The organism is Azospirillum palustre, from assembly GCF_002573965.1.
GTDB lineage: Bacteria > Pseudomonadota > Alphaproteobacteria > Azospirillales > Azospirillaceae > Azospirillum > Azospirillum palustre.
Genome location: NZ_PDKW01000038.1, coordinates 466004 through 522450, shown reverse-complemented (window position 1 = coordinate 522450; position 56447 = coordinate 466004). Strand labels below are relative to the sequence as shown.

The 56447-nt window shown below is 70.1% G+C and carries 50 protein-coding genes (1 of these 50 cut by a window edge); 24 read left to right on the top strand and 26 right to left on the bottom strand.

Annotated features, from left to right (window positions below; genetic code table 11):
• Positions 1–112 carry the 3' portion of a hypothetical protein gene (locus CRT60_RS06110; RefSeq protein WP_098735531.1) on the top strand. It extends 98 nt beyond the left edge of the window, so 112 of the gene's 210 nt are visible here — the last part of the coding sequence; its start codon lies off the left edge, out of view; the stop codon is at positions 110–112.
• A 43-nt stretch (positions 113–155) separates the two neighbouring features.
• Here the strand turns inward: CRT60_RS06110 and CRT60_RS06105 are convergent, their stop codons facing one another.
• A complete protein-coding gene (locus tag CRT60_RS06105) occupies positions 156–455 on the bottom strand; it encodes a hypothetical protein (protein WP_098735530.1) in 300 nt (99 codons plus the stop codon).
• Positions 456–775: 320 nt separating this feature from the next.
• On the opposite strand from CRT60_RS06105, the gene CRT60_RS06100 reads away from it, so the two are divergent.
• A complete protein-coding gene (locus tag CRT60_RS06100; protein ID WP_098735529.1) occupies positions 776–2053 on the top strand; it encodes an allantoate amidohydrolase in 1278 nt (425 codons plus the stop codon).
• A 13-nt stretch (positions 2054–2066) separates the two neighbouring features.
• On the top strand, positions 2067–3317 hold the full coding sequence (locus tag CRT60_RS06095) for a M20/M25/M40 family metallo-hydrolase (protein ID WP_098735528.1): 1251 nt from the start codon (positions 2067–2069) through the stop codon (positions 3315–3317).
• Between the two features lie 12 nt (positions 3318–3329).
• Here the strand turns inward: CRT60_RS06095 and CRT60_RS06090 are convergent, their stop codons facing one another.
• From CRT60_RS06090 to CRT60_RS06055, 7 genes are all read right to left on the bottom strand, one after another.
• Positions 3330–3857 (bottom strand): DUF2867 domain-containing protein, encoded by a 528-nt coding sequence (locus CRT60_RS06090; protein ID WP_098735527.1) that lies wholly within the window; start codon positions 3855–3857, stop codon positions 3330–3332.
• A gap of 97 nt (positions 3858–3954) precedes the next feature.
• A complete protein-coding gene (locus CRT60_RS06085; protein ID WP_098735526.1) occupies positions 3955–5766 on the bottom strand; it encodes an alpha/beta hydrolase in 1812 nt (603 codons plus the stop codon).
• The gene (locus CRT60_RS06080) at positions 5763–8438 is read right to left on the bottom strand and encodes a glycoside hydrolase family 2 protein (RefSeq protein ID WP_425290397.1); all 2676 of its coding nucleotides are present in this window, start codon (positions 8436–8438) and stop codon (positions 5763–5765) included. The genes CRT60_RS06085 and CRT60_RS06080 overlap by 4 nt, the downstream gene beginning before the upstream one ends.
• A gap of 6 nt (positions 8439–8444) precedes the next feature.
• Positions 8445–9392: a DUF1839 family protein gene (locus CRT60_RS06070; RefSeq protein ID WP_098735523.1), complete on the bottom strand. Its 948-nt coding sequence runs from the start codon at positions 9390–9392 to the stop codon at positions 8445–8447.
• An 8-nt stretch (positions 9393–9400) separates the two neighbouring features.
• A complete protein-coding gene (locus CRT60_RS06065) occupies positions 9401–10327 on the bottom strand; it encodes an amino acid--[acyl-carrier-protein] ligase (RefSeq protein ID WP_098735522.1) in 927 nt (308 codons plus the stop codon).
• Positions 10324–11544 carry an acyl-CoA dehydrogenase family protein gene (locus CRT60_RS06060; protein ID WP_098735521.1) on the bottom strand — a complete coding sequence of 407 codons (1221 nt, stop codon included), beginning with the start codon at positions 11542–11544 and terminating at the stop codon, positions 10324–10326. The genes CRT60_RS06065 and CRT60_RS06060 overlap by 4 nt, the downstream gene beginning before the upstream one ends.
• Positions 11541–11894: an acyl carrier protein gene (locus CRT60_RS06055; RefSeq protein ID WP_280177201.1), complete on the bottom strand. Its 354-nt coding sequence runs from the start codon at positions 11892–11894 to the stop codon at positions 11541–11543. Before CRT60_RS06055 ends, CRT60_RS06060 begins: the two co-directional genes overlap by 4 nt.
• 591 nt (positions 11895–12485) lie before the next feature.
• Here CRT60_RS06055 and CRT60_RS06050 point away from each other — a divergent pair.
• Positions 12486–15149: a methyl-accepting chemotaxis protein gene (locus tag CRT60_RS06050; RefSeq protein ID WP_098735520.1), complete on the top strand. Its 2664-nt coding sequence runs from the start codon at positions 12486–12488 to the stop codon at positions 15147–15149.
• Between the two features lie 62 nt (positions 15150–15211).
• Here CRT60_RS06050 and CRT60_RS06045 read toward each other — a convergent pair whose 3' ends face one another.
• Positions 15212–16291 carry a saccharopine dehydrogenase family protein gene (locus CRT60_RS06045; protein WP_098735519.1) on the bottom strand — a complete coding sequence of 360 codons (1080 nt, stop codon included), beginning with the start codon at positions 16289–16291 and terminating at the stop codon, positions 15212–15214.
• Between the two features lie 241 nt (positions 16292–16532).
• Here CRT60_RS06045 and CRT60_RS06040 point away from each other — a divergent pair, with 241 nt between their 5' ends.
• Entirely contained in the window at positions 16533–17315 is a 783-nt protein-coding gene (locus CRT60_RS06040; RefSeq protein WP_098735518.1) for a C40 family peptidase, read from the top strand.
• On the opposite strand, the gene cobA is transcribed toward CRT60_RS06040, so the two are convergent.
• The 4 genes from cobA to nirB all read right to left on the bottom strand — a co-directional run bounded on the left by cobA (position 17217) and on the right by nirB (position 23791).
• Positions 17217–18116 (bottom strand): uroporphyrinogen-III C-methyltransferase, encoded by a 900-nt coding sequence (gene cobA, locus CRT60_RS06035; RefSeq protein ID WP_280177200.1) that lies wholly within the window; start codon positions 18114–18116, stop codon positions 17217–17219. The genes CRT60_RS06040 and cobA overlap by 99 nt on opposite strands.
• Before the next feature lie 109 nt (positions 18117–18225).
• Positions 18226–20865 (bottom strand): molybdopterin-dependent oxidoreductase, encoded by a 2640-nt coding sequence (locus tag CRT60_RS06025; protein WP_425290396.1) that lies wholly within the window; start codon positions 20863–20865, stop codon positions 18226–18228.
• Between the two features lie 34 nt (positions 20866–20899).
• Positions 20900–21277 carry a nitrite reductase small subunit NirD gene (nirD, locus tag CRT60_RS06020; protein ID WP_098735516.1) on the bottom strand — a complete coding sequence of 126 codons (378 nt, stop codon included), beginning with the start codon at positions 21275–21277 and terminating at the stop codon, positions 20900–20902.
• Positions 21278–21283: 6 nt separating this feature from the next.
• Positions 21284–23791 carry a nitrite reductase large subunit NirB gene (gene nirB / locus CRT60_RS06015; protein ID WP_204561711.1) on the bottom strand — a complete coding sequence of 836 codons (2508 nt, stop codon included), beginning with the start codon at positions 23789–23791 and terminating at the stop codon, positions 21284–21286.
• A gap of 812 nt (positions 23792–24603) precedes the next feature.
• Between nirB and CRT60_RS06010 the strand changes: the two genes are divergently transcribed.
• The 4 genes from CRT60_RS06010 to CRT60_RS05995 all read left to right on the top strand — a co-directional run bounded on the left by CRT60_RS06010 (position 24604) and on the right by CRT60_RS05995 (position 30016).
• Entirely contained in the window at positions 24604–25989 is a 1386-nt protein-coding gene (locus CRT60_RS06010; protein ID WP_098735514.1) for a CmpA/NrtA family ABC transporter substrate-binding protein, read from the top strand.
• A 169-nt stretch (positions 25990–26158) separates the two neighbouring features.
• On the top strand, positions 26159–27238 hold the full coding sequence (locus tag CRT60_RS06005; RefSeq protein WP_098735513.1) for an ABC transporter permease: 1080 nt from the start codon (positions 26159–26161) through the stop codon (positions 27236–27238).
• 11 nt (positions 27239–27249) lie between these two features.
• On the top strand, positions 27250–28914 hold the full coding sequence (locus CRT60_RS06000; RefSeq protein WP_098735512.1) for an ABC transporter ATP-binding protein: 1665 nt from the start codon (positions 27250–27252) through the stop codon (positions 28912–28914).
• A 265-nt stretch (positions 28915–29179) separates the two neighbouring features.
• Complete coding sequence (locus CRT60_RS05995) at positions 29180–30016, top strand: aldo/keto reductase (RefSeq protein WP_098735511.1); 837 nt, start codon at positions 29180–29182, stop codon at positions 30014–30016.
• Between the two features lie 40 nt (positions 30017–30056).
• On the opposite strand, the gene CRT60_RS05990 is transcribed toward CRT60_RS05995, so the two are convergent.
• From CRT60_RS05990 to fliF, 7 genes are all read right to left on the bottom strand, one after another.
• Positions 30057–30779, bottom strand: coding sequence for a hypothetical protein (locus tag CRT60_RS05990; protein ID WP_098735510.1), 723 nt, complete (start codon positions 30777–30779; stop codon positions 30057–30059).
• 45 nt (positions 30780–30824) lie between these two features.
• A complete protein-coding gene (locus tag CRT60_RS05985; protein ID WP_098735509.1) occupies positions 30825–31853 on the bottom strand; it encodes a flagellar motor switch protein FliG in 1029 nt (342 codons plus the stop codon).
• 9 nt (positions 31854–31862) lie between these two features.
• Positions 31863–32159, bottom strand: a complete 297-nt coding sequence (locus CRT60_RS05980) for a hypothetical protein (protein ID WP_244592303.1) — start codon at positions 32157–32159, stop codon at positions 31863–31865.
• 4 nt (positions 32160–32163) lie between these two features.
• The gene (gene fliP / locus CRT60_RS05975; RefSeq protein WP_098735507.1) at positions 32164–32949 is read right to left on the bottom strand and encodes a flagellar type III secretion system pore protein FliP; all 786 of its coding nucleotides are present in this window, start codon (positions 32947–32949) and stop codon (positions 32164–32166) included.
• A 210-nt stretch (positions 32950–33159) separates the two neighbouring features.
• Positions 33160–33498, bottom strand: coding sequence for a flagellar motor switch protein FliN (gene fliN / locus CRT60_RS05965; protein ID WP_098735505.1), 339 nt, complete (start codon positions 33496–33498; stop codon positions 33160–33162).
• A 13-nt stretch (positions 33499–33511) separates the two neighbouring features.
• Positions 33512–34198, bottom strand: a complete 687-nt coding sequence (locus tag CRT60_RS05960) for a FliH/SctL family protein (RefSeq protein ID WP_167421622.1) — start codon at positions 34196–34198, stop codon at positions 33512–33514.
• Complete coding sequence (gene fliF, locus CRT60_RS05955; RefSeq protein WP_244592302.1) at positions 34198–35919, bottom strand: flagellar basal-body MS-ring/collar protein FliF; 1722 nt, start codon at positions 35917–35919, stop codon at positions 34198–34200. Before fliF ends, CRT60_RS05960 begins: the two co-directional genes overlap by 1 nt.
• 188 nt (positions 35920–36107) lie before the next feature.
• On the opposite strand from fliF, the gene CRT60_RS05950 reads away from it, so the two are divergent.
• From CRT60_RS05950 to CRT60_RS05925, 6 genes are read left to right on the top strand one after another with little or no spacing between them, the layout of a single operon-like run.
• A complete protein-coding gene (locus CRT60_RS05950) occupies positions 36108–36656 on the top strand; it encodes a flagellar basal body-associated FliL family protein (RefSeq protein ID WP_244592301.1) in 549 nt (182 codons plus the stop codon).
• Between the two features lie 19 nt (positions 36657–36675).
• Complete coding sequence (fliM, locus tag CRT60_RS05945) at positions 36676–37848, top strand: flagellar motor switch protein FliM (protein ID WP_244592300.1); 1173 nt, start codon at positions 36676–36678, stop codon at positions 37846–37848.
• Positions 37829–38473 (top strand): DUF6468 domain-containing protein, encoded by a 645-nt coding sequence (locus CRT60_RS05940; protein WP_098735501.1) that lies wholly within the window; start codon positions 37829–37831, stop codon positions 38471–38473. Before fliM ends, CRT60_RS05940 begins: the two co-directional genes overlap by 20 nt.
• Positions 38470–39207, top strand: coding sequence for a MotE family protein (locus CRT60_RS05935; protein ID WP_098735500.1), 738 nt, complete (start codon positions 38470–38472; stop codon positions 39205–39207). The genes CRT60_RS05940 and CRT60_RS05935 overlap by 4 nt, the downstream gene beginning before the upstream one ends.
• Before the next feature lie 5 nt (positions 39208–39212).
• Positions 39213–40592, top strand: coding sequence for a flagellar hook-length control protein FliK (locus CRT60_RS05930; protein WP_098735499.1), 1380 nt, complete (start codon positions 39213–39215; stop codon positions 40590–40592).
• 20 nt (positions 40593–40612) lie between these two features.
• The gene (locus CRT60_RS05925) at positions 40613–41275 is read left to right on the top strand and encodes a flagellar hook assembly protein FlgD (protein ID WP_098735498.1); all 663 of its coding nucleotides are present in this window, start codon (positions 40613–40615) and stop codon (positions 41273–41275) included.
• 173 nt (positions 41276–41448) lie between these two features.
• Here CRT60_RS05925 and CRT60_RS05920 read toward each other — a convergent pair whose 3' ends face one another.
• The 5 genes from CRT60_RS05920 to flgF are packed head-to-tail and all read right to left on the bottom strand — an operon-like array spanning position 41449 to position 44960.
• The gene (locus CRT60_RS05920; RefSeq protein ID WP_098735497.1) at positions 41449–41913 is read right to left on the bottom strand and encodes a hypothetical protein; all 465 of its coding nucleotides are present in this window, start codon (positions 41911–41913) and stop codon (positions 41449–41451) included.
• 28 nt (positions 41914–41941) lie between these two features.
• Complete coding sequence (gene flgH / locus CRT60_RS05915; RefSeq protein WP_098735496.1) at positions 41942–42673, bottom strand: flagellar basal body L-ring protein FlgH; 732 nt, start codon at positions 42671–42673, stop codon at positions 41942–41944.
• Positions 42674–42699: 26 nt separating this feature from the next.
• A complete protein-coding gene (flgA, locus tag CRT60_RS05910; RefSeq protein ID WP_098735495.1) occupies positions 42700–43365 on the bottom strand; it encodes a flagellar basal body P-ring formation chaperone FlgA in 666 nt (221 codons plus the stop codon).
• A 53-nt stretch (positions 43366–43418) separates the two neighbouring features.
• Positions 43419–44204, bottom strand: coding sequence for a flagellar basal-body rod protein FlgG (gene flgG, locus CRT60_RS05905; protein ID WP_098735494.1), 786 nt, complete (start codon positions 44202–44204; stop codon positions 43419–43421).
• A 24-nt stretch (positions 44205–44228) separates the two neighbouring features.
• Positions 44229–44960 (bottom strand): flagellar basal-body rod protein FlgF, encoded by a 732-nt coding sequence (gene flgF, locus CRT60_RS05900; protein WP_098735493.1) that lies wholly within the window; start codon positions 44958–44960, stop codon positions 44229–44231.
• 144 nt (positions 44961–45104) lie between these two features.
• On the opposite strand from flgF, the gene CRT60_RS05895 reads away from it, so the two are divergent.
• The 9 genes from CRT60_RS05895 to CRT60_RS05855 all read left to right on the top strand — a co-directional run bounded on the left by CRT60_RS05895 (position 45105) and on the right by CRT60_RS05855 (position 55645).
• Positions 45105–47582, top strand: a complete 2478-nt coding sequence (locus tag CRT60_RS05895; RefSeq protein ID WP_098735492.1) for a hypothetical protein — start codon at positions 45105–45107, stop codon at positions 47580–47582.
• A gap of 105 nt (positions 47583–47687) precedes the next feature.
• Positions 47688–48575 (top strand): flagellar motor stator protein MotA, encoded by an 888-nt coding sequence (gene motA / locus CRT60_RS05890; protein WP_098735491.1) that lies wholly within the window; start codon positions 47688–47690, stop codon positions 48573–48575.
• A 6-nt stretch (positions 48576–48581) separates the two neighbouring features.
• Complete coding sequence (locus CRT60_RS05885; RefSeq protein ID WP_098735490.1) at positions 48582–49598, top strand: flagellar motor protein MotB; 1017 nt, start codon at positions 48582–48584, stop codon at positions 49596–49598.
• A gap of 210 nt (positions 49599–49808) precedes the next feature.
• A complete protein-coding gene (locus tag CRT60_RS05880) occupies positions 49809–51053 on the top strand; it encodes a flagellar hook protein FlgE (RefSeq protein WP_098735489.1) in 1245 nt (414 codons plus the stop codon).
• Positions 51054–51078: 25 nt separating this feature from the next.
• The gene (gene flgK / locus CRT60_RS05875; RefSeq protein ID WP_098735488.1) at positions 51079–52476 is read left to right on the top strand and encodes a flagellar hook-associated protein FlgK; all 1398 of its coding nucleotides are present in this window, start codon (positions 51079–51081) and stop codon (positions 52474–52476) included.
• Positions 52477–52480: 4 nt separating this feature from the next.
• Positions 52481–53584 (top strand): flagellin N-terminal helical domain-containing protein, encoded by a 1104-nt coding sequence (locus tag CRT60_RS05870; RefSeq protein WP_098735487.1) that lies wholly within the window; start codon positions 52481–52483, stop codon positions 53582–53584.
• A gap of 11 nt (positions 53585–53595) precedes the next feature.
• Positions 53596–54759, top strand: a complete 1164-nt coding sequence (locus tag CRT60_RS05865; protein WP_098735486.1) for a flagellar basal body P-ring protein FlgI — start codon at positions 53596–53598, stop codon at positions 54757–54759.
• A gap of 44 nt (positions 54760–54803) precedes the next feature.
• Positions 54804–55130 carry a rod-binding protein gene (locus CRT60_RS05860; RefSeq protein WP_098735485.1) on the top strand — a complete coding sequence of 109 codons (327 nt, stop codon included), beginning with the start codon at positions 54804–54806 and terminating at the stop codon, positions 55128–55130.
• On the top strand, positions 55127–55645 hold the full coding sequence (locus tag CRT60_RS05855; RefSeq protein WP_098735484.1) for a flagellar protein FlgN: 519 nt from the start codon (positions 55127–55129) through the stop codon (positions 55643–55645). Before CRT60_RS05860 ends, CRT60_RS05855 begins: the two co-directional genes overlap by 4 nt.
• Positions 55646–55668: 23 nt before the next feature.
• Here the strand turns inward: CRT60_RS05855 and CRT60_RS05850 are convergent, their stop codons facing one another.
• Positions 55669–56205, bottom strand: coding sequence for a hypothetical protein (locus tag CRT60_RS05850; protein WP_098735483.1), 537 nt, complete (start codon positions 56203–56205; stop codon positions 55669–55671).
• Positions 56206–56447: the final 242 nt, after the last annotated feature.

Here is a 56447-nt window from a genome sequence, read left to right as displayed (position 1 = left end):
GTCGACCAAGAACCCGGTCGCCGACATCATCGTCGACCAGTCCGGCATGCTGTACCGCATCCACCTGTCGGCCCCGGCCAACATGTATGTGGATGTCCTGTCCGTCGCCTGACGCGACGCCACGGCGCATCGGTTTCGCGAAGGGCGGTTTGCAGCTATTGCAGCCGCCCTTCGTCGTTCCGGCCCTCCAGCCGGGCGAGCGCCCGGTTCAGCAGCCGGGGCGGCAGCATCGCCACGGCCCCCTCGCGCACGGCGCGCACATCCTCGATGTCGAGCCCGGTGGCGACGGCCAGCTGGCGGTCGTCCAGCTCGCGGTCCTCCGCCAGCAGCGTGATCCACCCCGCCAGCGTGCGGGCCTGGACCAGCTCGGTCCGGTTGTTGAACCACAGGCCGGCACCCGGCCGGCCAATCGGCGTTGCGTTCTCGAAAGGCATGTCGGGATCGAAAGACGTCATGGACGCACCTCCCCTCAGCTGTTTCTTTCGCGGTTGCAGCAAATACGCGCCGTCATCCAGTGCTTTTGTTCATTCTCATCTACGAAGTCTGCCCGAGGCTTCCAGAGGGTGGTAGACATTATTCGGCACCACCAACGCATTCCCGCCTGTCTTTTTGCGCTGCGGCACGAGCGGACGGTGCCGGGGCCGCGCCTTTCCGGGATTCTTTGAAACTGTCTTCGCCGGCCGGGGGCTAGGGCGGGCGTGCTGCTTGGGCGTATAACCGCTTCCATCGTCCTGATTCCATCGTCCCGCTTCCTCAGCGCATTTCGGAACCGTCGATGCCCGATCCCCTGCCGTCCGACTCTCCGCTGGCCCAATCCCCGTTGTCAGGAGCGGCCCTTCTCGACCGCATCGACGCGCTCGCGGCGATCAGCGCGGAGGAGGGGCGGCTGTCGCGCCTCTATCTGACACCGGAACACCGCCGCGCCAACGACCTCGTCGCCGGCTGGATGCGCGAGGCCGGGATGGGCGTGCGCGAGGACGCGGTCGGCAACATCGTCGGCCGCTACGACGGCGAGCGGCCGGGGCTGCCGGCCCTGCTGATCGGCTCGCACCTCGACACCGTGCGCGATGCCGGGCGCTATGACGGCATGCTGGGGGTGCTGAGCGGCATCGCCGTGGTCGCCGACCTGCACGCCCGCGGCCGGCGCCTGCCCTTCGCCGTCGAGGTGATCGGTTTCGGCGACGAGGAGGGCACGCGCTTCCAGTCCACCCTGATCGGCAGCCGCGCCATCGCCGGCACCTTCGACCCGGCGGTGCTGGACAGCCGCGACGCCGCCGGAACGCGGCTGGCCGACGCCCTGACCGCCTTCGGGCTCGACCCCGCCGCCTGGGCCACCGCCGCCTACAAGGCTGACGACGTGCTGGCCTATGCCGAGCTGCACATCGAACAGGGGCCGGTGCTGGAGGCGCTGGGCCGGCCGGTCGGCGTGGTCACCGCCATCGCCGGCGCCACCCGGCTCGCGGTGACGGTGGAGGGCATGGCCGGCCATGCCGGCACCGTGCCGATGACGCTGCGCCGCGACGCGCTGGCGGCCTCGGCCGAGATGATCCTGGCGGTGGAGCAGCTGTGCTCCGGGCAGGAGCGGCTGGTCGGCACCGTCGGCCGGATCGAGGCGTCGCCCGGCGCCACCAACGTCATCGCCGGCAAGGTCCGCTTCACCATCGACCTGCGCGCCGACCGCGATCCCCTGCGGCTGGAGCGGGTCGGCGCGGTGCGCGCCCGGCTGGAGGCCATCGCCGACGCCCGCGGCGTCGCCATCGGCTTCGAGACCCTGCATGAAAGCCCGGCCGTCGCCTGCCACCCGGCGCTGATGGCGCAGGTCGCCGCCGCCGCCGAGGCCGAGGGGCTGGACGCGCCGGAGCTGCCGAGCGGCGCCGGCCACGACGCGATGGCGGTGGCGGCGCTGACCGACATCGCCATGCTGTTCGTGCGCTGCGAACGCGGCATCTCGCACAACCCGGCCGAACGCATCACCGCCGCCGACGCCGAGGCCGGCGCCCGCGTGCTCGCCCGCTTCGTCGAGAATTTCCAGCCCGCAACCTCCATCCCGTGACGGACCGCCTGCCATGACCGACCTGTCCCCCTCCCTCGCCGCCACTCTGGCCAACACGCTGGATGAGGCGGTGAACGCCCGCTTCGACGAAGAGGTCCGTTTCCTGGCGGAGCTGGTGAAGGTGCCGTCCGACAACCCGGCGGGCGACTGCGCCCCCCACGCCGTCCGCGCCGCCGAGCTGCTGGAGGCGATGGGCTTCACGGTGGAGCGCCACCCGGTGCCGGCCGAACTGGTGCGGGCCAACGGCATGATCAGCGCCACCAATCTGGTGATCCGCCACCGCTTCGGGGACGGGCCCACGGTGGCGCTGAACGCCCACGGCGACGTGGTGCCGCCGGGAGAAGGCTGGTCGAGCGATCCCTATGGCGCGGAGATCCGCGACGGCGTGATGTATGGCCGCGGCGTCGCGGTGTCGAAGTCGGACTTCGCCAGCTACGCCTTCGCGCTTCGGGCGCTGATGGAGTCCAAGGCTGCGCTGAAGGGCACGGTCGAGCTGCACCTGACCTATGACGAGGAGGCCGGCGGCGAGATCGGGCCGAAATGGCTGCTCGACCAGGGGATTTCCAAGCCGGATTACGCGGTGTCGGCCAGCTTCGCCTATTCGGTGGTGACCGGGCACAATGGCTGCCTGCATCTGGAGGTGCAGGTCGACGGCAAGTCCGCCCACGCCGCCCGCCCCGACACCGGCCATGACGCGCTGGAGGCGGCGACCGGCATCCTGACCGCGCTCTATGCCCACCGGCCGGAGCTGGCAACGCGCCGGTCGAGCGTCGCCGGCATCACCCACCCGTCGCTGACGGTCGGGCTGATCCAGGGCGGCATCAACACCAACGTGGTGCCCGACCGCGTCACCTTCCGCCTCGACCGCCGCATGATCCCGGAAGAGAACCCGGCGGAGGTCGAGGTCGAACTGCGCGGGCTGATCGAGGGGGCCGCTGCCGGCCGGGACGGCATCCGCGTCTCCATCCGCCGCATCCTGCTGGCCCGCCCCTTCCGCTCGGTCGGCGACGCGCCGCGGCTGGCGGCGCTGTTCGCCGCCCATGCGCAGGAGGTTCTCGGCGTTCCGGTCGGGCAGACCGGCATCCCGCTCTACACCGACGCCCGCCATTATTCGGAGGCCGGCATCCCCACCATCCTCTACGGCGCCGGCCCGCGCGACCTGCTGGAAGCCAACGGCCACCGCGCCGACGAGAAGCTGGTGCTGGAAGACCTGCGCAAAGCGACCCAGGTGGTGGCCCGGTCGCTGGCGGAACTGCTGGGGTAAGAGGCGTTACGATCACCCGGCCTTGCGGGCGAGATAGCTGCGCAGCGAGGCCGGGACGATCATCCTGTGCATCGGCTTGACCACCAGCATGTAGGCCCTGCCGAGCCGGTTCTTCGTCCTCACCACCGTTGTGACCGCCGCCCAATGGCGGTCGCCGTCGGAAGCGAGCTTGCGCACTGACAGCCAGACGTCGAGATGCCTGTCGCGGTCGCAGACGACCACCTCGTCCTCCCGGCTTTCAACCAGCGTGAAGATGCCGATCCGGTCGCCTGGCCGGTAGGAGCCGGCCGGCTTGGCGGGATCGACGGCGCCGAGCGCGCCCAGATCCTTCAGGCCGAGCAGACGGACCGCCTTGTTGCGCAGCCACATCATCCGCTCGATCCAGGGCGGGCTGCCGGCCAGCACCTGGATCAGGAGTTCCAGCGCCGACAGCCCCGGATCGGGAACGGGAAAGCGGTAGGAATCGTGGAAGTCCGCCGCCGGGAGCTGCCGATACAGCGCACAGTCGGCCGGAACGTCCGAAAGCTCGATCCGGTGCATCGGAACGGTCTCCGCGGGACATGGCGATCCCGCAGACGGTCCGCCGCAACCGGGGCCCCTGTCAATACGCCTCCCGTGCCCGTCCCGGAGGGGGGCCCTACCCCACCCGCTCGCCGGATGGCAGGCCCCCGGATGGCAGCCCTCCCGATGACAGGTCCAGGCCCCAGCCGGTCAGGTCCGAGGCGGCGGGGTCCGCCTGCGCTGCGCTGTCCAGATTGGCCAGATGGCGGTCGATCATGCGGTCCAGCCGGTCGCGCGCCTCCCACACCGTCAGGCTGTGGTCGGAACGGTCGAGATAGGCCACCTCGATGCCGGACAGGCCGTCGAGCGCGCGGCCACCCTCGCCCAGATGCAGGTAGAACTCGGCCAGCGTCATGTCGCCGCTGCTGTAGACCACCAGCACCCGCCGGCCTTCCGCCGACAGGCGGCGGAACATGCGCAGCGCGTGGCGGGTCAGGCCGGTGCGGAGAAGCACCTTGCGGACGAAACGCCCGGCAAGACGCCTGGCCAGCCCCGTCAGGCGGGCGGGCTTGCGGAAGCTGGCGCGCAGCCGGGCAGGCTTCAGCGCCTCGATCAGATATTCCTTGGTGGAGCGGAAGGCGACCGTCCGCATCAGCTCCGACACGGCGATGCCGCCGCCCATCTCGAAGCGGCCGGGGTTCAAGACGATCTGGCCGACGACGCGGTCGTCGCCCAGGCCGGCATGCAGCGCAGGCGTGCCGCCGGCGCACAGGCCGATGACGACGATGCGCTCGTGCCCCTGCTCCTCCAGCCAGTTGAGGGCGGCGCGGACGTCGCCCATCACCTCCTTGTTGTAGAGCAGGTTGTCGGGGAAGCCGGGACGGTCGGGGCTGTCGCCGATGCCGGCAGCGTCGATGCGCAGCGAGGCATAGCCGCGCGCCGCCAGCCGCCGCGCCTGCACCACCGTGGCTCGGCCGGAGCCGACATGGTGGGTGGCGCCGCTGTTCAGGAACAGGATGGCCGGCCGGTTGCCGGCCGGATCGGCCAGGACCGGCGTGCAATAGATGCCGAACAGCTCCGGCGCGCTGCCGAAGAAGATCGGGCGTTCGACCGCGGTCGGCATCATCAGCCCGGCCGGGCGGTCCGGCGGCGGGGTGGCGCCGGGGGCGACCGGGGCGGCGGCGACGATCCAGCGCAGCACCGGCTCGAACGCGGCGGCGGCCTGGGCGCGCTGCGGCTGCTGGGTCAGCTCCATCATGCCGCTGACGCCCATCGGCTCCGCCATCGCACCCAGCGTGCGCCAGCGGGCGGCCAGCTTCACCGGGGTCTTCCCCTCCGGCCGGTCGGCGATCAGGATGCGCGGCGCCGGCAGGGCCGGCGCGTCGCAGGGGTTGAGGCCGCCCAGCGTCAGCGCGGTTTCCGGCGTCAGCGGCATGCCGATGACGTTCAGCCAGGAGGAGCGTTCCGGCGGTTCCGGGTTGCAGACCGGACGCAGCACGATGGAGGACAGCGTCTGCATTTCGCGGACCGCCTTGCGGCCCGAGGTGATCGGCGACAGCAGGACCAGCCTGTCGATGCCCTGCCCGTCCGCCGCCATCTCCAGCGCGGCGGCGGTGGCGAGCAGCGCGCCCATGCGGAAGCCGACCAGGGTCACGTCGGTGACGCCGGTGTCCTCGCGCAGGCGGCGGACCGCCGCCTTGACGCCGTCGAGCCAGGCACGCACCCGGTCGGGCTCGCCGTCGTCGCCGGCCGAATCGCCGGAGCCGGGATAGTCGAACCGCAGCGTCGGCAGCCCGGCGGACGCCAGACTTTCGGCGAAGCTCTTCCAGGCGCGGTGGGCGCACAGCTCCTCGTACCCGTAGGGACCGCAGAGGACCACCCCGCGCAGCCCCTCGGCCGGGTGCAGCCATCCGAAACAACCCTCGAACACCACCGGTGTCGGCTTCATGCGTTCCCCCTGTAGCGGACGGGCGCCAGCGCGTTCAGCGCATGGACCTCGCCGTCTGGCACCATCCGTCCGGCCGATGCCGTCCCGTCCGTAACCCCAACCCCTGAACCACCCTGCGAACCGGCCCGCGGCCGCAGACGGACCACCCGCTCGACGCCGGGGGCGAGATGGAACCAGCCGTCATCCGCCTGGAACCGTTCGTCCTCGACATGCACCGAACAGGCGAACCGTCCTGTCGCCAGCCGCAATGCCCACTCGTCGCCTTGGCACTCCACCACCGCCGTCAACCCCAGGTCGGCGCGCGGCAGCGCGCGTCCCTTTGGAAAATAATGAGACTCGTCAATTGGTTCCGCGTCCCTTTCGGCCAGCAGCACCTGCGCCGTGACCACATCGTGCGAGATAGGCCCAAACCTGTAGGCGTAGGTCGTGTCAAAAAAGCGGTCGGACATCTCGGCGGCGGCCAGCGCCACCGCACCCCTCGCCGGAATAGTCACCGGACGCTCCGCCTTCAGGACCGGGACCGCCCCGTCCCGCCAAGCGGTCAGCCGCAGCAGAGCCTCCACCGGGCGGGCGGCGTCGTTGACCAGATGCACGGCCAGCCCGTTGACGCCCTCGTCGGTCAGGATCACCCGCAGCGGGCGGAAGGCGCGCTTCAGCGCGTACCAAGCCGGTTTCGGCGTGCCGTCGGCGGCGATCACGCCCCAGCCGGCGCCCCAGCCGGCACCGGCCCAAGGGTCGCGCCACTGCCAGACCAGCCCGCCGGCGCAGGAGGAGCCGGCGCGCCGCCACTCGTCGAACACCGCCTGCATCACCTCGCCGGTCACCGCACGCGACAGGCGGCGGTAGCGGTCGGGATCCTCGTAGCGCAGGCGGCGCGGATCGACGGCGTAAAGCGTCTCCAGATAATGCTCGCGCACATCCTCGAAGTCCCAGGAGGCGCCGGGGTCGCGCGGCACCCGCTGCTTCCAGCGCGGATGGTGGAGTGCCGGGACGCCGAGCGGATCGTCCTCGGCCAAGTTGGCGAAGGCGAGGCATTCGCTGGCGAAGCGCACGCCGGCCCTGCGGGCATCCTCCAGCGGCTTCATGTAGGCGCCGACGCCGTAATAATGGCTCACCCCGGCATTGGCGATGAAGGGCAGCGGCCCGCCGCTGGGGGAGTTCGGAACCTGGATCAGGTCGGGGCGCCGGGCCGTGGTTTCTTCCGCGATGACCGCGCCCAGCGCCGGCTGGACCCAGGAGGCGCGGGGCAGGCCCAGCATGGCCGCCTGCTGTTCCATCTCGCTGCCGCCGCAGAGCACCGCCAGCGACGGCGAGGTTTGGGTGCGGTCGAGCAGCTGGGCGATCTCCGCCCGCACGCTGTCGAGGAAGGCGGCGTCGGTCGGATAGTCGAAATTGGCGAACATGGCGTCCTGCCAGACCAGCAGGCCCAACTCGTCGCACAGCTCGAAGAAGGCGTCGCCCTCATAGAGCATGGTGCCGCCGACGCGGACCATGTTGGCGCCGGCTTCGCGCATCCGGCGCAGTTCCGGCTCGTAGGCGGCACGGTCGGACGACAGCCCGACCAGATCGACCGGCACCCAGCAGCCGCCCCGGCAGAACACGCGCTCGCCGTTCACCAGCAGCGCGAAGCCGGTGCCGTCCGCCCCGCGGTCGACGGCGAGCGAGCGGAAGCCGACACGGCCGAGATCGATTTCGACCGATCCAATCCGGGCGGCGACGCCGTACAGGACCGGCTCGCCATGGGTGTGCGGCCACCAGGGCTCGACGCCCGGCAGGGTCAGGTCGGCGGTGAAGCCGTCCACCCCGTCGAAGACGAGCGGCGCCGTGCGGCCGGCGACCTCGACCGACCCGGAGGTGCCGGGCGCAGCGCCCTCCACCGTCAGGCGAAGCGACAGATGTCCGTCCTGCCCGTCATAGCCGCTGCGCAGGTCGGCGGCGACGACACGGCACGGGCCGGTGTCCTCCACCAGCTCCACCGGGCGGAAGGGACCAACGGCATGGATCGGCGGGCACCAGCCCGGCATGTGGCCCAGCAGGGTGGTGCGGACGAAGCGCAGCCCCGCCGGCTCGGCCAGCTTGGGACGCCAGCGGGCGCGTCCCTTCTTCGCCGCCAGCACCGGGTGCAGGGCGTGGAAGCGGATGGACAGCTCCGCCTCGCCGGTCAGCGTCACCGGCACCTCATGGGCCAGATACATGCTGTCGGAGGTCAGGATACGCTCGCCGTCCAGCCGCACCTCCGCGATGGTGGCGAGGCCGTGGAAGCGCAGGACATGGGGACCATGGCCGGTCAGCCGGGTGCGGTAGACGACATCCTTGTCATGCAGCGGCGCGGGGTCCTCCGCCGACCACAGGCCGGCGGCCTGGAGCGCCTCAGCGGCGGTGCCGGGAACCGGGGCGGGGATGCCCTCCCCAATAGCTCCCTCTCCCGCTCCGGGAGAGGGAGGGGACCCACGAAGTGGGGAGGGTGAGGGGTGATCCAAGAGTCCCGAACCGCATGGCCCCGAACCGCATGGCTTCGTGCCTAACCCCTCACCCTTCCCATGCTGCGCATGGGCCCCTTCCCTCTCCCGGGGCGGGAGAGGGAGGTTATCGCCGGGCGCCGAGACGGTCAGAGTCCATCCCCGATCCAGAAGGGTCCGCCGCTGTCCCGTGACCGCTCGGATTAGGGCCATCGCCGCTCACCCGTACCGGCGGGCCAGACTGCCCATGACGGTGTCGTAACCGCGCTCCAGCCGGTCGAAGCTGTCGGTCAGGTCGGGCGCCTTGCGCCGGGCGACGGTGCGGGCCAGCTGGAACTGCATCGCCTTGGCGCCCTCGGCGATGGACTGGCAGGCCTCCACCGCGTCCGCAGGGCCGTCGAGCCAGCGGAGATGGGCGCCCAGCAGTTCGAAATTCGCGCCGAGCTGGCGCAGCAGGTTGAAGGCGTAGAGGTGGAAATACTCCATCGGCCGGGCGAGCAGCCGGTCGAGATGTTCGGGGAAGGCGGCGCGGTAGGCCGTCACCGGGTTGCCGGCGGGACGGCGGGCGAGATGGCGGCGCAGCAGATCGAGCGACGCGGTGACCAGCGCCCCGCCCTCCAGCGCCGTCCCGCCGGGCTTCACGAACTCGACATAGGGGAAGAGCGGCCCGTCCGCCGCGGCGGCGACGCCCTGGTAGTCGGCACCGTCGAGCCGGTAGAAGCCGGCATTGTGGAAATAATCCATCGTGCCGGCGGCCGGATCGATGCGGACGATGCCGACCGTCGTCTTCACATGGGTGGTGCCGTAGGAGGTGCCGCGGGTGTCCGGCAGGTGGAAGCCGTCGACCTCCACCAGCACCAGACCACCATCGGGACTGCGCCGCAGCTGCTCGGCCACATGGGCTTCGACGCTGTCGTAGATCGCCAGCTCCTGCACGCGCAGGCGGTACAACGTCTCCAGATCCTCCAGCGGCACCTTGAAGAAGGTGAACTGGTCGCCTTCGAAATCCTGGGTGACGGTGAAGCCCAGCATCGCCCGCGGTTCCAGTCCGCGGGCGTGCAGCGCCTCGATCCACAGATCGACGTAGCAGTTGGTCTCCGGCCATATCCGCTCCCCCTGATGCAGGGGATGCCGGTCGTAGCCGTCGGGGTGGCGCTGCGTCCACATGGTGCCGGTTACCCCCACAGGACCTTGCGCACCGACGCCGGCCACTGCGCCGTGTCGAAGCCATGGTGGCGGAACAGCGCCAGCGCCACGCGCTCCATGCCGAAGCCGACGCAGGCGGTGTGGGCGACGTCGCCGTCGGCGGTGTGGATGTCCCACAGATGGCCGAAATGGTCCTGGTGGTAGTTGAAGCTGAGGCAGGCCGTCGGCTTCTCGGTGCTGGTGATCGGGATCAGCAGCTCGAACTTCAGCTTCTGCTCGCGCTGGCTGTTCGACAGCATGGTGCCGGCCCGGCCGAAGAAGGGGTCGTTGGCGACATCGACGTCGAGCGGCACCTCCAGCGAGCCCATCATCGCGCGCCCGCGCTCCAGCCACAGCTCGCGGAACTCCACCACCTGATCGGGGGTGCCGATGCGGATGTATTCGCGCATGCGGAACAGCTGCATGCGGGCGGGGTCGATGGAGGGCTCATGCCGGAAGCAGTAGGAGAAGACGTCGATCAGCTTGCCCTCGCCGGGCAGCGGGCCGCGCCGCGCGATGGTCGGATAGACCGGGTAGCAGGCGGCCGGCGTCATCACCACGTCGGTCGCGACCTGATCCTCGGTCCAGTCCTGTCCCTCCTCCAGCCGGCGCAGCAGGCTGCGGTGCGCCTTCTCGTCGCCGCCGAAGCTGTGGATGGTGCCGGCCAGATGGGGGAAGCTCTTCAGATACTCGCTTTCCTCGAAATACTGGCGGTTCAGGGCCGGCGGGAAGCGCATCACCTCCGCCCCGTCCTGGCCGCCCCAACGGGTGACCAGCGCGTCGAAGCGCTCCACCACATCTTCGAAGACGCCGCTGCGGCCATAGAGACCGTCCACCCCGGTGGGGATCAGCAGGCCCGACTCCACCAGCTCGTCGCGATAGGCGGACTGGGCGGCCGTGATGTCGACCATGTTCATTCGAAGGCCCCCGACCCGTCGCGCTGGACGAGCAGCTGTGTGGAGATGTGCGACATGATGCGGTCGTTGCCGATCATGAGGGCGGCGGAATGGGCGTCGCGCAGGTGGCGGCCCAGGCTGTAGGGGGTGTCGTTGCGGTAGCCGGCGAGGCCGCAGGTGCGGATCGCCGCCTCCACCACCTCGCGCACCAGTTCCGAGGTGGTCACCTTCAGCGTGCCCATGGCGGTGGCGAAGGAGAGGCTGGTCAGCCGCTCGGGCGAGCCGCAGGCCAACTCGTACTGGCGGATGGCGGCCAGGATGACGGCCTTCATCTGCTGGAGCTTGGCGGTCGCCTCGGCCAGCCGCACGGCGGACGCCGGGGTGGTGCCGGGCTTGCGCTTGGCCTCCGAGCGGACATAGGCGCGGGCCCGGCTGACGGCGTCGGCGGCGATGCCGAGCCAGGTGCTGCTCCACAGGATGTGGGTGACCGGCAGCATGGTCTGGGCCGACAGGTCGGCGTAGGGCAGCGGCAGGATCTGGTCGATGACGCCCGCCGCCTCCAGCCGGTAGCCGTCGGAGCAGGTGCCGCGCATGCCCATCGCGTCCCAGAGGCTGGTCTTCTCCAGCCGGTAGTCGTCCTTGGTCACCACCGCCAGCACCTGATCCGACGACGGGGCGTCGGGGTTGCGCCGGGCGGTGACCAGGATCACGTCCGACTGGTCGCCGTAGGAGATGACCGACGCGTTCTTCGCCAGGGTGAAGCCGTTGCCGTCCGTCGGATCCGCCTGCACGGCGCAGACGCTGTTGCGGATGTCGCCGCCGGTCTCCTTCTCCGTCGTGGCGGAACCGAGCAGGAGCTGTTCGGCGGCGATGCGCTCCATCAGGCCGCGGTGCCAGCCGTTGCTGCCATGGTTGACCAGACAGGCGATCTGGATCTGGTGCATGGCGTAGATCATGCCGGTGGCGGCACAGCCGCGGGCCAGGGCATGGCAGGCCGCGGCCACATCGAACAGCGATGCGCCGCCGCCGCCGAGCTCCGCCGGGATCATGACGCCGAGCAGCTTCTGCTCGCGCAGGGAGTCGAAGGCCTCGCTGGGGAAGCGGCCGTCGCGGTCGACGGCGGCGGCGTGGCGCGCGGCGATCTCGGCGCCGATGGTGCGCGCGCGGGCCGCGATGTTGGCTTGGGCTGGGACCGAGGCTGGGTTCAGCTCGGCCAAGCCGGCCAGGGCCGCGGTCACGCCTCGCCCCCGCCGACCAGGCCGCGCACCGCATCACGGATGGCGGCGATGCTCTCGAAGGTGCGGCGGTTCAGCAGCTTTTCCGGAAACTCGACGTCGAACTGCTCCTCCAGCCCCAGCATCAGGCCGACACAGCCGTGCGAGGTCAGGCCGGCGGCGTAGAGGTCGTCGTCGATGGCGAGCGTTCCGGCATCGACCGCCAGCCCGCCGCACTCCGCCAGGACGGAGCGGATGCCGGCGATCGTTTCGTCGTCGGCGCCACCGGCGGAGGGCGGACGTCCGAGACCCCCGGCGGCCTGAAAGCCCTCACGGGAAGAATTGGCGTAAGGCGGGCTGGCATCCTGCGACATTCTCGAATTCCCTCGGGGAAACTTGCTGGTCTGAAGCTAGCCACGCCACCCCGGTGCTTCCACTCGGCATCGGTATGGCCGCACCGCTATCCAAGTGATCGCTTTTTCACCGGTGGGGGTAAGCACAGGGATAGGGTCGGTCGATAGCCCGGATCGCTTTGGTGCTGCCCGCTATGGCCATGATCCTTGCGCATAGGCTCGCGCCGGGGCTTGGGCTTGGGCATTGGAAGACAGGCGGCGCCTGCCCCGCGGCACCGCGGGCCGCGCGCCACCGGCGGCGGGCAACAGAGTTTCAAGAGGGTGGAATTTTCCCATCCATTTTGCCTACCTCTTCCGTATAGCGGAAGGGTGGTGACTATCTTTTTTCGGTCACGGAAAAAGAAGTTGACGACTGCTCAGCCTGTCGAAAAGCATGCAAGGGTCGGTGTGGCCGATGGTCGCAAGCATTTCTCAACGCTTGCATTGCCATGATTGCGCGCAATGCGGACTTGTGGCCTCCAAGAGGCTGCCGACGCCCGGCCAAGTTCGTGCCGGCCTTGTTTCGTGCAGATCGACCAGCGACCACACCCGCCCCCAAGGGACACCGACGCCATGACCACCGCCGAACACACCGCCCCGCAGCCCGGTCCCGACTTGTCCGGTACAGGCGCCGGACGCCGCCCCGGCCTGCAGCTGGGCGTGCGGGCGAAGCTGATGCTGGCCTTCGCCGGCATGGCGGCGATGACGGTGGCGGCCAGCGGCGTCGGGCTGATGTCCTTCTCGGCGGTCGAGCGGCCGATGGCGCAGATCGCCGATACCAGCCTGCCGGAGATGGAGCTGGCGACCCGGCTGGCCGGCGAAAGCGGCGCCATCGCCTCGGCCGCCCCGATGCTGGACGGCGCCGCCAGCCAGGAGGAGCGGGAGCGTCTCCGGACGGAGGCGCAGGAGCGCGCCCGCGGTTTTCTCTCCCTGGTGGACGAGCTGGCCGGGCGCCGGCCGCAGGACCCGCTTTTGTCGGAGGTGCGCGAAACCGGCAATGCCCTGATCGGCACGCTGGACCGCATCAACGACGGCGTTGCCCGGCGCCTGTCCCTGCACGACCGGCGCGAGGCGGCTTCCGTCCGGCTGGCCCAGACCTATGACGGCTTCCTGAAGACGCTGGCGCCGCTGGTCGACGGGTCGGGCCAGGCGTTGCAGGAAAAGGGCATGGCGCTCGACGGCGGCACCGACCGCGAGATGGGGGCGCTGTCGGACGCCGTGCGCTCGATGATCGCGCTCTACGACCTGCGCGGCGGCATCGCCGGGGCGCTCGACGCCATGAACCGCTCCGGCGCGGCGCAGGACGCCAAGACCGTCGGCGAGCAGCAGCAATCCTTTCTGGAGGCCTCGTCCCAGGTGACGGCCACGCTCGGCACGCTGGGCGACCGGCTGCCCGCCGACGCCTCCGCCAAGATCGATGCGCTGTTCCTGTTCGGCTACGGCAAGGACAATGTCTTCGACCTGCGGCGCGCGGCGCTGGACGGCACCGGGAGCACTACCGGGAGCGGCGGCGGCACTGCGGACCGTCAGCTTGCCGACCGGCTTTCGGTCGCCCGGACGCAGGCGGCACAGCTGCTCACCCTGCTGAACGCGCCGCTGCGCAAGGTGCAGAGCGACATCAAGCGCGCCAATTTCGACATCCGGTCCCAGGTGCAGGACGCGGTGCAGGATCTGCTTGGCCGCGGGCTGGAGCAGTTCCGCACGAACCTGGAGCTGTCGACCTACGGCACCGCCCTGACCGGCGCCCTGAACGAGGCGTCGCAGGCCCCCGACGCCGCCCGGCTCGACCTGCTGGAAAAGCGCTTTTCCTCCGCCTCCTCCTCCCTGTTCGAGCGGATCGGCACGCTGCGCGCCCAGGCCGGCGACAATGCCGCCGGCACCGAGGTTCTGGCCGCCCTGGTGAAGGCGCTGATCGGCTTCGGCCGCGGCGAGGAGGGGGTGATCGCGCTGCGCCGCGGCGAACTCGCGGCGATGGCGGACACCGAGCGGATGCTCGTCGAGAACCGGCAGCTGGCCCAGCGCTTCGCCGCCACGGTGGACCGCAAGATCGCCGCGATGCGGGAGGAGGCCAAGGCCGCGGTCGCCGGCACCGACGACACCATCGCCGCCGGCCGCAAGATGCTGGTCCTGTTCGCGGTCGGCAGCCTGATCGGTGCCGCCGCCCTGGCCTGGCTGGTGGTCGGCCGCCACATCGTCGCGCGCCTCAGCGCGCTGTCCGAGGCGATGCGGGCGATTGCCGCCGGCAGGCTCGACGCGGCGATCCCCGCCGCCGGCGCCGACGAGATCGGCGACATGACCCGCGCCCTGATGGTCTTCCGCGACACCGCCAACGAGGCGAAGGCCGCCAACGCGCGGGCTGAGGCCGAACGCGGCCGCGCCGCCGGCGAACGCCGCCGCGCCATGGTCGAGATGGCGGAGAATTTCGAGAGCAGCGTCCGCGGCGTGCTGGACCGCGTTTCCCAGGCGGCCGGCGAAATGCAGGACATGGCCCAGCGGATGAGCCGCAGCGCCGACCTGACCGCCGGAGAGGCGACGACCGCCGCCGGCAGCTCCCAGCAGGCCGAGGGCAACGTCAAGGCGGTCGCCGCCGCGACGGAGGAGCTGTCCGCCTCGATCCAGGAGATCGGCACCCAGGTCCACGCCTCCAGCCAGATCGCCCGCAAGGCGGCGGACGAGGCGGAGCGCACCGACCGCACGGTGGAGGGGCTGGCCCAGACCGCCGGCCGCATCGGCGAGGTCGTCGGGCTGATCCAAAGTATTGCCGGCCAGACCAATCTGCTGGCGCTCAACGCCACCATCGAGGCGGCGCGGGCCGGCGAAGCCGGCAAGGGCTTCGCGGTGGTGGCGTCGGAGGTGAAGGGCCTTGCCACCCAGACGGCGAAGGCGACGGAGGACATCTCCGCCCAGATCGCCGCCATGCAGTCGGTGACGCAGGAGGCGGTCGACGCCATCCGCTCCATCGCCGGCACCATCCGCGAGGTCAACGAGATCGCCGCCACCATCGCCGCCGCGGTGGAGCAGCAGAGCGCCGCCACCCGCGAGATCGCCCGCAATGTCGGCGAGGCGGCGGACAGCACCCAGCATGTCCGCGGCAACATCGACAGCGTCGCCGACGCGGCACGGGAGTCGGGGGAGTCGGCCAACCGCGTGCTGTCGGCCTCCTCCACCGTGCAGGAGCAGCTGCGGACGCTGGCCGGTCAGGTCGACGGGCTGGTCGGGGAAATGCGGGCGGCCTGAAAGTTAGAGAGGGGGCGGGGGATGCATGGCGAGGATTCCCGGGATGGCCCCGCCTTATCGCCTCACCCCTTGTAATGCCGACCGAAGCGGTTGTTCAGGAAGGCGTCCAGCGGCACCTGTTCCTGCCGGATGAAGCCGGCCTGAGGGATGGAGCCCTCGCGCAGCAGATCCAGCACGGCGCAGATGCCGGCGGCGGTGGTGACCTGGATGGCGCTCCAGGTCCGGCCGGCGATCGGCTTGCTGTAGATCTTGGTGGCGAAGGTTTCCTGCCGCAGCTCGCCGTCCTGCATGCCGGTGGCGGTCGCCAGCACCAGAACCACGTCCTGCAGGGTCAGCGGCACCGCGGTCTCCAGCACGTCCTTCAGCAGATGGCGCCGCTCGCCCAGCCGCAGGTCGCGGATCAGCAGGCGGACGATGTCGCGGTGACCGGGGTAGCGGACCGTCTTGTAGTCTAGGTTCCGCACCTTGCCGGCCAGCGTCTCGCACAGCGAGCCCAGCCCGCCCGAGGTGTTGAAGGCCTCGTAATCGACGCCGTCCAGCGCGAAGCGCTCGTCGCCCTCCAGCGGCATCACCTCGTGCGGGCGGCCATCGACGATGGCCTCGCACGGGTTGCAGTATTCGTTGATCAGCCCGTCGGTGCTCCAGGTCAGGTTGTATTTCAGGGCGTTGGTCGGGTATTGCGGCAGCGCGCCGACCCGGAGATGCAAATTGTGCAGCTCGTCGAAGCGGCGGGCGAGGTCATGGCCGACGATGGAGATGAAGCCCGGCGCCAGACCGCATTGCGGGATCAGCGCCGTGCCGGCGGTCTCCGCCAGCATCTTCACCTTGCGGGTGGCGGCGACATCCTCGGTCAGGTCGAGATAATGGGCGCCGGCCGCGACGGCGGCGGTGGCGATGGCGGGGGTCAGGGTGAAGGGGCAGGCGCTCAACACCGCCTGCTGGCCTGCCATGGCGGCGCGCAGAGACGCCGGATCCTCGACATCGACGCGCGTCACCCGCAGCCCGGCCCGTTCGGCACGGTACAACAGCGCCTCGTCCCGGTCGCCGATGGTGACGGCGAAATCGCCGGTCTCCGACAGCAGCGTGCCGATCATCGAGCCGATCTTGCCGGCACCCAGAACCAGAACCTTCATCGTTGCCATGGTCTCCCGCTCCTCTGTTCAGCCATGTCCCGTGTTGGCGGACCATGCCGATGGTTTGGCCCGCACACGAAGCATGTCGGCTGGAACAGCCGGGCAGAACCGGGCAATGCGCCGGTGGCGCTTGAGTTTTCCGGCGAAATGACGGAAATCCCGGCGAAATGACGGACACGCTTTATCGCTCGCACCACCGCGGCGGCGGCGCTAAGGTCCCAGCCGGTTTCCCCAAATCCGGCCCGTCCCCATGACCATCCGCCAACTGACCGCCCCGCACGCCGTCCTGCTGGAAGAGCCGCAGGACGGCATCGCCCAGACCAGCGAGATGATCCGCGGCGAGCGCTTCCGCATTCTGGAGGAGCGTGACGGCTGGCTGCGGGCGGAGAACGCCTTCGACGGCCATGTCGGCTGGCTGCCGCCGGGCACCGCGCACCGGGAGCCGGCGGACCCCACCCACCGCGTGCGGGCCCTGCGCGCCGACCTGCACCCCGGCCCGACGCACCGGGCGCCGCCGGTGGCGACGCTCAGCTTCGGGTCGCTGGTGACGCTGGACGGCCGCGCCGAAAACGGCTGGGTCGGCACCGACGACGGGCTGTGGCTGTTCGCGGGCTGGCTGGAGCCGATGGACGCCGCGCCTGCAACCGACCACATCGCCACCGCCCTGCGCTTCCTGGAGACGCCCTATGTCTGGGGCGGGCGCAGCAGCTTCGGCATCGACTGTTCCGGGCTGGTGCTGACCGCCATGGCGGCGGCCGGGACGGTCTCCCACCACAGCAGCGGCATGCAGCGCAAGGACGGGCGGCTGGGGGCGTGGCTGTCCGAGGACGGTCGCGGCGTCGAGTATCGGCGCGGCGACATCGTCTTCTTCCCCGGCCATGTCGGGCTGATGGTGGACGGGACGAACCTGCTGCACGCCACCGTCTTCACCATGTCAGTCGTGATCGAGCCGCTCAGCGAGGTCGCCGAGCGCGCGGAGGTCAATGGGGTCCGCCGTCCCAACCATGTCATCGACGGCATTGCGCGGGCGTAGCGCCTCGCCCACCAGCAGCAGGGTCGGCCCCTTGCCGGCGGCCACCCCCTGCTCCGCCATCCGGCCGAGCGTCGTCCAGTAACGGCGCTCGTCGGGCCGGCAGCCGTTTTCCACCGCCAGCACCGGCGTCGCGGCGGGCAGCCCGGCCCCGGTCAGCCCCTGTCCGACCGCGCGCGCCTGCTCGCGCCCCATATAGATCGCCAGCGTGCCCTGCGGATCGGCCAGCCGCGCCCAGTCCGGTTCGAACCGCTCGCCGTCGCGGCCATGGGCGGTGACGAAGGTGACGGCGCGCGACACCCCGCGCTTCGTCAGCGACAGCCCGGCGGAGGCGGCGCAGCCGAGCGCCGCGGTGACGCCGGGAATGACGCGAACCGGAATGCCGAGGCTGTCGAGATGCTCGATCTCCTCGCCGGCGCGGCCGAACACCATCGGGTCGCCGCCCTTCAACCGCACCACCCGCTTGCCGCGCCGGGCATGGAAGGCGATCAGCGCGTTGATCTCCCCCTGCGGCAGCGAATGCCGGCCGGACCGCTTGCCGACGCAGATGCGCTCGGCGTTGGGATGGGCGAGGTCGAGGATGCCGTCGCCGACGAGAGCGTCGTAGAGCACGATTTCGGCAGCGGCGAGCGCCTTGACAGCCGCGACGGTCAGCAGATCCGGGTCGCCGGGGCCGGCGCCGACGAGGGTGACTTGCCCGCACTTGTTCTGCCGAGCGGAGCAAGATCCCCTCTCCCCCCCGGGGAGAGGGTTAGGGTGAGGGGGTCGCGCGGCGGCCCTCAACCAAAAATCCACCCTGTGCATCCCCCTCACCCCGACCCTCTCCCCGGGGGGGAGAGGGAGCAAGGTCGAGCCGCCACCGCCAAAGCCCGCGAACCGCGGCACCAAGAGGCGCGCTAGCGCCGCAAGACCATCAAGCCACTTCGCGCTGGTGGGCATGACGAAGCACCTCCTTGAGTTCGGGCACGCAGGATCCACAATTCGTGCCGGCTTTCAATGCCGCACCGATTTCCGCCACGCTGGTCAGCCGGCGGTCGCGGATGGCACCCACCAGCCGGTTGATCCCGACGCTGAAGCAGGCACAGACGATCCGCCCCTCATCCGCCAGCACCCCCGGCGCCCGGCCGGCGAGCAGCCCGGCCCGTGCGCCGTCCTCCAGACTGTCCGCCGCCAGCAGCCCGGCGAGCCACCCCCGCGGCGGCAGACGCCCGTCGGCGGCGACGAACAGGCAGGCCTCCAGCCGGTCGCCCTTCATCCAGGCCATGCGCAGGCCGCCGCGCGCCTCGTCGCGGAACTCCACCACCGCCTCGGCCGGATCGAGGCCGGGCAGCCAGGCAGCCACCGCCGGGATCGCTCCCGTCCCCGCCATCTCCACCAGATGCCCGCCCGCCACGGCGCGGCGCGCCCAATAGCCGCCATGTCCGGGCTCCACGGCATGGCGGACCAGCAGGAAGGCGGTCCAGTCCGGCCGCCAGGGCGCCACCGTCGCCGGCATCCGCTTCAGGTCGGGCTGGCCGGAGAGCGGGTCCACTGCCTCGTCGTCGACCAGCCGGCCGATGACGCAGGCACCGGTGAAGCGCTCGGTCCAGTGCATCGGCAGGAAGACGGTGCCTTCGCCCTGGGCATCGGTGACGCGGACGCGGGCCAGCGCCTCCCCGGCTAGGGTGGTGATGCGGGCCAGCCCGCCATCCACCAGCCCCCGCGCCGCCGCGTCTGCCGGGTGGATGTCGAGCCGAGGCTCCGGCGCGTGCGCCGACAGCCGCGCCGACAGTCCGGTGCGGGTCATGGTGTGCCACTGGTCGCGCAGCCGGCCGGTGTTCAGCAGCAGGGCGCCGTCGGGCACGCTGCGCGGCAGCGGCTTCGCCGTCACCGGCAGCAGCAGGGCGCGACCGTCATCGGTGAAGAACCGCCCGTCGCCGAACAGCCGCTTCTGCGGCTTGGCATCCGCCCGCCAGGGCCAGGGGAAGGGCGCCAGCGCGTCATAGCCGGCATCGTCCAGCCCGCCCAGCGCCCCGATGTCGAAGGCCCGCGTTCCGCCATTCTCGAATGCCGACAGCGCCGCATGCTCGCGGAACAGCTCGGCGGCGCTCTCATAGGGAAAGGCGTCGGCGAAGCCCATCCGGCGGGCGACCTGGGTGACGATCCACCAGTCGGCCCGAGCCTCCCCTTCCCCATCCTTGAAGGCGCGCTGGCGCGAGATGGTGCGGTCGGAGTTGGTGACGGTGCCGTCCTTCTCGCTCCAGCCCCTGGCCGGCAGGCGGATATGGGCGAAGCGGCCGGTGTCGGTGTCGCGGATGCAGTCGGAGACCACCACCGTCTCGCAGCGCTCCAGCGCCCGGCGGACCCGGCCGGCGTCGGGCATGCTGACGGCGGGGTTGGTCGCCATGATCCACACCGCCTTGACCGTGCCGGCCTCGATGGCGCGGAACAGATCGACCGCCTTCAGCCCCGGCTTGGCCGCCACGCGCGGCGCATTCCAGAAGCGGCCGACCCGGTCCACCTCCGTTGCGGTAAAGCCCATATGGGCGGCCAGCTGGTTCGCCAGCCCGCCGACCTCGCGCCCGCCCATGGCGTTCGGCTGCCCGGTGACGGAGAAGGGGCCGCAGCCGGGATGCCCGATGCGCCCGGTCAGGAAATGGACGTTCAGGATGGCGTTGACGGTGTCGCTGCCCTGGGAGGACTGGTTGACGCCCTGCGAGTAGACCGTCACCACCCGGTCCGTCGCGGCGAACTCGGCATAGAAGGCGGCGACCTCCGCCTCGTCCAGACCGCAGCGGCGGGCGACGGTGGCGATGTCCGGCGCGTCGGCGCGGGCGGCGGCCAGCGCCTCATCGACCCCCTCGGCATGGGCGGCGACGAAGCCGGCATCGCGATGGCCGTTGCTGTCGAGATAGGCCAGCAGCCCGTTGAACAGCAGCGCGTCGGTGCCGGCCTTCAGCGCCAGATGGCGGTCGGCGGCATCGACGCAGTCGGTCCGCCGCGGATCGACCACGACGATCCGCGTGCCGCGTTCGGCCCGCGCCGCCAGCAGCCGCTGGTTAAGCACCGGGTGGCACCAGGCGAGGTTGGACCCGACCAGCACCACCAGATCGGCGCACTCGAAATCCTCGTAAGTCCCCGGCACCGCATCGGCGCCAAGCCCGCGCTTGTGCCCGACGACCGACGAGGCCATGCACAGCCGCGAGTTGGTGTCGATGTTCGCCGAACCGATGAAGCCCTTCATCAGCTTGTTGGCGACGTAGTAATCCTCGGTCAGCAGCTGGCCGGAAACATAGAAGGCCACCGAATCCGGCCCATGCCGGGCGATGGTGTCGGAAAAGCGCCGGGCCACCGCGTCCAGCGCCTCGTCCCAGGACACGCGCTGCCCGTCGATTTCCGGATGCAGCAGCCGCCCGTCCGGCACCAGCGTGTCGGCCAGCGCCGATCCCTTGGAGCAGAGCCGTCCCCGGTTCGCCGGGTGGTCGGCATCGCCGCGCACGGTCACGGCACCAGTCGCTGCCACCGTCGCGATCACCCCGCACCCGACCCCGCAATAGGGACAGGTGGTCTTCACCTCCCGTTTCGGCCCGGAGGACGACTCCGCTCCGTCAAACATGGCCGCAGGCCTTGCGGCAGCCGCCGCGCGACAGCTTGGCCTCGGCGAGCGCGAGGGAGACGCTGCGCCCCTCCACCCGCACCGGAACATGGCCGGTGCGGCCCTCGTCGGGGGCGACGGCCTCGCCGGTCGCCAGCTCGATCACCCAGCTGTGCAGCGGGCAGGTGACGCGGCGGCCATGGACGATGCCCTGGGACAGCGGCCCCTGCTTGTGCGGGCAGGCATCCTCCAGGGCGAAGACCTCGTCGGCCGCCGTGCGGAACAGGGCGATGTCGCCGCCGGGGGTGCGGACGACGCGCGAGCCCAGCACGGGGATGTCGTCGACGGTGCCGACCTGGGTCCAGACGGTTTCCACGATGATGCTGTCCATGATCCGTTACCCCACTTCGGCGAGCAGATTGAATTCGTGACGGTCGACGCCCTTGGCGGCGCGCTCCGCCCACGGGTCGTCCTGCGAGAAGGTCTGCGAGAACAGGAAGCGCGCGTTCAACGCCCGCCGCCGCTCCGGATCCTCGACCAGCGCCGCCTTGATGTGGTCGAGGCCGACACGCTCAACCCACGGCGCGGTGCGCTCCAGATAGCGGGCCTCCTCGCGGTAGAGCTGCATGAAGGCGCCGGTGTATTCCAGCACCTCCTCCTCCGTGCCCACGCGGACCATCAGGTCGCAGGCGCGGACATGCAGGCCGCCGTTGCCGCCGACATGCAGCTCGTAGCCGCTGTCGATGCACACCACGCCCAGATCCTTGATGGTCGCCTCGGCGCAGTTGCGCGGGCAGCCGGACACCGCCAGCTTGACCTTGTGCGGGGTCCAGGTGCCCCAGGTCAGCCGCTCCAGCTTCACGCCCAGCCCGGTCGAATCCTGCGTGCCGAAGCGGCACCACTCCGACCCGACGCAGGTCTTCACCGTGCGCAATCCCTTGGCATAGGCGTGGCCGGACACCATGCCTGCGGCGTTCAGGTCGGCCCAGACCGCCGGCAGATCCTCCTTCTTCACGCCGAACAGGTCGATGCGCTGGCCGCCGGTGACCTTCACGGTCGGGATGGCGAACTTGTCCACCACGTCGGCGATGGCGCGCAGTTCCGCCGCGTTGGTCAGGCCGCCCCACATGCGCGGCACGACCGAATAGGTGCCGTCCTTCTGGATGTTGGCATGGGCGCGCTCGTTGATGTAGCGGGACTGGTAATCATCCCGGTACTCGCCCGGCCAGGCGCACAGCAGGTAATAGTTCAGCGCCGGCCGGCAGGACGCGCAGCCGTCGGGCGTCGTCCATTCCATCGCCTGGAACACGTCGGCCATGGTCTTCAGCCCGCGCTCGACGATGGCCGCCCGCACCTGGTCATGGGTGTGGTGGGTGCATTTGCACATCGGCTTGACCTTGGGCGCGGCGGTGAAGCCGTCGCCCAGCGTCACCGCCAGCAGCCGCTCCACCGTGCCGGAGCAGCCGCCGCAGGAGGCCGACGCCTTGGTGTGCGCCTTCACCTCGTCCAGGCTGGTCAGGCCCTTCTCGGTGATCGCCTTGACGATGGTGCCCTTGCACACGCCGTTGCAGCCGCAGATCTCGGCACTGTCGGGCAGTGCCGCGATGGCGGCGTTGGGGTCGCCGGCATCGGCACCGCCGAAGCCCTGGCCGAAGATCATGGTGTCGCGCTCGGCCGACACGTCGGCGCCGTCCTTCAGCAGCGAGAAGTACCAGGCGCCGTCCTTGGTGTCGCCATACAGCACGGCGCCCAGCAGCCTGCCGTCCTTCAGCACCAGCCGCTTGTAGACACCGCGCGCCGCATCGCGGAACACGATGTCCTCGGTCCCCGCCCCGCCCGAGAAATCGCCGGCGGAGAACACGTCGACGCCGGTGACCTTCAGCTTGGTCGAGGTGACGGAGCCGGTGTAGGCGGCACCCTCCCCGCCCGCGAGGTCGTGGGCCAGCACCTTCGCCATCTCGAACAGCGGGGCGACGAGGCCCCAGGTGACGCCGCGATGCTCGACGCATTCGCCGACCGCGTAGATCGACGGGTCGCTGGTGCGCATCTGGTCGTCGACGCGGATGCCGCGCCCGCACTCCAGCCCGGCGGCCTTGCCCAGCGCCATGTTCGGGCGGATGCCCACGGCCATGACGACGATGTCGGCCGGCAGCTCGCGCCCATCCCGCAGGCGCACCGCGCTGACCCAGTCTTCGCCGACAATTTCGGCGGTGTCGGCGCCGGTCAGCACCTCGATGCCGCGGCGCTCCAGCTCGCGTTGCAGCAGCATGCCGGCCGACGGGTCGAGCTGGCGTTCCATCAGCGTCGGCATCAGATGGACGACGGTGACCTCCATGCCCTTGACGCGCAGGCCGTTGGCGGCCTCCAGCCCCAGCAGGCCACCGCCGATCACCACGGCCCGGCCGCCCTTCGCCGCCGCCGCCAGCATCGCGTCCACGTCCGCCAGATCGCGGAAGCCGATGACGCCCGGCAGGGTCGATCCCGGCACCGGGATGATGAAGGGCATGGAGCCGGTGGCGATCAGCAGCCGGTCATAGGGAACGACGCGGCCGGACTGCGAGACCACCATCTTCGCTTCGCGGTCGATGCCCTCCACCGCCTCGCCGGTCAGCAGCGCGATGCCGTGGGCGTCGTACCACTCGCGGCTGTTCAGCACGATCTGGTCGAAGGTCTTCTCGCCGGCCAGCACCGGCGACAGCATGATGCGGTTGTAGTTGGGATGCGGCTCGGCCCCGAAGACGGTGATGTCGAAGCGGCCGGGCGCCTTGGCCAGCAGCTCTTCCACCGTCTTCATGCCGGCCATGCCGTTGCCGACCACCACCAGCCGCTCTTTCGCCGGGCCGGCGCTGTGCAGTTCGGCCTCGGTCTGATCAACGACGGGCCCGTTGTTCGATGAGAGATGCATGTCCATGGCGCGTCTGCCTCGTCTATCGTGTCCGGCCTGCTGCAAAGTCAGGCACGGGGCCAAAAAGAAAGGCGTCCGAACGGGCCTGAACCCTGCCCGGCGAATGGTTCGCGAGGGCGGGTGCAGACCTGTTCGGACGCCGTTGTCCGGGCGGTTCGTCGTCGAACCAGAGCCAAATCCGCGCGTCGTCGCGTGGGCTTGGGCGGTGTCGCGGGCACTGGCGACGTTGCTGGCGCCCGCTGTTGTCTCGGCATTCCCTTCGCAATCCGCGTGCCAAACGCCGCCTGACCGAGCAGGCAATACAAAAGTCCAGGGATTCCGCGGGATCCCGAGCTTCACCGCACCCGATACCTAGGTGCCTGTTTTTGGGTCATGCTTAGGTATTGCACAAAGCATGGACATCCCGCTTTGTGTGCGCCGCAAAAAACGGCAAAGGGCTCAGTGCCCTCAGGAGGCGGTTCATACCTTCCGCCGAGTCATAGCCAAGGGAATCAACCGCTCCGGCCTATTTTTCAGCAAAAGCCATCCTTTGGCATGAGGCTTGCGAATGGGGAGGCCAGAGACGCGCCAACGACGGTGCGTGCATCCCAAGCGTCCAATGATGGGCCAGCCCCCGGCAGTGTTGCCGACCCCGGTATCGACAAGCCTTTCCATAAGGCTTTTCCGGTCGATCCCGCTGGACGCTTTCGACGGCCAAGGCACCTCCACAGCCATCTGCCCGAAAAACAGCCAGTCCGGGACTTGCCCAGAAAATCGTCACCGGTGTCGCACGCCCGACCGCTGGTCCGGATTTCAGAGATGGAGCAACCGACGTGGCCCACCGCACCCTCCGCAACCTTCTCGCATCCGCCGCTGCGGCCGTCGCCCTGACCGCAGGCGTCTCTAGCCATGCCGCCCCGCTCGACGTCGAAAAGGACCAGCTGAAGCTCGGCTTCATCAAGCTGACCGACATGGCGCCGCTCGCCATCGCCGTCGAGAAGGGATTCTTCGAGGATGAGGGCCTGTCCGTCACGCTGGAGCCGCAGGCGAACTGGAAGGTCCTGCTCGACCGCGTGATCTCCGGCGAGCTGGACGGCGCCCACATGCTGGCCGGCCAGCCGCTGGGCGCCACCATCGGCTTCGGCACCAAGGCGCACATCGTCACCGCCTTCTCGATGGACCTGAACGGCAACGGCATCACGCTGTCGAACGACGTCTGGCAGAAGATGAAGGCCAACGTGCCGAACGGCCCCGACGGCAAGCCGGTCCACCCGATCAAGGCCGACGCGCTGAAGCCGGTGATCGCCCAGTACAAGGCCGAAGGCAAGCCCTTCAACATGGGCATGGTCTTCCCGGTCTCGACCCACAATTACGAGCTGCGCTACTGGCTGGCGTCGGGCGGGATCAACCCCGGCTTCTACAGCCCGACCGACGTGTCGGGCCAGATCGGCGCCGACGCGCTGCTGTCGGTTACCCCGCCGCCGCAGATGCCGGCGACGCTGGAGGCCGGCACCATCTACGGCTACAGCGTCGGCGAGCCGTGGAACCAGCAGGCGGTGGTCAAGGGCATCGGCGTGCCGGTGATCACCGACACCGAGATCTGGAAGAACAACCCCGAGAAGGTCTTCGGCGTCACCGACGATTGGGCCAAGAAAAACCCCAAGACCCATCTGGCCGTCGTCAAGGCGCTGATCCGCGCCGCCCAGTGGCTGGACGAGAACAACAACGCCAACCGCGCCGAAGCGGTGAAGATCCTCGCCAAGTCGGAATATGTCGGTGCCGACGCCACGGTGATCGCCAACTCGATGACCGGCACCTTCGAGTATGAGAAGGGCGACAAGCGCGACGTTCCCGACTTCAACGTCTTCTTCCGCTACAACGCCACATATCCCTTCTATTCCGACGCCGTCTGGTACCTGACCCAGATGCGCCGCTGGGGCCAGATCGCCGAAGCGAAGCCCGACGCCTGGTACGACCAGACCGCGCGCAGCGTCTACAAGCCGGACATCTATCTCCAGGCCGCCAAGCTGCTGGTCGAGGAAGGCAAGTCTCGGCAAGCCGACTTCCCGTGGAAGAGCGACGGCTACAAGCCGGTCGACAACGGCTTCATCGACGGCATCCCCTATGACGGCCACAAGCCGAACGATTATCTCGCCAAGCAGCCCATCGGCCTGAAGGGCGACCAGAAGATCGAGGGCGGTCAGGTGGTGGGGGGCTGAGTCCTCCCGCTTTACCCGCCAAATCCCCCTCTCCCCACCCATACCACAAGGGGGGAGAGGGTCGGGGTGAGGGGGATCCGCTTCGAGGATCTCTTCGGCTGCGCCGAACCCCCTCATCCTAACCTTCTCCCCGGGGGGGAGAAGGGATCTTTCCAAGGGGAAGACTTCCATGACCAGCCTGACCGACACCTCCGCCGACCTTGCCCGCGCCCAGCGCAAGGCCCGCCGCGCCCATGCCCTCAACCGCGTCGCCGCCGTCCTGACCACAATCGGCCTCGGCTGGCTGGCGCCGCTGCTGCGGCTGGCATCCGGCGAGAACCCGCGCCAGCAGGGCGTCGAGCTGTGGCGCCAGATGGGCATCCCGCTGACCGCCATCCTGCTGTTCCTCGCCGCCTGGGGCTGGGCCGCCCCGCAGGTGCAGACCAGCCTGGGCGCCATCCCCGGCCCGGCCCAGGTGTGGGAGCAGGCGACCAACCTCTATGCCGACCACAAGGCCGAGCGCGCCAAGGAGGCTGCCTTCTACGACCGGCAGGCCAAGCGCAACGCCGAGATCCTGGCGAAGGATCCGAAGGCGGAGGTCAAGACCCGCCCCTATGCCGGCAAGCCGACCTACATCGACCAGATCGTCACCAGCCTGAAGACGGTCTTCACCGGCTTCCTGCTGGGCGCCCTGGTGGCGGTGCCGCTGGGGGTGGCGAGCGGCCTGTCGCCGACCGTCAACGCCGCGATCAACCCGCTGATCCAGATCTTCAAGCCGGTGTCGCCGCTGGCCTGGCTGCCGCTGGTCACCATGGTGGTCAGCGCCACCGTGTCGGGCAGCGACCCGCTGTTCGAGAAGTCCTTCCTGACCTCCGCCATCACCGTCACGCTGTGCTCGCTGTGGCCGACCCTGATCAACACGGCGGTCGGCGTCTCCTCCATCGACCGCGACCTGATGAATGTCGGCAAGGTGCTTCAGCTCTCCGGCTTCACCATGGTCCGCCGCCTCGTGCTGCCGTCGGCCCTGCCCTTCATCTTCACCGGCCTGCGCCTGTCGCTGGGCGTGGGCTGGATGGTGCTGATCGCCGCGGAGATGCTGGCCCAGAATCCCGGCCTCGGCAAGTTCGTCTGGGACGAGTTCCAGAACGGTTCCGCCAGCTCGCTCGCCAGGATCATGGTGGCGGTCTTCACCATCGGCCTGATCGGCTTCCTGCTCGACCGCGTGATGCTGGCGCTCCAGTCCGCCGTCAGCCACAGCCCCGCCCGCTAAGGAGACCGGCAATGGCGATCCTGGACCTGAAGGGTGTGTCGAAGTCCTACGGCGGCAACACCGTGCTGCGCGACATCGACCTGTCGATCGAAGAGGGCGAGTTCGTCGCCATCGTCGGCTTCTCCGGCTCCGGCAAGTCGACGCTGATCAACCTGATCGCCGGTCTGGCGATGCCCGATACCGGCGAGGTGCTGTACCGCGGCAAGCCGGTCACCGGCCCCGGCCCGGAGCGCGGCCTCGTCTTCCAGTCCTATTCGCTGATGCCCTGGCTCAGCGTGAAGGAGAATGTCGCCCTGGCGGTGGACGCCGTCCACAAGGCCAAGGGCGGTGCCGAACGCGGCGTGCTGACCCGCCGGGCGGTGGAGACGGTCGGCCTCGGCCACGCCACCGACCGCCGGCCCAAGGAGCTGTCGGGCGGCATGCGCCAGCGCGTCGGCTTCGCCCGCGCGCTCGCCATGAGCCCGGAGATGCTGCTGCTGGACGAGCCGCTGTCGGCGCTCGACGCGCTCACCCGCGCCAAGCTTCAGGACGAGATCGAGGCGATCTGGCGCAAGGACCGCAAGACCGTCATCCTCATCACCAACGACGTGGACGAGGCGATCCTGCTGGCCGACCGCATCGTGCCCCTGACCCCCGGCCCGAACGCCACGCTGGGTCCGGCCTTCACCGTGGACCTGCCACGTCCGCGCGACCGCACCGCCGTCAACCACGACGAGGACTTCAAGCGCCTGCGCGCCGAGGTCACCGCCTATCTGATGGAGGTCGGCGTCGCCCGCGGCACCGGCGGCGATGACGGTCTCGTCCTGCCCGACGTGAAGCCGATCACCGCCTCGCCCCCGCCCAAGGCCTACATCGAGGCGATGGGCGGGCGCGGCATGGAGGACCGCTATCTGGAATTCACCCGCCTGACCAAGACCTTCGCCACGCCGAAGGGTCCGCTGACCGTGGTGGACGGCTTCGATCTGAAGATGCGCAAGGGCGAGTTCGTCTCGCTGATCGGCCATTCCGGCTGCGGCAAGTCCACCGTGCTGTCGATGGTGGCGGGGCTGGCAGACGTGACCAGCGGCGGCATCGTGCTGGACGGCAAGGAGGTGGACGGCGCCGGTCCCGACCGCGCCGTGGTGTTCCAGGCCCCCAGCCTGTTCCCCTGGCTGACCGCCTACGAGAACGTCATGCTCGGCGTCGACCGCGTCTTCCCCCATGCGAGCAAGGGCGAGCGCGCCGACATCTCCCGCTATTACCTCGCCCGTGTGGGCTTGGGCGACAGCATGGACAAGAAGGCGTCGGAGCTGTCCAACGGCATGAAGCAGCGCGTCGGCATCGCCCGCGCCTTCGCCCTGTCGCCCAAGCTGCTGCTGCTGGATGAGCCGTTCGGCATGCTCGACAGCCTGACCCGCTGGGAGTTGCAGGAGGTGCTGATGGAGGTGTGGGCGCGCACCAAGGTCACCGCGGTCTGCGTTACCCACGATGTGGACGAGGCGCTGCTGCTGGCCGACCGGGTGGTGATGATGACCAACGGCCCGAATGCCAAGATCGGCCACGTCCTGACCGTCGACATCCCCCATCCCCGCACCCGCCAGGCCCTGCTGGAGCACCCGCGCTATTACGACTACCGCGAGGAGCTGCTGAACTTCCTCGAAGGCGGCCATGCCGGGGCGCCGAAGAAGGCGGCCTGACCGACCATAAATGCCCTCTCCCGCCCCGGGAGAGGGAGGGGACCCACGAAGTGGGGAGGGTGAGGGGTGACCCAAGCATCCCGAACCGCATGGCTCCGTGCCTAACCCCTCACCCTTCCCACCGCTTCGCGGCGGGCCCCTTCCCTCTCCCGGGGCGGGAGAGGGAAATCTCTACCATCCGGAAAGTCTACCGAAGACTCATCGACAAGCTGGTCCCGCGGGACCAGCTTGTTGTCTTTCGGCGATTGAGACGGGAGAGAGGAAGATGAAGCGCGTGACCCTGCCGGACGGCACCGAGGTCCCGGCTCTCGGCCAGGGCACCTGGATGATGGCGGAGGGGCGCGGCGACCGCGCCGCCGAGATCGCCGCCATCCGGGCCGGCATCGACCGTGGCGTGACCCTGATCGACACCGCCGAGATGTATGGCGACGGCGCGTCGGAGGAGCTGGTGGGCGAGGCCATCGCCGGCCGGCGCGACGGGCTGTTCATCGTCACCAAGGTCCTGCCCAGCAACGCGTCGCGCATCGGCACCGTCAAGGCCTGCGAGCGCAGCCTGAAGCGGCTGGGGATCGACCGCATCGACCTCTACCTGCTGCACTGGCGCGGCGGCGTGCCGCTGGAGGAGACGGTCGAGGCGTTCCAATCGCTGATCCAGGCCGGCAAGATCGCCCGCTGGGGCGTCTCCAACTTCGACGTCGACGATCTGGAGGAGCTGGCCGAGGCCACCGACCTGCACGGCTGCGCCGTCAATCAGGTGCTCTACAACCCCGAACACCGCGGCATCGAATACGACCTGCTGCCGTTCCAGCACACCGCCCGCATGCCGGTGATGGCCTATTCCCCCATCGGCCAGGGCGGCCGCCTGCTGCGCTCCCCCGCCTTGCTGGCGGTGGCGAAGCGCCACGGCGTGACACCGGCCCAGGTCGCGATTGCATGGGCGCTGCGGCAGCAGGGGGTGATCGCGATCCCCAAGGCCGGCACGACGGCGCATGCCCTCGAGAATGCCGAGGCGGTCAAGCTGACCCTGACCGGCGAGGACATCGCGGAGATCGACAAGGCCTTCCCGCCGCCGAAACGCAAGCAGCCGCTGGCGATGATCTGAGGCATGACCTGGGGATGGCCGAAGGAGCGGAACGCCCCGGTCAGAGCGCCAGATCGGACGACAGGGGCTGGTCCAGCCCGAGCCACGCGTCAGCCAGCGGGCCGACGGTCAATGCCCCGTCGATCCGGCAGTCGGCCAGGGCGGTGCTGAAGGTTTCATGCAGATCGGCCAGGGCGGCGGACGGCAGGCCCATCGCCAGACGCAGGGTCACGTCCAGCCGCCTGCCGGCCAGCGTCGCCATCAGCTGCACCGGCCCCAGCCGCTGCGGCCGGGCCTGAAGCACCAGGGTGACGCGGTCGGACAGCCCGTCCTCGATCCCGACGGCACAGAGCAGCCCGTCGTCGCTGTCGAGCAGGGGCACGCGCGACAGCCGCCACAGCCGCCCATCCACCGGCTGGAAGCGCGACGCCAGCGCCCGGTCGCACTCGTCGATCAGCAATCCGCCGTCCAGATCCGCCAGCCGTGCCGCCGCGTCGGCTCCGACCCAGCCGCGGCAGCCGCCCGCGGTCGCCGCCAGGAACAGGGCGAGCGCCGCGCCGAAGGTCGAATCGCAGCGCGGCAGGCAGCCGCGCGCCAGCACCGCATCGGCCGGCGACAGCGAATCCAGCAGGTCGAGCAGACGGCGCACCAGCGGCGGCGCCTCGTCGCCATCGGCCGGGCCGCCCGCCGGAGCGTGGGTGGCGGCTGACGGCGGCGAGGCGAAATGCGCCGCCAGCAGGCTCGGCGGCGGCACATGCCGGGGAACGAGGTCGCGCCCCGCCATTCAATCGGCCTCCATCCGGATGGTCCCCATTCCGTGGCGCTCCGCTCAATAGACGACGGCGTCGGCGTCGTCGGATTGCGGGATGATGATGGTGCCGTCCTCCGCCATCGCCTTGGCGACGCGCACGATCTCCGCCTGGGCGTCGTTGACGTCGCGCATGCGCAAGGGGCCCATATTCTCGATCTCGTCCAGCAGGATCAGGCGGGCGCGTTCCGACAGGACCGACAGGAAATGGTCGCGCTGCGCCACGGGCGCGCCCTTCAGCGCGATGGCGAGCTGGCCGGTGTCGCAGCGACGGATCACCGCCTGCAGCGAGACGCGGTCGAGCCGCATCAGATCCTCGAAGGTGAACATCAGCTGCTTGATGCGCTGGGTCGGCTCCGGCATCACGGTTTCCAGATCGTCGAAGATCTCGGTCAGCGTCTCGCGGTCGATGCGGTTGAAGATGTCGGCCATCCGCTCCAGCGAATCGTTGCCGTGGGTGCGGGCGTAATTCGCCATGAACTCGTTGTGCAGGATCGATTCGATGTCCAGCAGCACCTCGCGCTGCACCGATTCGATCTGGATCATGCGCTCGATCACCTCGGTGCGGATCGCCGGGGGCAGCAGGACCAGCACCTTGGCGGCATGGTCGGCGCGCATCTTGGACAGGATGACCGCCGCCGTCTGGGGATATTCGCCGGCCAGATAGCTGGCGAGCACCCCCTCGTTCACGTTGGACATCTTCTCCCACATGGTGCGGCCGGCCGGACCGCGGATCTCGCCCATGATCTCCGTCACGCGGTCGGCCGGCAGGAAGCGGTTCAGCATCCGCTCCGTGCTGTCGTAGGAGCCTACGACCGATCCGGCATTGGCGAAGCGTTCGGTGAAGATGCGCATCAGCGTCTCCACCAGATTGGAGGTGACGTTGCCGAGCGTCGCCATCGACCGGCTGACGAGGCGGATCTCGTCCTCGTCCAGCCGTTCCATCAGCCGGGAACCGCGCTCCTCGCCCAACGCCAGGAAGATGACCGCACTTTTCTCGATGCCGGTCAGGCTCTTGTAGTTCTCACGGATCTTGATCGGCGTTCCCATGGCGGCACCTCAGAATGAGCAATCGGCGGAGGGGGCGGAAGATGGGGCGGTATCGGAGGCGTCGGCCGGCGGCAGGGCCAGCGCGCGGTCATGGCGGAAGGCCACCGCCATCACCGCCCCGGCCACCAGCAGCAGCGGATGCGGGATCAGCGGGTTGGGATCGAGGACGGCGAGCAGCCCGGCGACCGAACCGTCCTCCGGCACCGCCACCCCGCGGCGGCGGGCCAGCGCCAGCAGGCTGTCGGCCAGACTGGCAGAGGGATTGACTGCGGGACTGGCGGCGATGTCGGCGGGCGTGTCGTCCATCGCCTCACACCCCATAGGAGCGGATCAGGCTGCCGGCGATCAGGAACCAGCCGTCGGTCAGCACGAAGAAGATGATCTTGAAGGGCAGCGCGATCATCACCGGCGGCAGCATCATCATGCCCATCGCCATCAGGATCGCCGCCACCACCATGTCGATCACCAGGAAAGGCAGGAACAGCAGGAAGCCGATCTCGAAGGCGCGGCGCAGCTCCGACAGCAGGAAGGCCGGCATCAGCAGCCGCAGGTCGACGCTCTCCGCCGTCACCGGCCGCTCGTCCCGTGCCGGCTCCGTGCCCTCGCCCGCCGGCTTCGGCTTGGCCGTGAAGGCGGCGAAGGCGGCCAGATCGCGGTCCCGGACATGCGAGGCCATGAAGCCGCGGAACGGCTCGATCATCCGCTCCAGCCCCTGCTCCTGGGTCACCTGCTCGTTCAGCAACGGGCGCAAGCCCTCCTGCCAGGCGCTGTCGATCACCGGCCCCATGATGTGGAAGGTCAGGAACATGGCGAGGCTGACCAGCACCATGTTCGGCGGCGACTGCTGCAAGCCCAGCGCGGAGCGCAGCAGCGACAGCACGACGATGATGCGGGTGAAGCAGGTGACCATGATCAGCAGGCCGGGCGCGACGCTGAGGACCGTCAGCAGCACGATGCCCTGGACGATCCGCCCCGACAGGCTCCCCCCATCCGCCAGCGATCCGAGCGCACCGAGGTTGAGGTCGAGCGGCGCCGCCGCCGCCGGGCCGGCGGCGAGGAGGAGGGCCAGGAGGAGGAGAAGGGGGCGGAGGCGCATGCGGGGACTTTCGGGGGGATGTTTGACAATAGTCGCCCTCTCCCGCCCCGGGAGAGGGAGGGGACCCACGAAGTGGGGAGGGTGAGGGGGTGGGCGAGAATCAAGGAGCGCATGGTTCCTTGGATCACCCCTCACCCTTCCCACCGCTTCGCGGCGGGCCCCTTCCCTCTCCCGGGGCGGGAGAGGGAGTTTCGGGGATTCTCCTCCCCCTCAGTCGATCTCCAGTTCCGTCCGCACGATCTCGGTCAGCGTCACGCCGAGGCGCTGGTCCTCGACGATCACCACCTCGCCGCGCGCGACCAGACGGTGGTTGACCAGCACCTCGACCGGTTCGTCCACCTTGCGCTCAAGCTCCAGCACGGCGCCGCGGCCGAGCTTCAGCAATTGCGCCACCAGCATGCTGGTGCGGCCCAGCACGACCTGCACGTCCACCGGCACGTTGTAGATGGCGTTCATCGGCCCGTCGTAAGCCTTGTCGCCGGCCTTTTCGGGGGCCTTCTCCGCCTGCTTGGGATCGTCGTCGAGGATGTCGAGGTTCAAGGGAGGCATGAGGAGTCTCGCTTCACGTCGGTTGGGGCATGTCGGAGGACAGGGCCGGCGCCAGGGCGGCGACGGCGCGGTCGGTGAGGTCGGCGACGGCGGCCTCGAAAACGGCGGGATCGCGGCTGACGGAGCCGGCGCCCCAGTTGGCCTCCAGGGCGCCGACGGCCAGCGCCGGGTCGCCCTGGATGTCGAGGCGGCCCTGGAAGACGCCCTGCCCGGCCAGCCGCTCTTCCAGCGGGCGGCAGAGCGACGGGTGCAGGCGCAGGGTCAGAACCGGGGCCTGCCCGGCGGCGCGCAGGGCATCGACGGCCAGACGCTCCACCTCGGCGCGGGCGACCTCATCGAGCAGGCGCGGCGCCATCCGGCGGACCAGCGCCAGCAGAATGAAAGCGCCCTGGGACTCCAGCCGCTGCATCACCGCGGCGTGGTCGGCGTCGAGCGCCGCCATCCGGTGTGCCAATTGGTCGAGGGTGGCCGACAGCTCCGCCTCGATCCGGCGGGCGGCGGACAGCTCGCCGTCGCGCCGGCCCTGGGCGAGCCCCTCGGCCAGCGCGGTCCGGCGGGTTTCGTCCAGCGCCGCGCGATGGTCGCGCTCGGACAGGCTCGGCAGGTCGAGCGGATCGACGGCCTGCGCCTCGTCCGGTTCCGCCACCGCGGCGGGCGCGCCGAAGCTGTGGTCGAAGCGGTAGCGCGGATAGGCGGCCATCACGCCACCTCCTCATAGAGCCAGGAGCGCAGGATATCGATGGCCTCGTCCGGATACTGGTCGACCAGCTCGCCCAGCCGGCGGATGGAGGAGGCGCGGACGCGGCCCTCCACGGTGCGCAGCTCGATCAGCTGGTCCATCGTCTCCTCGATGCCGAGCTGCGGCGTCATCGGCGCGGCGGCCAGCGCGGCATCGGCCTCCCCGCCGTCGGCCAGCGCCGCACCGGCGGCAGTACCAGCGGCGACGGGGCCGGTCAGCTGCGGCATGGCGCCGCCGGCCGGAGCCGCCAGCGCCGGGGCGGCGGCCTCCGCCACCACCGGTTCCGGCGCCGGGAAGACGCGGCGGATCAGCGGACGCAGGCCGACCAGGATCACCAGGGCGGAGAGCACCAGCAGGATCACCCACTGGATCAGCGTCATGACGTTGCGGGTCAGCGTCTCGGCGATCTCGTCGCCCAGCGGGCGCGGCGCGAGGTCGGGGGCCAGATCGACGAATTCCAGATTGTCCACCGTCACCCGGTCGCCGCGCGCCTCGCTGAAGCCCATGGCGGAGCGGACCAGCTCGCCCAGGCGCTGAAGCTCCTCCGCACTACGCGGCTCGTACTGGCGGGTGCCGTCGGGTGCGGTCTTCCAGGTGCCGTTGACCAGCACGGCGACGCTGAGGCGGCGGACGTCGCCCGGCTCGATCACCGTTTCGCGGCTGACGTTGGAGATCTCGTAATTGACCGTCTCCTCCTGCCGCTTGCTGTCGTTGGAGGATTGCGGCCCCTGCGATTGGGCGCGCACGTCGCGCTGCGGCAGGTTCTGTTCGGCGGTGACCGGCGGCTCGCCGTTGCTGTCCTGGCTGCGGTCCTGCTCCTGCACGGTCTGGGTGGAGCGGATCACCTGGCTGTTGGGGTCGAAGGTCTGGCTGCGCACCACCTCGCGCTTGGTCTCCACCTCGGCGGCGACCTGGACGCGGACGTTGCCGGCGCCGAGCCGGGCGGTCAGCATCTGCTCCACCGCACGGGCGACGCGGGTTTCCGCCGCGACCCGCAGCCCGTCTGTGCGCGCCGACGCCAGCCCCGGCCCGTCATCCTCGGTCAGCAGCAGCTCGCCGGAGGAATCCATCACCGTCACGGCGCTGGGCTTCAGGTTCGGCACGGCGGCGGAGACGAGATGGCGGATCGACAGGGCCTGTTTGCGGTCCATCGACCCACGGCCGCGCATGCGCACCACCACCGACGCGGTCGGCTTGGGCGCGCTGCGCGAGAACTCCTCACGCTCCGGCAGGACGATGTGGACGCGCGCCGCCTCGACGCCGGACAGCGTCTCGATGGTGCGGCCGAGTTCGCCCTCCATGGCGCGCAGGCGGTTGATGCGCTGCATGAAGCTGGTGATGCCAAGCGGCTTGTCGGTGTCGAACAGCTCGTAGCCGACGCCGCCATGCGCAGGCAGCCCCTTCTCCGCCAGCGCCATGCGGACGCGGGAGACGTCGGCCTGCGGCACGCTGATCGTCGTGCCGTCGAAGCCGGCATTCACCGGCACGCCCATGTCCTGGACCGCCTTGGCGATGCGGCCGGCCTCCGCCGGTTCCAGCCCGCTGTAAAGCGCGGTCATGTGCGGCTGCGACAGCAGAACCGCCATGCCGGCGACGGCCAGGACGATGCCGAGCCCGGTCCCCGCCAGCACGAGCAGCCGACCGCGCCCCAACGACCGCAACGTGTCGATCAGACTGTCCACGGTTCCCCGCACCTTTAAAGTTTCTGAAAATCGGCGGGCCTAGTCTTCGCCCTGCGCACCCCGTCACGCTAACGGCGCGACTTTTAAGCGGAGTAAAAAACGGGGATGTCGCCAAAGACAAAGCCGCTAAAACTTTAAAGAATGCTCGGTTGATTAAAATTTTCGGCAATGTCCGGCGGGATGGAGCGATGATTACACGGTTCGGCATGGCGAAGACAGGAGCGGGGGCGGCGCGGGACGAGCTGCTCGACCGGCTGCGCGGATCGGGGCGCATCCTGGTGGTGGCCTTGCCGGTCGCCCGGCTGCTCGTCGGCATTGCGGCGCTGGGCGCGGTGGCTGCGGCCGGGCTCGGCGGCTACTGGCTGGCTGCGGGACCGCAGGCGGTCGAGCGGCTGTGGACCCGGTCGGCGGAGACGGCCCCGGCCGATGCCGTGGTCGACATGCCGGAACTGGTGGTCAACCTGCGCCGCGACACGCCGTCCCGCTTCCTGAAGATCGGCCTGTCCCTGACCGTCGCCCATCGCGACCGGCAGGCGCTGGAACAGGCGATGCCGCAGCTGACCGACAGCCTGCAGGAGTTTCTGCGCAACCTGGACCAGGACGACCTCGACGGGTCGGCCGGGCTGCATCGCCTGCGCAGCGAGATCAAGCGCCGCTTCAACCTGATCCTGTCCGATCCCGCCGGCCGGCGCGACGTCGTGACCGACGTTCTGCTGCGCAGCCTGCTCACGCAATAGCGACCTCCAGAGGCACCGGATGACGACCGACACCCCCGCCCCGCCTTCCACATCCATGCCCACATCCACGCTGGCCGCCGAGGAGGATGCGGACTGGTCCGACGCCGCGTGGGAACTGGCTGCCGCACAGCAGGCCGCCGCCCCCGCCCCGCCCCCGGCCGAAGACGCCGCGGCGATGGCGGAGGCGCTGCGGGAGGCGCTGGCCGGCGAGACCAAGACGCTGAGCCAGGAGGAGATCGACCGGCTGCTGAATTTCGGCGCCCCGGAAGGCGGCGGGCCGGAGATGAGCGCCATCCAGCGGCTGGTCAGCTCGACCACGGTCAACAAGGACCGGCTGCCGATGCTGGACGTGGTGTTCGACCGCATGGTGCGGATGCTGAACACCTCGCTGCGCCAGTTCGCCTCGACCAACGTCGAGGCGTCGCTGTCGAAGATCGAATGGCTGCGCTACACCGACTTCCAGGACGCCATCGAGCTGCCGGCCCTGATCGGCGTCGCCCGCGCCGAGCCGTGGGACAACCAGATGCTGGTGACCATCGACAGCGCGCTGATCTATTGCATGATGGACGTGCTGCTGGGCGGGCGGCGGTCCAGGCCGGGGCGGATCGACGGGCGCGCCTACACCTCCATCGAACGCAAGATGACCGAGCGGATGATGAAGGTGGTGCTCCAGGATCTGGGGCAGTCCTTCGACCCGCTGGCCCAGGTCGATTTCGTCTTCGACCGGCTGGAGGTGAACCCGCAGTTCGCCACCATCACGCGGGCCAGCAACGCCATCATCCGCGTGCGCATCGCCGTGGAGGTGGAGCGCCGCACCGGCCACATCGACATCGTCATCCCCTACGCCACGCTGGAGCCGGTCCGCGGCAAGCTGGTGCAGATGTTCATGGGCGAGAAGTTCGGCCACGACACGGTGTGGGAAAGCCACCTGAAGAACGAACTGATGCGCTCGAAGCTGGAACTGGTCGCCGTCCTGGCGGAGACCAAGGTGCCGCTGGGCGAGGTTCTGGCCTGGCAGAAGGGCCAGTCGCTGAAGCTGCGCATCAGCCCGGACCAGACCGTCCTGGTCTTCAGCAAGACCATCCCGCTGTTCGCCGGCCACATGGGACAGCGCAACGACAACATCGCGGTGAAGATCGACACCGATCTCGATACCAAGCAGGAGCTGATCGATGGTCTCCTTTCTCATTGACGCGGCCCTGGCGGTGATGCTGGTCACGGCGACCGCCTATCTGGTCATCGTCAACAAGCGGCTGAAGCTGCTGCGCACCGGCCAGTCCGAGATCAACGCCCTGGTGTCGACCTTCTCCAAGTCCATCGACGACACCGACGCCTCGATGAAGCGCATGGTGGCGTCGGCGACGGAGATCGCCGCCCGGCTGGCCGACGATCTCGACCGTGCCAAGGGCATGAAGGAGGACATGGGGCTGATCCTGGGCTCCTGCGAGCGCACCACCGCGCGCATGGAGGAGTCGGTCCAGCATGCCCGTGCCCTGCTGCGCCGCCTGGACGAGGGCGCGATGGCAAGCTCCGCACGCGCCGCACGCAATCGGGCGCGACCGGACGAGGGTGACGAGGCCGGAACCGCCGCGAAGCCGCTGGATACGGAACCGGCTCCCTCCTCTCCCCTCCTGGCGGCGCTGAAAGCGGCAGAGGTGGACAAGGGCGAGTTCCAGGCGCTGGAAACGGCTCTGCGCGCGGTGGTGGCCGGCCAGCCTGTTGAAGCCGCCTCTCCCGCGCCGTCCGGCCCGGCGAAGGCGGCGGCCAGCGCCTTCTATGCGCGGCTGCGCACCGTCGGGTCGGAGGCGTCGGCATGATCCCGCGGATTCTCCCCATCACCCTGGTCGCCGTGCTGATGGTGCTGCCGCTGAAGCTCGGCGCCCTGGTCGACGGCTTCCCGGTCATCGCCCAGCAGTTCGACCGCGAGTTCGGCGCCCATGAACGGCCCTGGGCAACCGACCTGAAGGCGAACGACGGCAAGGCGACGGCGGAGGCAGCCCCCGCCCCGGTGCCGCCGCCGGTGTCCACGCCGGTCGCCGAGGTCCCGCCTCCGGTGACGCTGGCGCCGCCGAACTGCACCGATCCGCTGCTGCGCGCCGCCATCGACGAGCAGAAGGCCGACACGTCCGGCCGGCAGAACCGCCTGCGCGAGGCCGAGGCGGTGCTCGCCGCGACCGAGGCGCGGGTCGGCACGCAGATCCAGCGGCTGAACGGGGTGAAGCGCGAGGTCGAGGCGCTGATGACCCAGCGCTCCACCCTGGCGCAGGAAGATTTGAAGCGGATGGTGGCGATCTACGAGGCAATGAAGCCGCGCGACGCCGCCCGCATCCTGACCGACATGGAAACGGATATGGTCGTCGATGTGCTGGACCGCATTTCCGAACGGCGCGCCGCGCCGATCCTGGCCGAGATGGCCGACGCCAAGGCGCGCGAGGTGACGCGGCTGATCCTGCAACGCCGCGCCCTGCCCGGCGACCGCAAGGCCGCTCCGGCGGTCGTCGGGGCCTCGGTGCCCGTCACCGCCATGCCGCGCCCCACCCTGACCAATTGAGCGCCATGACCAGCATGCCCGATGCCGTCGCGGCCCCGTCGCGTCCGGCTCCGACTTCCGCCCCTGCCCAACGCGGCGGTTCGGCCGGCGACGATGCGCGCGACGAGGATTTCGCCAGTCTGGTGGACGAGACCGCCGACGAGGACCCCGACGATTCGGCCCGCCCCGACCGCTTGCGCAAACGCAAGGACCCGCGGCCGGAGGATCCCGTCGCCGCGCAGGGCGCGATCATCCAGGCGGTGGTGCAGGCGGTCGTCCAAGCTGGCGGCACCGACGCGCCGCTGATGCCGTGGATGGTGGCCGCGACGCCGCCGCCGGACGGGGTCGGCGCTGTCCCATCGGCTCCGGCTGCGGCAGTCCCCGAAGCAGGATCGGGCTCCGCCGCGCCCAAGGCCGGACAAGCCGCCGGTATCGGCAATCCCCCTGCCGGCCAGACCGCGACCCCCGCATCGACGACCGCGCCGGCAGCCATTCCGCAGCCGGCGCCGGAACCGTCCGCACCGGCTGGGCCGGGTGGAAAGAGCGGACCGGAGCCGACGGCGCCGGCCGACACGGCGGCACAGGGCAGCGCCGGGCAGACGGCGGAGGCTCCGGCGCCGCTACAGGCCGGACAGGCCACCCTGCCGGCCGCGACCGCGGAGGCAACGCCCTCCCCGGACGGGCGAGAGAGCCGGCGCGACGAAAGCACCGATCCCCGCACCGCCGTGCGTGGCGTGCGCGGCGGTCGTCAGAATACCGCTGCCGCCAATGCCGGCCAGCCGGCCGCAGCCTCCGCGTCCCCCCAACACGGCCAGCCGGCACCCGACGCCGCTCCCGCCCCCGCCGGCCGGGATGCCGCCCTTCCCTTCGGTGCTCCCCCGGCCACCGGCGGCGGCGAGGCGGCGGCCACCGGGTTCGAGGCGGTGCCGCCCCTGCCCGCCCAGGCGGCGACGCATTATGCCGCCGCCGCTGCGTCCGGCCGGGCCGCCACCGCGCACAGCCCGGCGATGGCGCAGCTGGCGGCGCCGCTGGTCCGCGTGGCGGAGTCCGGCGGCGGCGAGTTCCACATCGACCTCGCCCCGGCGGAGCTTGGCCGCATCCGCGTCGTTGCCGACGTCAGCGACGGCAAGGTTTCGCTAACCGTCCAGGCCGAACAGGCCGACACGCTGGCCCTGCTGCGGCGCGACCTGACGCAGTTGGAACGCGCGCTCGGCGATGCCGGCCTGTCGCTCGACAGTTCCAGCCTTCAGTTCTCGTTGCAGGGCGACGGCCAGTCGCGCGGCTTCGCCGCTCCCGACCGCGGCGGCAGCTCCGGCGGCTGGCGCGTGCAGGCCGAGGCTGTTCCCGAACCCGTTGCCGACCGACCGATGCGCCCGATCGACGGGCTGGTCGACGTCACCGTCTGAACAGGAAAGACTGTCCCGCCATGACCACCACGCCAAGCACCGCCCCGACGACGGCCGCCACCAAGACGGCCGCCACGGAAGAGCCCAAGAAGGCCACCGTCGATTACGAATCCTTCCTGAAGCTGCTGACCGCGCAGTTGCGCAACCAGGACCCGCTGGCGCCGATGGACGCCACCCAGTTCATGACCCAGCTGGCGCAGCTGTCGACGGTGGAGCAGTCGATGCGCTCCAACGACACGCTGGGCAAGGTGCTGGACACGCTGAAGAGCAGCGGCATGCGCATGGACATGGCCCTGCTCGGCCGCAAGGTGGAGGTGGCGTCCGACCAGCTGTCGCTGACCGGCGGCAAGGCGGAGGCCGCCTACACCATCGACGGCACGCCGGCTTCCGTGAAGCTGGAGGTGCTGAACAGCGCCGGCAGCGTCGTCTACAGCACGCCCGGCTCGCCTAAGGCCGGCCGGCAGGTCTTCGACTGGACCGGCAGGACCGCCAGCGGCGGCACCGCGCCCGACGGGGTCTATACGCTGCGGGTGACAGCGAAGGACAAGGACGGCAAGGCGCTGACCAGCGCCACCGTCGTCAGCGACACGGTCGCCGAGGTGCGCAGCGTCGACGGCGCCAGCAAGTTCGTGCTGAAGAACGGCGCCACGGTGGATTCGAGCGCGGTGCTGTCGGCGTCGTGAGGTGCTGCATGCCCTCTCCCGCCCCGGGAGAGGGAGGGGACCCGCCGAAGGCGGGGAGGGTGAGGGGTTATCCGAAACATGGATCCCCTTTCCTTGGAGCACCCCTCACCCTTCCCAAGCTTCGCTTGGGCCCCTTCCCTCTCCCGGGGCGGGAGAGGGAGACAGTACGGCTTCTATAAGCGCGTGTTGTCCTGGCGCAGCAGGCGGTCGATCAGCACGGCGCGGATCGGCTGGCCGCTTTCCCGGACAAAGGAGCCGTTGGCGCCGGCCAGCAGCGCGGTGGCAACGCCCTGCGGGTCGACCGCCGGGCCGTTGAAGCGGCCATGACCGGCGAGGTCGAACAGGGACTCCAGCATCGCGCTGCGCGCGTGCGGCAGGCGGCGGCGGACCAGCAGCGCATCGTCGGCGCTTGATGCCTCCAGCGTCACCTGGGTCAGGATGAAGGCGACGGTCCGCCCGCGCTCCAGCATCGGAACGACCAGCTGGCCGGCCTCCACATAGTAGGGGCCGCCGGCAACCGTTTCGGCGGGAGCGGCGGGGGTGGGGCCGGCGCCCTGCGGGGCCTCGAACCGGCCGAAGCCGTAGCCACCGGCGAAGGCGAGCGCCGCGGCCACGGCGAACAGCAGGACGGCTTTCATGGCGCGGGCTCCCGAACAGGCCGGATCATCAGAAAGGCAGAATCACGTCCAGCACCTGCTGGCCGTAGCGCGGCTGCTGCACGTCGGTGATCTGGCCGCGGCCGCCATAGGTGATGCGCGCCTCGGCGATCTTGTCGTATTCGATGGTGTTGGCGTTGCTGATGTCCTCGGGACGGATCACGCCGGCGATGCGCATCTCGCGCAGCTCGTAGTTCACCCGCACCTCCTGCCGGCCGGCGATGACGAAGTTGCCGTTGGGCAGCACCTGGGTCACCACGGCGGCGACGCGCATGGCGATGCGCTCGTTGCGCTGGATGGTGCCGTTGCCGCTCGACGTGCTGGAGCTGTCGAGATCGACCAGGCTGGACGGATCGACCGCGTCGGGCAGGATGGCGGGAAGGCGGCTCTCCAGCCCGAAGAAGTTGGGCAGCCCGGCCTTCTCGTTGTTGGTGCGCCCGCGCTGGGTGCTGTTGCGCAGCTGCGCCTGGTCGGAGATGTCGATGACGACGGTCAGCAGGTCGCCCACCGCCTTGGCGCGGGGATCGCGGAAGAAGTCGCGCGACCCGGTGCGCCACAGCGAACTTGGGATCTGTTCGGCCATCGACGGCTGCGGCATCGGCAGGGAGATGACGCGGGCCTCCGGCTGCATCGCCGGGTTGGAGATCTCCGACAGGGTGGGAGCGCTGCCGATGTCGGCCAGCCGCGCGCAGCCGCCGGCGCCAAGCGACAGCAGCAGGATGGGGACGAACGCGGTGCGCATCTGGGAAGCTCCCTTCATCGGATCTCTCAGGGCCTTGCTGCCTGCGGAACCCGCGGGCCGCTGACCGACACGGTCTCGGCCCCGGTGACGGTGCCGGTGACGACGGTGCTGCTGGCGATGTTCATGACGCGGACGCTGTCGCCGACGCCGCCCTCCTGCAACGCCCGCCCGCGGGCGGCCAGCAGCAGCGCGCCGTCCTCGTAGACCAGCGTCACCGGCCGGTTGCGCTGGACGACGATGGGGGCGCCGACCGAACCGACCTGAACCAGCCGCCCGGCGGAGAGCTGACGGCGCGGCGACTGGCCGACCAGCGCGTCGGCGGTGGCGATGAAGCCGGCCCCGGCACGGTCGAGCGACAGGCGGACGGTGGTCAGGTCCGACGCCTCGATCACCTCGCCCGGCCGGATGCGGCGGACCGGCACCGGCATCGTCACCTCCACGTCGGCCCGGCCGCTCAGCTCGACGGCATGGCCGTTGCTGAGGATGCGGGCCTGGAAGATGCCGGTGCGGGGGTCGAGGCCGATGTCGCGCACGGCATCCACCGGCCCGTCGAAGGGGCGGCCCAACGTCAGCGCCACCTGGGCGTCCGGCGGCACCGAGGGTCCGAGGGAGGCCAGAATCTCCTCCGCCAGCCGCGTCTCGACAGGGCCGGCGCCAGAACCGGCAGCAGCCGGAAGGGGAAGCGCCAGCATGCTCCCGAGCAGAAGGCACGACAGTGAATGGCGGAGGGGGTGCTGCACAATCGTCACCGCATGTTGGTCATGGTGGAAGCCATCTGGTCGCCGGCCTCGATCACCTTGGCGTTCATCTCGTAGGCGCGCTGGGCGGAGATCAGCTCGGTGATTTCCTGCACGACGTTGACGTTGGAGGATTCCAGATATTTCTGGCGGATGGTGCCGAAGCCGGCCTGCCCCGCCAGCCCCTCCTGCGGTTCGCCCGAGGCCGGGGTGGCGCGGAACAGGTTGTCGCCCAGCGCCTCCAGCCCGCTGTCGTTGACGAACACCGTCATCGCCAGCTGGCCCTGGTTGACCGGCTGGGCCTTGCCGTCGACATAGGCCAGCACCTCGCCGGAGCGGTTGATCACCACCTCGCGCGTGCCCTGCGGCACGGTGATGCCGGGGGCGACGGTGAAGCCGTCGGCGGTGACGATGGTGCCCTCCGGCGACAGCTTGAAGCTGCCGGCGCGGGTGTAGACGGTCTCGCCGCCGGGCTGGGTCACGTTGAAATAGCCGCGCCCCTCGATGGCCAGATCCAGCTCGTTGCCGGTGGAGGTCAGGTTGCCGGTGGTGTTGATGCGGTTGACCGAGGTCGGCCGCACGCCCAGCCCCACCTCGACGCCGGTCGGCACGATGGTGCCGCTGTCGGTCGACTGGCTGCCCTGCCGGCGCTCCGCCTGATACATCAGGTCCTGGAATTCGGCGCGCGAGCGCTTGAAGGCGGTGGTGTTGATGTTGGCGATGTTGTTCGAGATGACCTCGACGTTCATCTGCTGGGCCATCATGCCGGTGGACGCGATGCTGAGCACGCGCATGGACGGACTCTCCCTGTGGGGATTTTAAGAGGATTTGCCGAGGCGGTTGATGGCGGAGCGCAGCAGGTCCTGGCCGTCGTCCACCATCTTGGTCACCGCCTGATAGTCGCGGGTCAGGTCCATCATGCGGCCGATCTCGACGATGCCCTGCACGTTGGACCGCTCGACCTTGCCCACCACCAGCCGGGTGTCGGGGGCGGGGCGCGCCTCCATGCCGTCGGCCAGTTCGAACAGCAGGTCGCCGGTCTGCTTCAGCGCCTGCGGGCTGTCGAAGCGCGAGACGGCGATGCGGGAGACCACGGCGCCGTCGGCCGACAGCAGCCCGTCGGAGCCGATGGTGATCCTGGACGCATCGGACGGGATGACGATGGGCCGGCGGCCGTCGTCGAGCACGGCGTAGCCGTTGGGGCCGACCAGCGTGCCGTCGGCATCGCGGCGCAGCCGGCCGTCGCGGCTGTAGCGCACGCCGTCCGGCGTCTGCACCGACAGGAAGCCGTCGCCGTCCAGCGCCACGTCATAGGGGTTGCCGGTCTCGGTGAAGGCGCCGGCCCGCAGGTCGGTGTAGGTGGAGCGGTCGATGGTGAAGGCGATGCGGTCGGTCGGCTTGCGCCCGCCGGCCTCCATCGCCGCTTCGAACAGGGTGCGTTCGCCGCGGAAACCGACGGTATTCATGTTGGCGACGTTGTTGGCGACGACGTCCAGCTGCCGCCGCAGCGCCATCTGGCGCGACAGTCCGATGTAAAGCTGGTTCTCCATCGCCGAACACTCCGGTTTTGAACTCCGCCTTAATCTGGACGAGGCAGTTTAAAACCGGGTTTCAACCTGAGCCGGTCCGGACGATGCCTTGCCGGACTTGGTGCGGGTTTGGCCATCATTTCGATAAAATGCGAGACGACTGTGATGAAACGGCGCCCGGATACCGCACTGACGCTTGGTTCGACGCTGGTTCTCGCCGTGCTGGCGGCGCCGGGGCCGGCGCAGGCCGCCGTCCGGGCGCAGTTGGGCGACCATGGCGACTATTCGCGGCTGGTGCTGTCGGTGCCGAAGGGGGTGGAGCCGGTCGCGGTCGTCGACGGCTGCGTCCTGCGCATCGCCGTGCCCGATCCGCTGCGCTGGCCGCTGGCGAGCCTGCGCGACAGCTTCTCCCGCCGGCTGGCGGACTTCGTCACGGCCGATGGCGGGCGCAGCCTGACCGCGACGGTGCCCTGCGGCGCGCGGGTGGCCAGCTTCATGGAGCAGCGGAACCTGATCGTCGATGTCGGCGGGCCGCCGGTTCCGGGGGTGAAGCCGGGGGCACCGGGGGATGGGGCGGTGGAGGCCGTTGTTGCGGCTGCGGCGCCGGAGGTTGCGCGGTCTGTCGGTGTCGCCGAGGTGGTCGAAGCGCTGAACCCCATCGGCACGGCGAATGCGGCGGCGATGACGCTCCCTCTCCCGCCCCGGGAGAGGGAAGGGGCCCAAGCGCAGCTTGGGAAGGGTGAGGGGGAGTGCAAGAATCAAGGTGCTCCATGCTCGGATAGCCCCTCACCCTCCCCACTTCGTGGGTCCCCTCCCTCTCCCGGGGCGGGAGAGGGCGTAGCGCCGTCCCTCCCCGTCGTTACCAGCCTGGAAGGCGAAGTCCGCGACAGCATCCAGCAGACCCTGCGGCAACTGGAGCGCATGCCGGAACGCACCCCGAAACCCGTCCCGCAAACCGCCGAGCCGCCCAAGCCGCCGGCCCCGCCGCCCATCGGGGCGATGGATCTCGCCGGCTGGGCCGGGGACGATTTCAACCGCACGCGCGAGGCTCTGCAAAGGGCGCTCGACACGGCGCAGGGCCGCGCGCGGGTCGAGGCGCAGATCGCGCTGGTCCGCTTCCTGCTCGCGCGTGCCCTGGACGAGGAAGGGCGCGCGGCACTGGAGACGGCGGCCAGCCTGTCGCCGGCACCCGACCAGCGCTATGCCCTGCGCATCCTGGGCGACGCCTTCCGCGCGCTCGACCGCGAGGACGCGCCGGACGACAATTTGTTCGTCCAGCTGCCGGCCGGCGCCATGCCCGACCACCATGTCTGGCGCGGCGTCGCCCTGGCGCCGACCCGCTGGGCGGCGGCGAAGGAGGGGTTGCCCATCGCGCTCCGCCGGCTGCTCGACTACCCGGCCGACCTGCGCAGCCGGCTGCTGACCACGCTCGCCGCCGCGGCGGACGAGGCGGGGGACAGTGCGGCGCTGAACCTGATCGTGCTGGAGATGATCACCGTCGATTCGAAGGGCATGGCCGATGGCCGGCTCGATTATTTCCGCGGCCGCTTGGCGGAGCTGAAGGCGACCCCCGACGCGGCTCTCGACCGCTATGACGCCGCGGCGGCTTTACGCCGCGGTCCCTTCGCCCGCCGGGCCGAGGTGCGCGCCATCGAACTGCGCCGCGGCCTGGGGCGGCTGGACGAGGATGGCGCCATCGCGGCGCTGGAAGCCCTGCGCTTCGCCTGGCGCGGCGACGAGATCGAAACGGATGCGCTGGCGGCGCTGGGCGGCGCCTATGCCCGCAGCGGCAGGACCGACGCGGCGCTCGACATCTTCGGCCTGCTGGGGCGGCGCTTCGGCGCCACCGCGCGCGGGCGCGACGCGCTGGCGGCAGGGCGGACCCTGCTGTCCGCCGTGCTCGACCGGCTGGAGCGGTCGCCGCCGGGCGGGCTCTATGCGCTGGCGTTGCAGGCGCGGCACGGCGGGCTGGTGACGCTGGTCGACGGCCCGGACGGCGGGCTGCGCCTGCGCCTTGCCACGCTGCTGCTGCGCGACGGCTATGGGCTGGAGGCGACCCGCATCCTGCATGCGCTGACGGAAGGTGCGACCGGCCCGCGCCGGGCGGAGCTTGGCGCCACGCTGGCCCGCTCCCTGATCGACGGCGGGCGCGAGGGGGAGGCGCTGGATGTGCTGGCCCGCACCGGCGGGTCGGGGCTGGAGCCGGCCCTGGCCGAACGCCGCGCCCTGCTGCGCGCCGACGCGCTGCTCGGCGACGGCGACACGGTGCGGGCGCTTGATGCGCTGCGCGGCCTCAGCGGGGCGGAGGCGGCGCGGCTGCGGGCCGAGGGGCTGTTCGCGGCCGGCGAATGGCGGGCGGCGCGGAGCGCCTTCGCCGAACTGGCAGCCACCGGGGCGGAACCGACGGCCGACGATCTGGCCTTGCAGGGGTTGTCGGCCTATCTGGCCGGCGACGCCGATGCGTCGCGTGGCTTTGGCGAGGCGCAGCGCGCGCGGCTGGCCGGCACCCGCTGGGCCGGGCTGCTCGATGCGCTGGCGCCGCCGCCCGCCGACGGGCCGCTGCGCGCGGAGTCGGTGGAGCGCGACCTTGTTACGGCGACCGCGCTCGACCGGCTGGCGCGGGCGTGGCGGAAGACTCCCTGACCTTGTGCGGCCCCGATCCGTAAAGCCGCTTTAAACGGCGGGCTGTAGCGTCGGCGGACCGTTGCCCCCTATCGCGATGGCCTTTGCACATCCGGAGAAGAAGACATGCGCTTGATGTTCGGGTTGATCGCGGTGTTTGCCAGCGTGCTCGGCGGGTTCTACGCGATGGGCGGGCGGATGGCGGTGCTGTGGCAGCCGGTGGAGATCGTCATCATCATCGGCGCCGGCATCGGCGGCTTCGCCATCGCCAACAGCCCGGCGGTGCTGCGCGACACGCTGCGCGCCGTCGGCACCATCGCCCGCGGGCGGACCACGCCCAAGAACGACTATCTCGACATGATCGCCCTGGTCTACGGGCTGCTGCGCGTCGCCAAGTCAAAGGGCATGTCGCAGATCGAGACCGACATCGACAAGCCGGCCGACAGCCCGCTGTTCACCCAGTACCCCAACGTCCTGCGCTATGACCGCTGCATCACCTTCCTGTGCGATTACCTGCGCCTGATCGCGCTGGGGCAGGACAACCCGCACGACCTGGAATCGCTGATGGCGGAGGAGCTGGACACGCTGGGCCGCGAGTTGAACCAGGTGCCGAAGGCGTTGCAGAACCTTGCCGACGCGCTGCCGGCGCTGGGCATCGTCGCCGCGGTGCTGGGCGTCATCAACGCCATGGGCGCGATCAGCGAGGCGCCGGAGGTGCTGGGCCGGATGATCGGCGGGGCGCTGACCGGCACCTTCCTCGGCGTGCTGCTGTCCTACGGCATGGTCGGCCCGATCGCCAGCGCCGCCCGCCAGCGCCGCGAATCGGAACTGAACATGTATTTCTGCATCAAGGCGGCGTTGTGCGCCTATCTGCGCGGCAGCCCGCCGCAGGTCTGCGCCGAATATGCCCGCAAGGTGCTGTACACCGACATCCAGCCCAGCCTTGCCGAGGTTGAGGTCGCCACCGCGCTGTCGTCGCAGGCCAAGGCCCGCGACGCCCGCCAGCCGGCGTGACCGGCCATGCCGCGCAAGACCGCCCTGCCCCCGATCATCGTCAAGCGCCATCTCGGCGGCCACGAGGAAGAGGAGCACAACGGAACCTGGAAGCTGGCCTACGCCGACTTCGTCACGGCGATGATGACCTTCTTCCTGGTGATGTGGCTGATGAACATCACCACCACCGAGCAGCGCAAGGGCATCGCCGACTATTTCAACCCGGTCGCGGTGTCGCAGAGCAACTCCGGCGCCGACGGCATGCTGGCCGGCCGTTCGGTCGACAAGAGCGGATCGCTGACCACCCCGAACGCCGCCGGCGATCAGGCGAGCCCGGTCGCCTCCCCGCCCGTCGTCGCGTCGGTCGGCGACAGCGACCGCCAGCCGGCCGGCCGCAGGGATCCGATGCCCCACCCGCCGGGCGGTAATGTTCCGCCGGTGGACCTGCTGCGTCCCACGGCGGAGAGCACACCCGCGGCGTCTCCGGCTGCACCGCCGGCCCCCCAGGCCACCCGTGCGGAGCTGGAGGCGCTGCTCGACCGCCAGTCCTCCGAACTGACGGAGAAGGTGGCGCTGGAGTCGCTGGAACGGGATCTCCGCCAGCGCATCGCCGCGTCGCCGGACCTCAGCGCCCTGCAAGCCAGTCTGGTGATCCAGCAGGTGCCGGAGGGGCTGCGCGTCCAGCTGACCGATCAGGCCCGCTTCTCGATGTTCAAGGTCGGTTCGGCCCAGATGAACGACCAGGGCCGGCGGCTGATGCGGATGGTGGCGTCGGCGCTCGGCTCGGTGCCGAACCCCATCGGCATCACCGGCCACACGGATGCGCTGGGCTATGCGCCGGATGCGAAGTACGGCAATTGGGAACTGTCGAGCGACCGCGCCAACGCCGCCCGCCGCGAGCTGCTGGCCAGCGGCATTCCGGGCGGGCGCATCGTCCGGGTGGAAGGGCGTGCCGATCTGGACCATTTCGGCGCCAGCGATCCGCTCGACCCCAGCAACCGGCGGATCAGCATCACGCTGCTGCGGCGGCCGGCGGGGCAATAGGCGGGAGCAATCAAGGCGGGAAACAACCAAAAGAAAAAGCCTTACGCATTTTAACAAAACCGCCCGCTTTTTCCTTTAAAGCCCCTTTAAAATCCCTTCGCTACCGTTAACCCCGCCAGTCATCCGCGGAGAATCCCGGAACGCACAACTTCCCTTCCGTTCGTCGTCACTGCGACGGCCCGTTCGACGGTTGACCAGAGGATTCCAAGGATGAGCCTTTACAGCGCCATGCGGTCCGGTGTCAGCGGCATGTCCGCGCAAAGCTCGCGCCTTGCCGCCATTTCGGACAACATCAGCAATTCGCAGACGGTCGGCTACAAGCGGGCCACTGTGGATTTCTCCACCCTCGTCACCTCGCCCGGCAGCCGCAGCACCTACACCGCCAGCGGCGTGCAGTCCGCCACGCATTATCAGATGCAGCAGGACGGCACGATCCTCGGGACCAGCTCGTCCACCGACATGGCGATCAGCGGCAACGGCTTCTTCGTCGTCGGCAACACGGCATCCGGCACGCCGCAATATTCGCTGACCCGCGCCGGCAGCTTCCTGCCCGACGAAGCCGGCTTCCTGCGCAACAATGCCGGCCAGTATCTGGAAGCCTGGAAGCTGAACCCCGACGGCACCATGCCGAACGTCAGCACCTCCCGCTTCGACGACCTCCAGTCGGTGAATGTCGGCAACCTCGTCTATGGCGGCAGCAAAACGACGCAGATGGATTTCTCCGGCAACCTGCCGGCCCAGGCCGCGACCGGCGACAGCTTCACCAGCAGCCCGACCTTCTATGACGGGCTGGGCAATCCGCTCGACCTGTCGATGACCTGGACCAAGGCCGCCGGCCCCAACCAGTGGACGCTGACCGCCGCCGGCCCTACCGGCTATACCGTGACCGGCGCCCCGGTGACGCTGACCTTCGCCGCGACCGGCCCCTATGCCGGCAAGCCGGTGGACGGCGCCGGCCTGCCGCTTGACCCGATGCCGGGCCTCACCGTCACCTCGCCGGCCACGCCGACCGCCGACAGCTTCACCATGTCGCTCGGCAACCTCACCCAGCTGAACGGCGATTACGTGCCGACCGTCACCGGCGACGGCGCCAAGGTCGGGCAGGTCACCTCGGTCGACATCGACGACAGCGGCAAGCTGTGGGTGATGTACGACAACGGCGCCCGTCAGGGGCTGTACCAGATCCCGATCGCCACCGTCACCAACCCGGACGGGCTGGTCGCCCAGGACGGCAACACCTACACGCTGGGGGCCGACACCGGGACCCTGACGCTGGGGGCGGGCAAGCGGGGCGGCGCCGGCAGCGTCGTCGGCAGCGCGCTGGAACAGTCCAACGTCGACATCGCGACCGAGCTGGTGTCGCTGATCGAGACGCAGCGCGCCTACTCGTCCAGCGCCACGCTGGTGCGCACCGCCGACGAGATGGTCGAAGAAACCACGCGCCTGAAGCGCTGAGCCCAGTTCCGACGGAGTCCCGGCCATGAGCGTCCAACTCGCCCTCACGTCCGCCCTGTCCGGCCTGCGCACGACGCAGCAGCAGGCGGCGATGGTGTCCCACAACCTCGCCAACGCCACCACCGCCGGCTATGTGCGCCGCGACCTCGACCTGTCGGCGGTCACCACCGCCGGCCGCGGCGCCGGGGTGCGGGTCGACGCCGTCGCCCGCAAGGTGGACGAGCTGCTGATCCGCGACGCGCGGTTCGAGACCAGCCGCTACAGCGGGCAGGAGGCGCGCGCCTCGGCACTGGCCGACTATGCGCTGGTGCTGGGCCAGCCGCAGGACGAGAAGTCGGTCTCGACCCAGCTGTCGAAGCTGCAGCAGGCCTTCTCGCGCCTGCACGACATGCCCAACGACGATGCGGCCCGCAACGCCGTGGTGTCGCAGGCGGCGGCGCTGGCCGGCGGGCTGAACCGTGCCGCCGAGGCGGCGCAGACGGTGCAGGACGATGCCAGGGGCCGGCTCCAGACCTCCGTCGATACGGTCAACACCGCGCTCCAGCGCGTCAGCGACCTGAACGGCAAGATCGCGACCTTGGAGACGCGCGGCGGCGATGCCGGCGACCTGCGCGACCAGCGCGACCGCCTGCTCGATCAGGTCTCGCAGGAGATCGGCATCCGCACCTACAGCCGCGAGGACGGCCAGGTGGTGGTGATGACCCGCAACGGCCAGACCCTGCTCGACCACCCGCTGGCGCCGGGCGAAAGCCCGCTGACCCTGCTCGGCGACGAGGTGATGGCGAACGGCGTCACCCTGTCGGCCAACCCGGACAGCGAAATCCAGAGCGGCCGCATCATGGGCTATGTCCAGACCGTCAAGCAGGACATGCCGCGCGCCATGGCGCAGTTGGACGAGCTGGCCGCCGGCCTCGTCCAGGCCTTCCAGGGGGCGGAGGCCGACCCGACCCAGCCCGGCCTGTTCACCGATGCCGGCGCCGCCTATGGCGCCACCGCTGGCCTCGCCTCGCGCATCGCCGTCAACGACGCGGTGCGGACGGAAAGCTGGCGGGTGCAGAGCGGCGTCCAGGCGGCGGCCCCGCTCCAGCCGGGCGACCAGACGCAGATCGACAGGTTCCAGGCCGTCTTCACCGGCACCCGCAGCTTCGCCGCCACCGACATGCCGGCCAACGCGACGCTCGGCAGCTACGCCACCGCCATGGTGTCGGCCCAGCAGGGCTACCGCACCGGTGCCGAGTCGGAGATGAACGCGCGCAAGATCAGCGCCGACACGCTGGAGACCGCCCGCATCAACCGCGACGGCGTCAACATCGACGACGAGATGCAGAAGCTGCTGCTGATCGAGCAGAGCTACGGCGCCAGCGCCCAGGTGGTGCAGGTCGCCGGCCGCATGATCGACATCCTGTTGCAGATCAAGGGGTAAGCCGATGCTGTACAATGCCCTGTCCACGCTGGGGATGAGCCGGTCGCTGCAAAGCACCATGACCCGGCAGCAGATGGAGCTGACCCGCGCCAACGAGGAGGTGTCGACCGGCGTCCATGCCGACGTCGCCGCGACCATCGGCGCCGGCACCGGCCGCGACATCGCGCTGCGCAACCTGTTCGACCGCACCGACGAGTATGTGAAGACCACCGACCTGCTCGACGGCCGGATGAAGACGATGGACAGCGCGATGACCAGCATCCTCGCGTCGGGCACCGACCTGCTGGCCGCCGCCTCCACCGGGCTGGGACAGCAGTCGCCGACCGGGACGTCCCTGCAAATCCGCGCGCGCGGCGTGCTGGATCAGGTGGTCGGGCTGCTGAACGCCTCGTCCGGCAACAGCTATCTCTTCGCCGGCACCGCGCTGGACCAGCCGCCGATGCGCAATGTCGACGGCGACAAGTCGGGCCTGCGCTCGCCGATGCAGATCGTCCGGGATGCCATCCAGTCGGCCACCGGCGGCACCGCCATGCCGAAGACGGCGGCGGAGACCGCGGCGGTCGTCGCCCGGCTCGACGATCTGTTCGCCGTGCGCGACCCGGCGACGCCGGCCCCCGCCCCGCTGACCGACAGCTTCGAAGGCGGCCTCTACACCGGCACCACGGCGATGCAGCCGGGCGGCACCACCTCGCCGCGCGTCAGCGGCCAGCCGGCGGAGTCCACCGCCATCGCCTATGGCGTGCAGGCCAACGACCCGATGATGCGGCAGATGCTGGAAGGCATCTACATGCTGGCGGCGGTCGACACCTCGCAGATGGATGTCGACGCCTACCCCGACTACATCAGGACCGCGGTCGACAAGCTGTCCGGCGGCCTCGGCAAGCTGCGGGAGGCAACGGCCCAGCTCGGCATCCAGCGCGCCCAGGTCGCGACGCTGGCCGAACAGCACAAGACGCAGAAGTCGATCCTCAGCCTGCAGATCGACAATCTGGAAGGCGTCGATCCCTACGAGGCCAGCACGCGGATCAGCCAGTTGGAGGCGCAGATCGACGCCACCTCCAGCGCGACCGCGCGCATCGCCAAGCTGCACCTGACCAACTACCTCTAGGCCGCATCGATATGAGCCCCGGCATCCAGGTCCCCCTATCGTACCGGCTCCGGCCCGCCTTGCGCCGCGTCCTGGTGCTGGCCGGCGGGCTGCTGCTGGCGTTCGGCATGCTGTCGGCCGTGCCCGCGGCGGCGCAGACGCGGGTGAAGGATCTGGTCACCTTCGACGGGGTCCGCCGCAACCAGCTGGTCGGCTACGGCCTTGTCGTCGGGCTGAACGGCACCGGCGACCGGCTGATCAACACCCCCTTCACCGAGCAGAGCCTGAAGGGGATGATGGAGCGGCTGGGCATCAACACCCGCGGCGAGACGCTCCGCACCCGCAACGCCGCGGCGGTGATGGTGACGGCCAGCCTGCCGCCCTTCCCGCGCCAGGGCACGACGGTCGATGTCACGGTCTCGGCGCTCGGCGACGCCACCAGCCTGCTGGGCGGCACGCTGGTGGTGACGCCGCTGCTGGGCGCCGACGGCGAGGCCTATGCCGTGGCCCAGGGGCCGCTGTCGGTCAGCGGCTTCACCGCCGGTGGCGCGGCGGCGACGGTGACCAAGGGGGTGCCGACCACCGCCCGCATCGCCAACGGCGCCACGGTGGAGCGAGAGCTGAAATTCGCGCTGAACGATGTCGGCGCGGTGCGGATGGCGCTGCGCAACCCCGACTTCACCACGGCGATCCGCATCGCCGACGCGGTGAACGGCCGGCTCGGCTCCGGCAACGCCCGGGTGGTCGATCTGACCACGGTCGACGTGCGCATCACGGGGTCCTATGTCGGCAACGTCTCCCGCCTGATCGGCGAGATCGAACAGCTGGCGGTCCGGCCCGACGCCATCGCCCGCGTGGTGGTGGACGAGCGCAGCGGCACCATCGTCATCGGCGACGACGTGCGGGTCAGCCGCGTCGCCATCACCCAGGGCAACCTGACCGTCCGCGTGGTGGAGACGCCGCAGGTGTCGCAGCCGCAGCCCTTCAGCAACGGCTCCACCGTCGTCGTGCCGCGCACCGACGTGCAGGTGCAGGAGGGCAACGGCCGCCAGTTCGTGACCGTCGGCGGCAATGTCAGCCTGCAACAGCTGGTCAACGGGCTGAACGCGCTGGGGGTGGGGCCGCGCGACATGGTGGCGATCCTCCAGGCGATCAAGGCCGCCGGCGCCCTGCACGCCGATCTGGAAATCATCTGACCCCCCCAAGACCGCGATGAACAGACCAGGATGGAGAGACGACGATGGACATCGCCGCAACGACCCTCTGCAGCCCTGCGACGCCCACGCCGGCAACCGCGACGCCGGCCCTCCCCAACCCGGAAGCGGCCGACAAGGTCGCGAAGGAATTCGAGGCGATGCTGGTCGGCCAGCTGATGGAGAGCATGTTCGCGGGCATGCGCGAAAGCCCGCTGTTCGGCGGCGGCGGCCCGGCGGAGAAGCCGTGGCGCAGCATGATGTTGCAGGAATACGGCAAGGCCATCGCCGAATCCGGCACGCTCGGCATCGGCAGGATGACGCATGACGAGATCGCCCGCCTCTACGCATCCCAAGCGGAGCAGCGCTCATGAGCGTCACCCTCAAGGACCTGATCCACGAATTCGCCCCCGACCGCCGGGCCGAACAGGCCGAGGCCGAGGGGCCGGCCGCTCCCGATCCCGGCTATGACGGTGCCACCGCCCTGCTGGTGCGCGACTTCCTCGACGCGGTGGAAGCGCTGTCCGCCGTGCTGGAGGAGGAATCCGCCTGCATCGCCGCCGGCATGCTCGACCGGCTGGAGGCCTTCGCCCACCGCAAGGCGGCGATGGCCGAACAGCTGGAAGGGGCCGTCCTGCGCGCCCGCGACGAAGGCATCCGCCTGCCCGACGATCTGCGCGCGATGACGCTGGAGCGCATCGACCGGCTGGAGCGGGCGGTGTCGGTCAACGCCTCCGGCCTTGTCGCCCTGCGCAAGGCGGTGCTGACCATCAACCGCAACCTGCTGACCGCGCTGGAGAAGGCGTCGAGCGACGGCACCTATGCCCGCGACGGACAGGCACGGCGGCCGGTGGAACTGTCGGCCTCCGGTCTGAACGCCACGCTGTAGCGCCGCTCAGAATCTGATCGACTTTAGCGGCCCTTCACGCTGGACAGTTCGCCGGCCTGTTCCAGCTTGATGATGCTGGCGACCAGCGCGCGCTGGAAGCCGCGGGCATCGGACGGCAGCGACACCCCGGCACCGGTCGGCCAGAATTCGACGAAGGCGAGGCTGCCCTCCTCCCCCGCACCCGGCCATTCGAAGGCGACGCCCAGCCCGATCTCCTTCGTCGTCCGCCGATGGTCGGTCACGAGGATCTGCGCCTCCCAATGCATGCCGCCGGCGCCCTTGTCGGCCCGCTGCTGGCTCCAGTTCCGCAGATAGTCGCGGAAGGTCTCCGACTGGCGGTCGAGCCGCACATAGCTCGACCGGTCGGTCACCGTCTGCGCCAGCTTCGTGGTATAGCGCGCCTGGGCGAGCGCCCGCGTCACGTCGGCGCAAAGCTCCTCGATCTGGGCGAAGCTGCGCCGCACCGTATCGGCGAGCGCCGCCGCCAGGGCGGGACCGGTCAGCGCCGCCGCGGCGTGGTCCTTGCGATACATGTCGAAGAGATCGTCCGAATCGCCCATCGCCGCCCCCACGCCACCGCCATCTGGCGGTCCAGTCCACCGAATTCACCAAAAACAAATTAATAGCCGGTGAAGCGACACGAAAACGCCCCGTCTCATTCGAGGCGGGGCGTTTGCGATCAGTGTGAAGATGCAAGCATGCGTGCTTTGGTTTGAAGCGTCTCTTGTGCCTGAGCGACCTGGCGGCGACCTACTCTCCCACGTCTTAAGACGCAGTACCATTGGCGCGGAGGCTTTTCACG

Excerpts from the sequence above, each read along its gene's own strand:
- nirB (WP_204561711.1), bottom strand. The coding sequence starts at position 23,791 with ATGCATCTCTCATCGAACAACGGGCCCGTCGTTGATCAGACCGAGGCC.
- CRT60_RS05860 (WP_098735485.1), top strand. The coding sequence starts at position 54,804 with ATGGACATCGCCGCAACGACCCTCTGCAGCCCTGCGACGCCCACGCCG.
- fliM (WP_244592300.1), top strand. The coding sequence starts at position 36,676 with ATGACGACCGACACCCCCGCCCCGCCTTCCACATCCATGCCCACATCC.
- CRT60_RS06105 (WP_098735530.1), bottom strand. The coding sequence starts at position 455 with ATGACGTCTTTCGATCCCGACATGCCTTTCGAGAACGCAACGCCGATT.
- fliP (WP_098735507.1), bottom strand. The coding sequence starts at position 32,949 with ATGCGCCTCCGCCCCCTTCTCCTCCTCCTGGCCCTCCTCCTCGCCGCC.
- CRT60_RS06090 (WP_098735527.1), bottom strand. The coding sequence starts at position 3,857 with ATGCACCGGATCGAGCTTTCGGACGTTCCGGCCGACTGTGCGCTGTAT.
- CRT60_RS06045 (WP_098735519.1), bottom strand. The coding sequence starts at position 16,291 with ATGGCAACGATGAAGGTTCTGGTTCTGGGTGCCGGCAAGATCGGCTCG.
- CRT60_RS06100 (WP_098735529.1), top strand. The coding sequence starts at position 776 with ATGCCCGATCCCCTGCCGTCCGACTCTCCGCTGGCCCAATCCCCGTTG.
- CRT60_RS05895 (WP_098735492.1), top strand. The coding sequence starts at position 45,105 with ATGAAACGGCGCCCGGATACCGCACTGACGCTTGGTTCGACGCTGGTT.
- CRT60_RS06085 (WP_098735526.1), bottom strand. The coding sequence starts at position 5,766 with ATGAAGCCGACACCGGTGGTGTTCGAGGGTTGTTTCGGATGGCTGCAC.
- CRT60_RS05950 (WP_244592301.1), top strand. The coding sequence starts at position 36,108 with ATGATTACACGGTTCGGCATGGCGAAGACAGGAGCGGGGGCGGCGCGG.
- cobA (WP_280177200.1), bottom strand. The coding sequence starts at position 18,116 with ATGCACAGGGTGGATTTTTGGTTGAGGGCCGCCGCGCGACCCCCTCAC.
- CRT60_RS06065 (WP_098735522.1), bottom strand. The coding sequence starts at position 10,327 with ATGAACATGGTCGACATCACGGCCGCCCAGTCCGCCTATCGCGACGAG.
- CRT60_RS05940 (WP_098735501.1), top strand. The coding sequence starts at position 37,829 with ATGGTCTCCTTTCTCATTGACGCGGCCCTGGCGGTGATGCTGGTCACG.
- CRT60_RS05885 (WP_098735490.1), top strand. The coding sequence starts at position 48,582 with ATGCCGCGCAAGACCGCCCTGCCCCCGATCATCGTCAAGCGCCATCTC.
- fliN (WP_098735505.1), bottom strand. The coding sequence starts at position 33,498 with ATGCCTCCCTTGAACCTCGACATCCTCGACGACGATCCCAAGCAGGCG.
- CRT60_RS06005 (WP_098735513.1), top strand. The coding sequence starts at position 26,159 with ATGACCAGCCTGACCGACACCTCCGCCGACCTTGCCCGCGCCCAGCGC.
- CRT60_RS05985 (WP_098735509.1), bottom strand. The coding sequence starts at position 31,853 with ATGGGAACGCCGATCAAGATCCGTGAGAACTACAAGAGCCTGACCGGC.
- CRT60_RS05865 (WP_098735486.1), top strand. The coding sequence starts at position 53,596 with ATGAGCCCCGGCATCCAGGTCCCCCTATCGTACCGGCTCCGGCCCGCC.
- flgK (WP_098735488.1), top strand. The coding sequence starts at position 51,079 with ATGAGCGTCCAACTCGCCCTCACGTCCGCCCTGTCCGGCCTGCGCACG.
- CRT60_RS05850 (WP_098735483.1), bottom strand. The coding sequence starts at position 56,205 with ATGGGCGATTCGGACGATCTCTTCGACATGTATCGCAAGGACCACGCC.
- CRT60_RS05935 (WP_098735500.1), top strand. The coding sequence starts at position 38,470 with ATGATCCCGCGGATTCTCCCCATCACCCTGGTCGCCGTGCTGATGGTG.
- CRT60_RS05870 (WP_098735487.1), top strand. The coding sequence starts at position 52,481 with ATGCTGTACAATGCCCTGTCCACGCTGGGGATGAGCCGGTCGCTGCAA.
- CRT60_RS05855 (WP_098735484.1), top strand. The coding sequence starts at position 55,127 with ATGAGCGTCACCCTCAAGGACCTGATCCACGAATTCGCCCCCGACCGC.
- CRT60_RS06055 (WP_280177201.1), bottom strand. The coding sequence starts at position 11,894 with ATGTCGCAGGATGCCAGCCCGCCTTACGCCAATTCTTCCCGTGAGGGC.
- CRT60_RS06070 (WP_098735523.1), bottom strand. The coding sequence starts at position 9,392 with ATGTGGACGCAGCGCCACCCCGACGGCTACGACCGGCATCCCCTGCAT.
- flgH (WP_098735496.1), bottom strand. The coding sequence starts at position 42,673 with ATGCGCACCGCGTTCGTCCCCATCCTGCTGCTGTCGCTTGGCGCCGGC.
- flgF (WP_098735493.1), bottom strand. The coding sequence starts at position 44,960 with ATGGAGAACCAGCTTTACATCGGACTGTCGCGCCAGATGGCGCTGCGG.
- CRT60_RS06095 (WP_098735528.1), top strand. The coding sequence starts at position 2,067 with ATGACCGACCTGTCCCCCTCCCTCGCCGCCACTCTGGCCAACACGCTG.
- CRT60_RS05930 (WP_098735499.1), top strand. The coding sequence starts at position 39,213 with ATGACCAGCATGCCCGATGCCGTCGCGGCCCCGTCGCGTCCGGCTCCG.
- CRT60_RS06000 (WP_098735512.1), top strand. The coding sequence starts at position 27,250 with ATGGCGATCCTGGACCTGAAGGGTGTGTCGAAGTCCTACGGCGGCAAC.
- CRT60_RS06050 (WP_098735520.1), top strand. The coding sequence starts at position 12,486 with ATGACCACCGCCGAACACACCGCCCCGCAGCCCGGTCCCGACTTGTCC.
- CRT60_RS05980 (WP_244592303.1), bottom strand. The coding sequence starts at position 32,159 with ATGGACGACACGCCCGCCGACATCGCCGCCAGTCCCGCAGTCAATCCC.
- CRT60_RS05920 (WP_098735497.1), bottom strand. The coding sequence starts at position 41,913 with ATGAAAGCCGTCCTGCTGTTCGCCGTGGCCGCGGCGCTCGCCTTCGCC.
- CRT60_RS05960 (WP_167421622.1), bottom strand. The coding sequence starts at position 34,198 with ATGGCCGCCTATCCGCGCTACCGCTTCGACCACAGCTTCGGCGCGCCC.
- CRT60_RS06080 (WP_425290397.1), bottom strand. The coding sequence starts at position 8,438 with ATGGCCCTAATCCGAGCGGTCACGGGACAGCGGCGGACCCTTCTGGAT.
- CRT60_RS05880 (WP_098735489.1), top strand. The coding sequence starts at position 49,809 with ATGAGCCTTTACAGCGCCATGCGGTCCGGTGTCAGCGGCATGTCCGCG.
- nirD (WP_098735516.1), bottom strand. The coding sequence starts at position 21,277 with ATGGACAGCATCATCGTGGAAACCGTCTGGACCCAGGTCGGCACCGTC.
- flgG (WP_098735494.1), bottom strand. The coding sequence starts at position 44,204 with ATGCGCGTGCTCAGCATCGCGTCCACCGGCATGATGGCCCAGCAGATG.
- motA (WP_098735491.1), top strand. The coding sequence starts at position 47,688 with ATGCGCTTGATGTTCGGGTTGATCGCGGTGTTTGCCAGCGTGCTCGGC.
- flgA (WP_098735495.1), bottom strand. The coding sequence starts at position 43,365 with ATGCTGGCGCTTCCCCTTCCGGCTGCTGCCGGTTCTGGCGCCGGCCCT.
- CRT60_RS05995 (WP_098735511.1), top strand. The coding sequence starts at position 29,180 with ATGAAGCGCGTGACCCTGCCGGACGGCACCGAGGTCCCGGCTCTCGGC.
- CRT60_RS06040 (WP_098735518.1), top strand. The coding sequence starts at position 16,533 with ATGACCATCCGCCAACTGACCGCCCCGCACGCCGTCCTGCTGGAAGAG.
- CRT60_RS05990 (WP_098735510.1), bottom strand. The coding sequence starts at position 30,779 with ATGGCGGGGCGCGACCTCGTTCCCCGGCATGTGCCGCCGCCGAGCCTG.
- CRT60_RS05925 (WP_098735498.1), top strand. The coding sequence starts at position 40,613 with ATGACCACCACGCCAAGCACCGCCCCGACGACGGCCGCCACCAAGACG.